The sequence below is a fragment of the Streptomyces sp. NPDC001493 genome, assembly GCF_053597235.1.
This window is the reverse complement of record NZ_JBSFHV010000009.1, coordinates 229,618-283,107: the sequence shown is the minus strand read 5'-3', so window position 1 is coordinate 283,107 and position 53,490 is coordinate 229,618. Positions and strand designations below refer to the sequence as shown.

40 protein-coding genes and 1 pseudogene (1 of these 41 only partly in view) are annotated in these 53,490 nt (G+C 69.7%); 32 read left to right on the top strand and 9 right to left on the bottom strand.

Annotated features, from left to right (window positions below; genetic code table 11):
• The coding region (locus tag ACWCWD_RS16155; protein WP_450773398.1) for a helix-turn-helix domain-containing protein at window positions 1–346 on the bottom strand (346 nt) is incomplete at its 3' end.
• A gap of 88 nt (window positions 347–434) precedes the next feature.
• Window positions 435–1,382, bottom strand: a complete 948-nt coding sequence (locus tag ACWCWD_RS16150; RefSeq protein ID WP_450773396.1) for a helix-turn-helix domain-containing protein — start codon at window positions 1,380–1,382, stop codon at window positions 435–437.
• 775 nt (window positions 1,383–2,157) lie between these two features.
• On the opposite strand from ACWCWD_RS16150, the gene ACWCWD_RS16145 reads away from it, so the two are divergent.
• The 11 genes and pseudogenes from ACWCWD_RS16145 to ACWCWD_RS16095 all read left to right on the top strand — a co-directional run.
• Window positions 2,158–2,907 (top strand): SDR family oxidoreductase, encoded by a 750-nt coding sequence (locus ACWCWD_RS16145; RefSeq protein ID WP_450773395.1) that lies wholly within the window; start codon window positions 2,158–2,160, stop codon window positions 2,905–2,907.
• A gap of 290 nt (window positions 2,908–3,197) precedes the next feature.
• Complete coding sequence (locus ACWCWD_RS16140; RefSeq protein WP_450773393.1) at window positions 3,198–4,058, top strand: NADP-dependent oxidoreductase; 861 nt, start codon at window positions 3,198–3,200, stop codon at window positions 4,056–4,058.
• A 70-nt stretch (window positions 4,059–4,128) separates the two neighbouring features.
• Window positions 4,129–5,457 (top strand): epoxide hydrolase family protein, encoded by a 1,329-nt coding sequence (locus tag ACWCWD_RS16135; RefSeq protein WP_450773391.1) that lies wholly within the window; start codon window positions 4,129–4,131, stop codon window positions 5,455–5,457.
• 82 nt (window positions 5,458–5,539) lie between these two features.
• Window positions 5,540–5,977, top strand: a complete 438-nt coding sequence (locus tag ACWCWD_RS16130; protein WP_450773389.1) for a nuclear transport factor 2 family protein — start codon at window positions 5,540–5,542, stop codon at window positions 5,975–5,977.
• 121 nt (window positions 5,978–6,098) lie between these two features.
• Window positions 6,099–7,070 carry an alpha/beta hydrolase gene (locus ACWCWD_RS16125; protein ID WP_450773388.1) on the top strand — a complete coding sequence of 324 codons (972 nt, stop codon included), beginning with the start codon at window positions 6,099–6,101 and terminating at the stop codon, window positions 7,068–7,070.
• A gap of 142 nt (window positions 7,071–7,212) precedes the next feature.
• The gene (locus tag ACWCWD_RS16120; RefSeq protein WP_450773386.1) at window positions 7,213–8,541 is read left to right on the top strand and encodes an epoxide hydrolase family protein; all 1,329 of its coding nucleotides are present in this window, start codon (window positions 7,213–7,215) and stop codon (window positions 8,539–8,541) included.
• Between the two features lie 238 nt (window positions 8,542–8,779).
• Window positions 8,780–9,910, top strand: coding sequence for an MFS transporter (locus ACWCWD_RS16115; protein WP_450773384.1), 1,131 nt, complete (start codon window positions 8,780–8,782; stop codon window positions 9,908–9,910).
• Window positions 9,911–9,991: 81 nt separating this feature from the next.
• On the top strand, window positions 9,992–10,741 hold the full coding sequence (locus ACWCWD_RS16110; RefSeq protein WP_450773383.1) for an SDR family oxidoreductase: 750 nt from the start codon (window positions 9,992–9,994) through the stop codon (window positions 10,739–10,741).
• An 83-nt stretch (window positions 10,742–10,824) separates the two neighbouring features.
• The gene (locus tag ACWCWD_RS16105) at window positions 10,825–11,685 is read left to right on the top strand and encodes a TIGR03620 family F420-dependent LLM class oxidoreductase (protein ID WP_450773381.1); all 861 of its coding nucleotides are present in this window, start codon (window positions 10,825–10,827) and stop codon (window positions 11,683–11,685) included.
• A 174-nt stretch (window positions 11,686–11,859) separates the two neighbouring features.
• Window positions 11,860–12,261 (top strand): MarR family winged helix-turn-helix transcriptional regulator, encoded by a 402-nt coding sequence (locus ACWCWD_RS16100; RefSeq protein ID WP_450773416.1) that lies wholly within the window; start codon window positions 11,860–11,862, stop codon window positions 12,259–12,261.
• A 149-nt stretch (window positions 12,262–12,410) separates the two neighbouring features.
• Window positions 12,411–12,638, top strand: a pseudogene (locus tag ACWCWD_RS16095) (transposase family protein); the annotation flags it as partial.
• A gap of 160 nt (window positions 12,639–12,798) precedes the next feature.
• Here the strand turns inward: ACWCWD_RS16095 and ACWCWD_RS16090 are convergent.
• Window positions 12,799–14,328 (bottom strand): helix-turn-helix domain-containing protein, encoded by a 1,530-nt coding sequence (locus ACWCWD_RS16090; RefSeq protein ID WP_450773380.1) that lies wholly within the window; start codon window positions 14,326–14,328, stop codon window positions 12,799–12,801.
• 441 nt (window positions 14,329–14,769) lie between these two features.
• On the opposite strand from ACWCWD_RS16090, the gene ACWCWD_RS16085 reads away from it, so the two are divergent.
• The 5 genes from ACWCWD_RS16085 (at window position 14,770) to ACWCWD_RS16065 (ending at window position 21,155) form a co-directional block, all read left to right on the top strand.
• Complete coding sequence (locus tag ACWCWD_RS16085; protein WP_450773379.1) at window positions 14,770–15,138, top strand: nucleotide pyrophosphohydrolase; 369 nt, start codon at window positions 14,770–14,772, stop codon at window positions 15,136–15,138.
• Between the two features lie 68 nt (window positions 15,139–15,206).
• Window positions 15,207–15,737 (top strand): HIT family protein, encoded by a 531-nt coding sequence (locus ACWCWD_RS16080; protein ID WP_450773378.1) that lies wholly within the window; start codon window positions 15,207–15,209, stop codon window positions 15,735–15,737.
• 115 nt (window positions 15,738–15,852) lie between these two features.
• A complete protein-coding gene (locus tag ACWCWD_RS16075) occupies window positions 15,853–16,833 on the top strand; it encodes a threonine/serine dehydratase (RefSeq protein ID WP_450773414.1) in 981 nt (326 codons plus the stop codon).
• A 466-nt stretch (window positions 16,834–17,299) separates the two neighbouring features.
• On the top strand, window positions 17,300–20,014 hold the full coding sequence (acnA, locus tag ACWCWD_RS16070) for an aconitate hydratase AcnA (RefSeq protein ID WP_450773377.1): 2,715 nt from the start codon (window positions 17,300–17,302) through the stop codon (window positions 20,012–20,014).
• Window positions 20,015–20,219: 205 nt separating this feature from the next.
• Entirely contained in the window at window positions 20,220–21,155 is a 936-nt protein-coding gene (locus ACWCWD_RS16065) for a phosphotransferase family protein (RefSeq protein WP_450773412.1), read from the top strand.
• 109 nt (window positions 21,156–21,264) lie between these two features.
• Here the strand turns inward: ACWCWD_RS16065 and ACWCWD_RS16060 are convergent, their stop codons facing one another.
• From ACWCWD_RS16060 to ACWCWD_RS16045, 4 genes are read right to left on the bottom strand one after another with little or no spacing between them, the layout of a single operon-like run.
• Window positions 21,265–22,644, bottom strand: a complete 1,380-nt coding sequence (locus tag ACWCWD_RS16060) for a GH1 family beta-glucosidase (protein WP_450773376.1) — start codon at window positions 22,642–22,644, stop codon at window positions 21,265–21,267.
• 9 nt (window positions 22,645–22,653) lie between these two features.
• Window positions 22,654–23,517 carry a carbohydrate ABC transporter permease gene (locus ACWCWD_RS16055; RefSeq protein WP_450773374.1) on the bottom strand — a complete coding sequence of 288 codons (864 nt, stop codon included), beginning with the start codon at window positions 23,515–23,517 and terminating at the stop codon, window positions 22,654–22,656.
• Between the two features lie 5 nt (window positions 23,518–23,522).
• The gene (locus ACWCWD_RS16050; protein WP_450773372.1) at window positions 23,523–24,494 is read right to left on the bottom strand and encodes a carbohydrate ABC transporter permease; all 972 of its coding nucleotides are present in this window, start codon (window positions 24,492–24,494) and stop codon (window positions 23,523–23,525) included.
• 11 nt (window positions 24,495–24,505) lie between these two features.
• On the bottom strand, window positions 24,506–25,768 hold the full coding sequence (locus ACWCWD_RS16045) for an ABC transporter substrate-binding protein (RefSeq protein ID WP_450773370.1): 1,263 nt from the start codon (window positions 25,766–25,768) through the stop codon (window positions 24,506–24,508).
• 783 nt (window positions 25,769–26,551) lie between these two features.
• Here ACWCWD_RS16045 and yicI point away from each other — a divergent pair.
• From yicI to ACWCWD_RS15990, 11 genes are all read left to right on the top strand, one after another.
• Entirely contained in the window at window positions 26,552–28,807 is a 2,256-nt protein-coding gene (yicI, locus tag ACWCWD_RS16040) for an alpha-xylosidase (protein WP_450773368.1), read from the top strand.
• A gap of 233 nt (window positions 28,808–29,040) precedes the next feature.
• Window positions 29,041–29,676 carry a histidine phosphatase family protein gene (locus ACWCWD_RS16035; protein ID WP_450773367.1) on the top strand — a complete coding sequence of 212 codons (636 nt, stop codon included), beginning with the start codon at window positions 29,041–29,043 and terminating at the stop codon, window positions 29,674–29,676.
• Window positions 29,677–30,495: 819 nt separating this feature from the next.
• The gene (gene ngcE / locus ACWCWD_RS16030; RefSeq protein WP_450773366.1) at window positions 30,496–31,941 is read left to right on the top strand and encodes an N-acetylglucosamine/diacetylchitobiose ABC transporter substrate-binding protein; all 1,446 of its coding nucleotides are present in this window, start codon (window positions 30,496–30,498) and stop codon (window positions 31,939–31,941) included.
• A 49-nt stretch (window positions 31,942–31,990) separates the two neighbouring features.
• Entirely contained in the window at window positions 31,991–32,911 is a 921-nt protein-coding gene (locus tag ACWCWD_RS16025; RefSeq protein ID WP_450773364.1) for a carbohydrate ABC transporter permease, read from the top strand.
• Window positions 32,911–33,840 (top strand): carbohydrate ABC transporter permease, encoded by a 930-nt coding sequence (locus ACWCWD_RS16020; protein ID WP_450773363.1) that lies wholly within the window; start codon window positions 32,911–32,913, stop codon window positions 33,838–33,840. Before ACWCWD_RS16025 ends, ACWCWD_RS16020 begins: the two co-directional genes overlap by 1 nt.
• A 214-nt stretch (window positions 33,841–34,054) precedes the next feature.
• Window positions 34,055–35,254: an ROK family transcriptional regulator gene (locus tag ACWCWD_RS16015; RefSeq protein ID WP_450773362.1), complete on the top strand. Its 1,200-nt coding sequence runs from the start codon at window positions 34,055–34,057 to the stop codon at window positions 35,252–35,254.
• A 121-nt stretch (window positions 35,255–35,375) separates the two neighbouring features.
• Window positions 35,376–36,500, top strand: a complete 1,125-nt coding sequence (locus tag ACWCWD_RS16010) for a sugar ABC transporter substrate-binding protein (RefSeq protein ID WP_450773361.1) — start codon at window positions 35,376–35,378, stop codon at window positions 36,498–36,500.
• Window positions 36,501–36,760: 260 nt separating this feature from the next.
• Window positions 36,761–37,549 carry an ATP-binding cassette domain-containing protein gene (locus tag ACWCWD_RS16005; RefSeq protein ID WP_266710173.1) on the top strand — a complete coding sequence of 263 codons (789 nt, stop codon included), beginning with the start codon at window positions 36,761–36,763 and terminating at the stop codon, window positions 37,547–37,549.
• Entirely contained in the window at window positions 37,546–38,838 is a 1,293-nt protein-coding gene (locus ACWCWD_RS16000) for a sugar ABC transporter permease (protein ID WP_450773360.1), read from the top strand. Before ACWCWD_RS16005 ends, ACWCWD_RS16000 begins: the two co-directional genes overlap by 4 nt.
• A gap of 290 nt (window positions 38,839–39,128) precedes the next feature.
• Window positions 39,129–41,042: a 1-deoxy-D-xylulose-5-phosphate synthase gene (gene dxs, locus ACWCWD_RS15995; RefSeq protein ID WP_450773359.1), complete on the top strand. Its 1,914-nt coding sequence runs from the start codon at window positions 39,129–39,131 to the stop codon at window positions 41,040–41,042.
• Window positions 41,043–41,279: 237 nt separating this feature from the next.
• On the top strand, window positions 41,280–42,785 hold the full coding sequence (locus ACWCWD_RS15990; protein ID WP_450773358.1) for an amino acid permease: 1,506 nt from the start codon (window positions 41,280–41,282) through the stop codon (window positions 42,783–42,785).
• A gap of 77 nt (window positions 42,786–42,862) precedes the next feature.
• Here ACWCWD_RS15990 and ACWCWD_RS15985 read toward each other — a convergent pair whose 3' ends face one another.
• On the bottom strand, window positions 42,863–43,960 hold the full coding sequence (locus ACWCWD_RS15985) for an LCP family protein (RefSeq protein ID WP_450773357.1): 1,098 nt from the start codon (window positions 43,958–43,960) through the stop codon (window positions 42,863–42,865).
• 339 nt (window positions 43,961–44,299) lie between these two features.
• Between ACWCWD_RS15985 and ACWCWD_RS15980 the strand changes: the two genes are divergently transcribed.
• The 5 genes from ACWCWD_RS15980 (at window position 44,300) to ACWCWD_RS15960 (ending at window position 53,320) form a co-directional block, all read left to right on the top strand.
• The gene (locus ACWCWD_RS15980; RefSeq protein WP_450773356.1) at window positions 44,300–45,406 is read left to right on the top strand and encodes a hypothetical protein; all 1,107 of its coding nucleotides are present in this window, start codon (window positions 44,300–44,302) and stop codon (window positions 45,404–45,406) included.
• A gap of 376 nt (window positions 45,407–45,782) precedes the next feature.
• Entirely contained in the window at window positions 45,783–47,465 is a 1,683-nt protein-coding gene (locus tag ACWCWD_RS15975; RefSeq protein WP_450773354.1) for a stealth family protein, read from the top strand.
• A complete protein-coding gene (locus ACWCWD_RS15970) occupies window positions 47,465–48,406 on the top strand; it encodes a hypothetical protein (protein ID WP_450773353.1) in 942 nt (313 codons plus the stop codon). The genes ACWCWD_RS15975 and ACWCWD_RS15970 overlap by 1 nt, the downstream gene beginning before the upstream one ends.
• Before the next feature lie 7 nt (window positions 48,407–48,413).
• Window positions 48,414–51,317, top strand: coding sequence for a stealth conserved region 3 domain-containing protein (locus tag ACWCWD_RS15965; RefSeq protein ID WP_450773351.1), 2,904 nt, complete (start codon window positions 48,414–48,416; stop codon window positions 51,315–51,317).
• A gap of 32 nt (window positions 51,318–51,349) precedes the next feature.
• Window positions 51,350–53,320, top strand: a complete 1,971-nt coding sequence (locus ACWCWD_RS15960; protein WP_450773350.1) for a PIG-L family deacetylase — start codon at window positions 51,350–51,352, stop codon at window positions 53,318–53,320.
• Window positions 53,321–53,358: 38 nt separating this feature from the next.
• Here the strand turns inward: ACWCWD_RS15960 and ACWCWD_RS15955 are convergent, their stop codons facing one another.
• A protein-coding gene (locus ACWCWD_RS15955; RefSeq protein WP_450773348.1) for an endonuclease/exonuclease/phosphatase family protein crosses the window boundary here: on the bottom strand, window positions 53,359–53,490 show its end. It continues 816 nt past the right edge of the window; 132 of the gene's 948 nt are visible here — the last part of the coding sequence; the start codon falls outside the window, past its right edge; the stop codon is at window positions 53,359–53,361.

Sequence of the window (53,490 nt, the reverse complement as noted above, 5' to 3'; positions counted from 1 at the left end):
GGACCGGGATCAACGTGCCATCCACGATCCAGAGCCGTTCCACGGCGTCGGCCGGGCGGGTCGCGGGCTCGATGGCCAGGAGCGGCCTCAATCTCTGGATGACCCGGCACACGGTGGCCGGGGAGCAGCCGAACAGCGGCGCGAGCTGCCGCATCGTGAGGTTCGTCCGGTAGTAGACGGCCACCATCAGCACCCGGTCCGCCAGCGGCAGACACCACGGTCGGCCCCCGCCAGGCCCGTTCCCGCCCCGCTCACGCACCACCTTCAGCAGCCGCTCGAACTGCCGCATCCGCAGCCCGGTGAACGTTTCAACCCACAACGCCTCAGCCCGCAACACCCCACCCATACAGGAGAAATACCCGCAGCGCAGGCTTCTGCAACACGCTTTAAGCGGCCGCAGTCGCCCGGCTTGCCGTACCGAGGGGGAGGGGTTGTCATGACTGGCCTGCCACGGAGGACGTCTCAGCATTGCCGTCTGCCGACAGTGCAGGATCGGCGTTCTGGTGCTGCCACTGGCGGGGGCTCATGCCGAATGCCTCGCGGAACACGCGGCTGAAATGGGTCGCACTGGCGAAGCCCCAGCGCTGGGCGACGGAGGCGACGGTCACCCGTCCCCTCGCGCGGAGGAGTTCGGCCCGGCACACCTCCAGACGCCGTCGACGGATCAGCCGTGCCACCGACAGTTCCTCGGCCTCGAACAGGCGGTGCAGGTGGCGAGGGGACATCCCGAGGGCGTGGGCGACCGAGCGTGCGCACAGACCCGGGTCGGGCAGCCGCTCCTCGATGTGGGCGCGTACCCGCGCCACCTGTCCCCTCCGCAGGTCGTACTCCCGTTCTCGGTGGCCGGCCTGTTCGTCGATCAGCGAAGAGAGCATGTCGCCCGCGATCCGGCCGAGACGGCCTCCGCCGAGAACCGAGTGCCGCTCCGCCGCCGGTAGGTCGCCGGAGTCCGACGCGAGCAGCAGGCTGCCGGTGAGGCGGCCCAGGTAACTGCGCTCCACGTCGACGACGATGGTCGACCCGCGGGTGAGTTCGGACACCGAAGCGCCGAGCCAGAAGGCCGGGAAGCGGAACCACGAGATCGGCAGACGATCCCAATGGGGTGGATCAGCCGGGCCGGGGGCGGCGGTGACGAGAAGGTCACCGCGGTGCAGGGTGTGCTGGACCCCGCGGTGCGGAACCTTCACGGGGCCGCTTCGGGCGATCAGGACGTGGGCGGCGCCGGCGGGCCGGGCACCGGGGGGTGCCGGAACGATGTCCACCGGGCCCCTGGCCGTGGCGACCGGCGGGAGGGCGGGGGCGAGAAGCAGGAGTGGTGTGGTCACTTCGACCTCGATGGTCCGTGGATGGGCGCAGGCCGTCGACCGCAGCGGTGCGGTCACCGGCTAGGTCGTGTGTCGAAAGTGGCGCCGTCCGCCCGGAGGGCGGGCGGGACTTCCGACACACGGCCTAAAGCGTGTTGCGAAAGTCCCGCCTGTCCGGCGACGCCCGGCACGCACGCTCGCCGCGTTGTCGGGTTCACCCCGATACATCCAGTATCGGGGTGCCCCTCCGCCTTGCGATCGCACGCACCGGACGCCGCCGGACCCGCCCTCCGGGCGGACGGCGCTACTTTCGCAACGCGCTTTAGTGCTCTGGTAGGCACGAGCCAACCGCCCGGCGAAAGCGGATCCCAGGAGCATCCGCAGGCAGAAAACGTGTGGTGCGGATGCTCCCGTTTGCCGGTCCGAGGAGGGCGACCACCCGTGGCGGTCGAGTCCCCCGGTTCGCACCGGGGCGTTCAGGACCGCTGATCCGCGAGGGCCTCCGCCCCGCAGCGTGCGGCGCGGGGGAGATGGGACGACAGCTGCCGGCCGAGTCATCGGTCCCGGAATATATGTGACGCGTCATCGATTTGTAAGGGTGAGAACGCAAGAGAGGCCCGGGTGGACGGAGGCTCGGGCATGGGTGGAACACCAGGAGGGGGATCGCCATGACGCGCTTTAGCTGGTCACTTGAGCAGTTGGTCCGCCTTCGGGTACCTGCGGAGCCTCGGGTCGACCGAGGGATTTCGAGGGTCGCTGACGAGCGAGTGTCATCACCGAAGGTGTGACACATCAACTATTTTTTACCACTGCGGCCTCTAGGGCCGCCGTATGGGGAAGCGAGAAACCAGCCATGGGACAGTTCGACGCCAAGACCGTTGTCATCACCGGTGGCACTGCGGGCATCGGCCTCGCGGCCGCGCGCAAGTTCGCCGAGGAGGGCGCGCGCGTGTACATCACCGGCCGCCGTAAGGAGGTTCTGGACGAGGTCGTCGCCCTGGTCGGCGGCGACCTGAAGGGGATCCAGGCGGACAGCTCCGACCTGGCCGACCTCGACCGCCTGTATGCGGCTGTCGCCGCGGACGGCCGTCGGATCGACGTGCTGTTCGCCAACGCGGGCGGGGGCGAGTTCGCTCCCCTCGACCAGGTCACCGAGGAGCACTTCGACACCATTTTCGGCTCCAACGTCCGGGGCGTCCTCTTCACCGTGCAGAAGGCGCTCCCGCTGCTCAACGACGGGGCGTCGGTCATCCTCACCGGCTCCGTCGCCGGCTCCCAGGGCAGTGAGGCGTTCGGCGTCTACGGCGCCTCCAAAGCCGCTGTCCGCTCGTTCGCCCGCACCTGGGCCAACGAGTTGAAGGGCCGCGGTATCCGTGTCAACGCCGTGGCGCCGGGACCGATCGAGACGCCCGGCCTGAACGGACTCGCCGCCGACGAGGCCGGGGCCGCCGCGATGCGGGAGTACCTGGCGGGCACCGTCCCGCTCGGGCGCATGGGCACCGCAGACGAGGTCGCGTCCGTGGTCGCCTTCCTCGCCTCGCCGGCGGCGAGCTTCGTCACCGGAACCGAGCTGTTCGTCGACGGCGGCGCCATCCAGGTGTGACCGACGACGTGGCGCTGCCGTCCGCTTCCGGCCCGGACACGGGCCGGAAGCGGACGGCCCGCGCGACTCCGTGGCGCGAACGGTCCGGCTCCCTGGCACGAACGGAGCATTCGGGACCGGGCGCCCCTGCCACAGTCGTCCTGCGCTGCTCCGGGGCGGTTTCGCGGATCCCCCGTCATCGGCCTGGTGGCTGTCGAATCCGCTTGTACGTAGTCGACCGAGTACCGAAACAAAGAAAGGCGGGCGTGATGCCTGAGGCCGTCGTGATGACCGGATACGGTCGGCCAGAAGTGTTGCAGTGGGCATCGGTGGCGATGCCGGAACCCGGCGAGGGCCAGATCCGGATCCGGGTCAAGGCCGCGGGGGTCAGCCCCACCGATCTCGCGATCCGCTCCGGGCAGCTCCGCTTCCCGCTGGGGGAGCCGGCCGTCCTCGGTTACGAGGTCGCCGGGATCGTCGATGCACTCGGTCCCGGCGTGACGGGTACCGCCGTCGGCGACGAGGTGGCGGCCATGCTGATGGATCGCGGGGGCTACGCCGAGTACGCCGTGGCTTCGTCGTGGGCGCGCAAGGCCCCCTCGGTGTCGTGGACGGACGCCGCCGCGATTCCCGGATCGGTGGAGGCGGCAGCCGGCGTTCTGCGCCAACTCGGCGTGTCACGCGGGGAGACGCTGCTGGTCATCGGCGGCGGCGGTTCCGTCGGAGTCATCGCCACGCAACTGGCGGTGGCCCAGGGCGTCGACGTCGTCAGCGCCGTGGGGCAGCGCGACGACGCGTTCGCCGCGGAACTCGGAGCGCGTCCGGTGCGGTACGGGGCCGGCCTCGTGAACGCCGTACGCGCACTGGGCCCGGTGGACACCGTCTTCGACGCCGCCGGTACCGGAGTGCTGGCCGACGCCGTCGCCCTGGCCGGTGGACCGGAGCGGGTCATCACCCTTTCGGACCATGACGCCGCCGGCTTCGGCGTCAGGCTGTCCGTCCCCACCCCCGACCGCGCGCCCGACGCGGTCGCCGACGGACTGAACCTCTTCGCCGCGGGGCGGCTGCGGCTGAAGGAGCGCCACCCGATGCCCATGCGGGAGGCGGCCGCGGCCCATCGGCTGCTGGAAAACCACGAGGTGCGAGGCCGCGTGGTCCTCACGCTGGACTGAGCGGGACGTGGAGCACCTCACAACAGCGCGTCGTCCCCACCGCTTTGCCCTCCCTACCCCTGGACGGAACATGTTCGGCTCTGACACTCGTACCGCCGCCGCCCCGATCGCGGCACCCGCGGGCGGAAGCACCCGCCGCCGCTTCCTGCGCTCCACCGCGATCGCCGGGGCGGTCACGGCCGTGCCGGCCGGTCTGCTCGCCTCCGGCACCACTACCCAGGCCGCCACGGTGGCGGGGGTTCCCCTGCCTGCCGTCGGCCAGGAGCTCACTCGTCTGAAGCTCCGCGTCCCGCGAAGCGCGCTCGATGATCTGCGCCGGCGGCTGGCCTCCGTACGCCTGCCGGAACGCGAGACCGTCGACGACGCCTCTCAGGGCGTGCCCCTCAGCCGCCTGCAAAGCCTCCTCGACCACTGGCGTACCGATTACGACTGGCGCTCCCTGGAGAACCGCCTGAACAAGCTCGGGCAGTACCGTACGCAGATCGACGGGCTGGGCATCCACTTCCTGCACGTCCCGTCCAGGCATCCGAACGCGCTGCCGTTGATCCTGAACCACGGCTGGCCGGGGTCCTTCGTCGAGTTCCTCGACACCATCGGGCCGCTCACCGAACCGACCCGATACGGCGGCCGCGCCGAGGACGCGTTCCACGTCGTCATCCCCTCCATGCCCGGATTCGGATGGTCGGACCGGCCCGTGGAGTCGGGATGGGATCCGGCCCGCATCGCCTCCGCCTGGATCGAACTCATGCGACGTCTCGGCTACCGCCGCTACATCGCGCAGGGAGGCGACTGGGGCGGCGCGGTCACCACGCAGATGGCGAAGCAGCGGCCGGCAGGACTCATCGGCGTCCACCTGAACCTCCCGGAGTTCATGCTGACCAACACACCCCTCGGGGACAGCACCCCGGAGGAGCAGGCCGCGGTCAGTCAGCAACATATCTACGCCGAACGGTATTCGGGCTACTTCTACGAGCAGGCTCAGCGCCCGCAGACCATCGGCTACGCCCTCACCGACTCGCCCACCGCGCAGGCCGCATGGATCTACGAGAAGTTCATCGACTGGACGGACAGCGGACTGCACCCGGAGCGGGTACTCGGGCGCGACCGCATGCTCGACGACATCAGCCTCTACTGGTTCTCGGCCACCGGGGCGTCGTCGGCGAGGCTCTACTGGGAGTTCTCCCGGGACAGCCACGAACTGACCACTCTCGACCTGCCGGTCGGCGTCAGCGTCTTCCCGGGCGAACTGGTGCGCACACCGAAGGCGTGGGCCGAGAAGGTTTACGAGAACCTCGTCTACTTCAACGACGACATCGCTGCCGGCGGTCACTTCGCCGCCTTCGAGCAGCCGGGGCTTTTCGCACAGGAGTTGAGGTCGTTCGCCCGCCTCGTCAGGTGAACCGACCCACCACAAGAGCGACGCCCGCCGTAGCGGAACGGCCACGGCCGGTGCGCGCGCACAGCAAAAGGAGCAAGGTCTCATGTCGGACAACGAGAAGTTCATCAGGGCCGCCTACCAGGTGGCGGAGATCCAGGACATTCCCGGATGGGTCGCCTGCTTCACCGAAGACGGCACGTTCACCGACCAGTCGGTCGGCGTCACCTACCGCGGACAGGATGTCGCGCAGCCCGTCCAGAACTATGCCGAGGCATTCCCGGACATGCACCGGGAGCTCTACGACGTCTACGTCCAGGGCGACGTCGTCGTCGTGGAACTGTCCCTCAACGGGACGCACAACGGCCCTCTGCACACGCCGTTCGGTGTGATCGCGCCCACCGGCAAGGCCATCAAGGTGCCTTGCTGCGACGTGTTCCGGGTCCGCGACGGCAAGATCGCGTCGTTCGACTGCTACCCCTCCGGCACGGTCCTGTTCGGGCAACTGGGCGTCCTGGGTGCCTTGCAGGCCGCCGCCCGGTAGCGCGGCCCACGCATCCGACCCGCTTCGTGGGCCTCCTGCCCCGATCGGAGCGCGTTTCGCCGAACCCGGCGCGACAGGCCCACGGCCGTCCATCCCCATGCACGACAGAAGGAGTATCGCCATGTCCGGAAACCCCCGGCACATCGCTCTCGAACCGGCCGCCCAGGCGTTCGTGGACGCCACTTCCCAGCCCCCGTTCCTCTACCAGCTTCCGCCGGAGGAAGGCCGCAAGGCGGTCGACCAGGTCCAGGACGCGGAGATCTTCAAGCCGGAGATCGACGAGGAGTGGGTGGAGGTACCGGCCGGGCCCACCGGCACCGTCCGGGTCCGCATCGTCCGTCCGGCGGGATCGGCCGGCACGCAACTGCCGGTCGTCCTCTACGTGCACGGTGCCGGTTGGGTCTTCGGCAACGCGCACACCCACGACCGGCTGGTGCGCGACCTGGTCGTCGGCGTGAACGCCGCCGTGGTCTTCCCCGAGTACGACCACTCGCCGGAGGCCGGCTACCCGGTGGCCCTGGAGCAGAGCTACGCGGTGGCCCGATGGGTGACGACCGACGGCTCCGCCCGGAACCTGGACGCCCGGCGGCTCGCGGTGGCCGGCGACTCCGTCGGCGGCAACATGGCCATCGCTCTTACGCTGCTGGCCAAGGAGCGCGGCGACGTCCGGTTCGTCAAACAGGTCGAGTTCTACCCGGTCACCGACGCGTCCTTCGACACCGCCTCCTACGAGGAGTTCGCCGAGGGCTACTTCCTGGCGCGGGACGGGATGAAGTGGTTCTGGGACCAGTACACCACCAGCGAGGAGGAGCGCGGCCGGATCACCGTCTCGCCGCTGCGCGCCGGCTTGGAGGACCTGAAGGGCCTGCCGCCCGCGCTGATCATCACCGCCGAGGCAGACGTGCTGCGCGATGAGGGCGAGGCGTTCGCGGCCAGGCTGCGGCAGGCGGGCGTGCCGGCCACGAACGCCCGGTTCGGCGGCATCGTCCACGACTTCGTCATGGTCAACGCGCTCCACGACACCGAGGCGGCCAAGCACGCCGTGCTGCTCGCGGTGGCGAGCCTGAAGCAGGCCCTGCACTCGGCTGCCTGACTGCCCGTAGCCCGTCCGCCGCCGTCCGCCGACCAGGCGGCGGCCGCGGCGGTCGGCCCCGTCGGCGCATGCGTCACGAATCCTCCTGCTCGCGCCGCACCCGTTCAGCCGGGTGCCCACTTCATGGAACTGGAGCGCTCCCATGCGTGCATCACATCGACCCGGCCCGGCCACGGGCGCCGTGCCCTTCCAGCCGTCCCGGCGCACCCTGCTGCGGAACGCCACCGTCGCGGGCCTGGCGACCGTCCCCGCGGTCATGGGCGCCAACCTCGCGTTCGCCGGCACGGACAGCGGTATCGGCGCAGTCGGCCCCCTGCGCCTGCCCGAGGCCACGGAACAGATCACACCCCTGCACGTCAACGTCCCCGAAGCTCTGCTGAGGGACCTGCGCCACCGGCTGGCGAGCGTGCGCCTGCCGGAGCGGGAAACCGTCGGCGATTCCTCCCAGGGTGTCCAACTCGCCAAACAGATAAGCCTGTTGCAGTACTGGCGTACGCAGTACGACTGGCGGCGCTTCGAGCGGAGGATCAACGCCCTGGGGCAGTACCGCACCCGGATCGACGGCCTGGGCATCCACTTCCTCCACGTGCGCTCCCGGCACGCCGACGCCACGCCCCTGATTCTCACCCACGGGTGGCCCGGCTCGTTCGTGGAGTTCCTGAAGGCCATCGGCCCGCTGACCGACCCCACCGCGCACGGCGGCACGGCGCAGGACGCCTTTCACGTCGTCATCCCCTCCCAGCCCGGCTTCGGCTTCTCCGACCGCCCCGGCGCCGCCGGCTGGACCACCGCCCGTACCGCGGCCGCCTGGGCCACTCTGATGGAACGCCTGGGCTACACCCGTTACGTCGCGCAGGGCGGCGACTGGGGCGGCGGTGTCACGACCCAGCTCGGCAAGCTGCGTCCCAGGGGCCTGATCGGCACGCACCTGAACTTCCCGGAGTACGCCTTCAGCCCGCCGGTCACCGGCACGGTCACCGCGGACGAGCAGGCGGCACTGGACCAGATCCAGACCTTCTCCACCCAGTACTCCGGCTACTTCCAGGAGCAGACCACCCGCCCGCAGACCATCGGCTACGCCCTGGCCGACTCGCCCTCGGGACAGGCCTCCTGGATCTACGAGAAGTTCCTCGACTGGACCGACAACACCGGCCGGCCGCAGGGTGTCCTGTCGACGGACGAGATCCTGGACAACATCACGCTGTACTGGCTCACCGACACCGCCGCCTCCTCGGCCCGCATCTACTGGCAGAACTCCGGCGGCGGCGGGCTGACCACGCTCGATCTGCCGGTGGGGCTGAGCGTGTTCCCGCACGAACTGGTGCGCAGCCCCAGGATCTGGGCCCAGCGGGCCTACCGCGACTTGGTCTACTTCAACGACCAGGTTCCGTACGGCGGCCATTTCGCGGCGTTCGAACAGCCGCAGCTCTTCGCCGAGGAAGTCCGGAAGTTCACGCGGCTGGTGAAGTGACGCCTCCCGCCGACGGTTCGGCGGCCCGCGCGGCCGGACGCGTGCCGCCCCCGTCATCAGGCCCACCTGCGCCGCCACCGTCCAGACCAGCACCCCACGGAGATCCATGAACAGCCGGCCCCCGACGCACGGCGCCCTCCCGGCCGGCTCCAGGACCGAAGTCGCGCCCTCGACAGCACGCAAGGAGACCGCCGAGCCGAAGCCTGGAACGAGACGGTCGGGCGGTGGATGGCCGGCCGTGGCGTCCGTGGCCGCGGTGTCGTTCGTGCTGGTGCTCTCGGAGTTCCTGCCCGTCGGCCTGCTGCCCGCCATCAGCCACGGCCTCCACGTGGACACCGGCATCGCAGGTCTCCTGGTGGTCGTCCCCGGAGTGACGGCCGCGGTGGCGGCACCGCTGATCACCGTCACCTCCGGCAGGCTGGACCGCAGGCACGTCCTGATCGCCCTCGCCGCCCTGATCACCTTGTCCGACGTGCTGGCCGCCCTCGCGCCCACCATGGGGGTCATGGTGGCCGCACGCCTGCTGCTGGGGCTGAGCGTCGGCGGGTTCTGGGCCATGGGGGCGGGCATCGGCAGCCGCCTCGTGGCACCCGCCGACGCCGACCGGGCGGCCTCGCTGATCACGGCCGGTATCTCCGCCGGCACCGTCATCAGCCTGCCTCTCGGTGCACTGATCGGCCGTCTCGCAGGCTGGCGCGTCGCCTTCGTCGTCGCGGCCGCCGCCGGAGCACTGGCCATGGCGCTGCTGAGCACCGCGCTGCCCGCCCTCAGACCCACCGAGGCGGTACGGGCTGCCACGCTCACGAGCGCGCTGCGCCGGCCCCCCGTCGCACTCGCGCTGCTCGCCACCGCGGCCGTGTTCTTCGGCCACTTCGCCGCCTACACCTACATCACCCCCTACCTTCAGCAGCACGCCCAACTCGGCCCTCGCACCGTCACCGCGGTGCTCCTCGGCTACGGGCTGGCAGGCCTGGCGGGCAATCTGCTCATCGGCTTCGCCTCGTTCCGCTCGCCGCGAGTGATGGCGGGCTGCGCAGCAGTCGTCCTCGCCGGCGCCGTACTGGCGCTCACTCTCACCACCCCGACACCCGTCACCGTGGGCCTCGTCCTCCTGTGGGGTGCGGCCTTCGGGACGGTTCCGCTGATCGGGCAGGTGCGGGTCACGCGTGCGCTGCCGCAAGCCCCGGATGCCGCCCTCGCCCTGCTGGTCAGCGCCTCGCAGACGTTCCTCGCGCTCGGCTCACTGGCGGGCGGGGCGCTGACCGACCACCGCGGCACCACAACCGCGTTCGCGGTAGGCGCCGTCGCGGTGCTGCTCGGCTCGCTGGTGCCCGTCGGCAGGGCGCACAGAAGGGAGAGAAGTAGTTGACACGTCATCTATGCAAGATCTAAGTTAGTTGAAGATTGAACGGAAGGGCGGTCGCGGGCCGCTCGGAGACAGGAGCACACCATGGGACAGCTGGACGGCAAGACGGTCGTGATCACCGGTGGCACCAGCGGCATCGGACTGGCCACGGCACAGCGCTTCGGCCAGGAGGGCGCCCACGTCTACATCACCGGGCGCCGCAAGGACGCCCTCGACCAGGCGATCGCACGGATCAGCGGAAACGTGACGGCCGTCCAGGCCGACAGCAGCGACCTCGCGGACCTCGACCGCCTCTACGGCACCATCGCCGACGCCGGACACCGCATCGACGTCCTGTTCGCCAACGCCGGCGGCGGCGCGTTCGCCCGGCTGGAGGAGGTCACCGAGGAGCACTTCGAGGCCACCTTCGGCACCAACGTCAAGGGGACGCTCTTCACCGTGCAGAAGGCCCTCCCGCTGCTGGTCGACGGCGCGTCGGTGATCCTCACCGGCTCCACCGCCGCCTCGGTCGGCAACGAGGCGTTCGGCGTTTACGGGGCCTCCAAGGCGGCGGTCCGCTCCTTCGCCCGGACCTGGGCGAACGAGCTGCGCGGGCGCGGCATCCGCGTCAACACGATCGTGCCCGGACCGATCACGACCCCCGGCCTCAACGGGCTCGCCCCCGGCGAGGAGCAGGCAGGCCAGCTCAGGGAGGCGCTCGCCGCGGGCGTGCCGCTCGGTCGCATGGGGCAGCCCGAGGAGGTCGCGAGCCTCGCGCTCTTCCTCGCCACCGGCGAGTCGAGCTTCATCACCGGCACCGAGATGTACGTCGACGGCGGCGCGAACCAGATCTGACGTCGTCACCGATGTCGATCCACCCGTGGGGCCGACCGGCCCCGCGGGTGGATTCCCCCGGACCACTACTGAGGAAGACGATCATGGACATCGGGACCCTGGGCATCTGGAGCCCGGAACTTCGCCTGCACCCCGACCCCGTGGAGATCCACGAGGCCGCGGCCGAGCTGGGCCGGCACGGCTGGGGAGCCCTGTGGATCCCCGGCCTCGGTGGCGGCGACATCCTGGGGGACGCGGAACGCCTGCTGCGGGCCACCGACGAGACCGTGGTGGCCACCGGCGTCCTCAGCATCTGGCGCCACAGCGCGGCCGACATGGCGGCCGGACACGCCCGGCTGAGCCAGGAGTACGGCCACCGGCTCCTGCTCGGCCTCGGGGTGAGCGACGCCGCGGCCGCGCAGGAGGCCGGGGGGACGTACCGTCCGCTGGCCGCGCTCAACGCCTACCTCGACCAGCTCGACCAGGCACCCGCCGCCGTCCCCGCCGACGAGCGCCTCGTCGCCGCCATGGGACCCAAGCTCACCGAACTCGCCGGTCGGCGCAGCGCCGGCACCCACCCCTTCCTCGTCACGCCGGAGTTCACCGCCGGCGCGCGCGAGTTGCTCGGCCCCGCCCCGCTGCTCGCCCCGTACCAGGCCGTCGTCGTGGACGACGACCCGGACCGGGCGCGTGCCACGGCCCGCGGGTTCCTGGCGCCGTTCATCGGCATGGGCCACTACGCCGGCAGCCTGCAGCGGCAGGGCTTCACCGCGGACGACCTCGCCCACGGAGGGAGCGACCGGCTGATCGACGCCGTCGTCGCATGGGGCGACCTCGACGCCATCCACGCGCGCATCCGCGCCCACCTCGATGCCGGTGCCAACCACATCGCGATCCACGCCGTCGGCGACGGCCGGGGACTCCCGCTCGCCCAATGGCGAGCACTGGCTCCGCTGGTCCGCTGACCACGCGTGTCCTTCGGGTGGACCAGCGGGGACGGCGGGAGGAGCCGCGGGGACGGCGGGAGGAGCGCGGTGAGGGCGGTGGAGACATCAACCTTCTCGTACCATGCACGCATGGACATAGAGCCCCGCTGGCTCACCCCCGTGGAGGAACGGGCGTGGCGCGGCATGCTGCGGATGCACGACCTGGTGGTGAGCGAGGCCGGCCGGGTCATGCAGAGCGAGTTCGGGCTGTCCGGGGCCGAATACCCGGTGCTGGCGGAGCTGAGCCGCGTCCCCGGCGCCCGGTTGCGCATCCTCGAACTCACCAAGGTGCTCGGGTGGGAGAAGAGCAGGGTGTCCCACCAGCTCAAACGCATGGTCCAGCGCGGCCTCCTCGCACGCGACGAGTGCGCCGAAGACGGGCGCGGAGCGTACGTGATGATCACCCCTGCCGGCCGTGCGGCGATCGACGCCGCCGCACCCAGGCATGTCGAGGACGTCCGGCGCCTGCTGCTCGACCACCTCACCCCCGGTCAGATCGCCCTGCTGGCCGAGATCTCCGAGACGATCATCGGGAAGATCGGCAAGGACCGTTGACGCCGGTGCCTCACGCCCCCCCGAACCGAAGAGTTCGCTCACGCCTGCGGTGACGGCCATCTCTGCTGGTCCTCACGCCATCCCGATATGGGTGATGTATCAACTATAGCTGTGGTGTCGGTCGCCGAGGCATGTGAAGCCGTGATGTATTGCGCGAGACAGATCCCGAGTTCGTCCCGCTCGACGGCACCCTCGCCGAAGGCGACCGGGTCGGCGGCGGACGGGCCGATTACTCGGCCAAGTACCGCCGACACGGCGTGAACGCCCAAGTCGTCGCCGACCCGGAAGGCCGGCTGCTCTGGCTCTCACCCGCACTGCCGGGCCGATCCCGCAACCTGACCGCCGCCCGCACCCACCGCATCATCCGCATCCGTGAACTCCCCGAAGCACAAGCGGCACCCTGAAGTCTTGGCAGATCTTCCGCAGATCCCGCGTCAGCCTTGATCGGCGAAGGGTCGTGAAGGCAGGTAACCGCGGGTCAGCCGGCACGTTGAGGTGTTGTGCCCCTTGCCTCCAAGGGGCACAACACCCCACCCGTCAGATGTCCCGGAAGATCTCGATCTGCGCCCCCACCGAGTTGAGCCGCTCCGCCAGGTCCTCGTAACCGCGGTTGATCACATAGACGTTGCGGAGTACGGAGGTCCCCTCGGCCGCCATCATCGCGAGCAGCACGACAACGGCCGGACGGAGTGCCGGCGGGCACATCATCTCGGCGGCGCGCCAGCGGGTCGGGCCCTCGACGAGGACGCGGTGCGGGTCGAGGAGCTGGAGGCGGCCGCCGAGGCGGTTGAGGTCGGTCAGGTAGATGGCGCGGTTGTCGTAGACCCAGTCGTGGATCAGCGTCTGGCCGTGCGCGGAGGCGGCGATGGCCGCGAAGAACGGCACGTTGTCGATGTTCAGGCCGGGGAACGGCATCGGGTGGATCTTGTCGATGGGCGCCTCCAGCTTGGAGGGCCGCACGGTGAGGTCCACCAGCCGGGTACGGCCGTTGTCCGCCGCGTACTCGGCGGTGCGGGCGCAGTCCACGCCCATCTCCTCCAGTACGGCGAGCTCGATCTCCAGGAACTCGATCGGCACCCGGCGGATCGTCAGCTCCGACTCCGTCACGACGGCCGCGGCCAGCAGGCTCATCGCCTCGACCGGGTCCTCGGAGGGGGAGTAGTCGACGTCCACGTCGATCTGCGGCACACCGTGGACGGTCAGCGTCGTCGTGCCGACCCCGTCCACCCGTACGCCCAGGGCCTCCAGGAAGAAGCAGAGGTCCTGGACCATGTAGTTGGAGGACGCGTTGCGGATGACGGTGGTGCCGTCGTGCCGGGCGGCGGCGAGCAGCGCGTTCTCGGTCACCGTGTCGCCGCGCTCGGTCAGCACGATGGGGCGGCCGGGGGTGACCGTGTGGTCGATCTGCGCGTGGTAGAGGCCGTCCGTCGCGGCGATCTCCAGGCCGAAGCGGCGCAGCGCGATCATGTGCGGCTCGATCGTGCGGGTCCCGAGGTCGCAGCCGCCGGCGTACGGCAGCTTGAACTGGTCCATGCGGTGCAGCAGCGGACCCAGGAACATGATGATCGAGCGGGTGCGGCGCGCGGCGTCGGCGTCGATCGCCTCCATGTCCAGCTGCGCGGGCGGCACGATCTCCAGGTCCACGCCGTCGTTGATCCAGCGGGTGCGGACACCGATGGAGTTGAGGACCTCCAGGAGGCGGAAGACCTCTTCGATGCGGGCGACGCGGCGCAGTACCGTACGGCCCTTGTTGAGGAGGGAGCCGCAGAGCAGGGCGACGCAGGCGTTCTTGCTCGTCTTGACGTCGATGGCGCCCGAGAGCCGTCGGCCGCCGACGACCCGCAGGTGCATGGGGCCGGCGTAACCGAGCGACACGATCTCGCTGTCGAGGGCCTCACCGATGCGGGCGATCATCTCAAGGCTGATGTTCTGGTTGCCGCGCTCGATGCGGTTGACGGCGCTCTGGCTGGTGGCGAGAGCCTCGGCCAACTGGGTCTGTGTCCAGCCCCGGTGCTGACGGGCGTCACGGATGAGCTTGCCGATGCGTACGAGGTAGTCGTCTGACATATCGGCAGGCTATCTCACATATGAGATGTGCGTGCGTTCGGGCGGGGCGTTCGAGTGAAATGGTGACGAGGGTGTCGCACGGCCGTCCGTGGCACCGGGGCGGGCCCGCCCGGGATTCCGGGTCCCCGCCGCAGGGTCACCGCCACCCAGGGGTGAACGTGACCCGGCGTCAGGGTTGCACGATCGCTCCATGAACGCATGGCCACCCGCCCGGCGCGGGGACGCCGAAGGATTCGCGTCGCCCGTGTCCCTGCTCGCCCGGCCCCGGAGCGGCCCGCCGAGTCGCGACAGCGCCCCGGCCGTGCTCGACGCGGATGGAGCCCGTGCGTGGGGACCGGGCCCGTACGCACGAGTGGAGCCCGTACGCACGAGTGGAGCCCGTACGCACGGACAGGGTCCGTCCGTGCGGATAGAGCCGGTACGCACGGGTAGAGCCCGTACGTGGACCAGGAACCTGACGGGCTCAAGGCCCTCACCGAGCGCGCGATGCGGATCCACGCGCTGTACGACGAGCTCAATCTCGCGGCCCGCGGCCGCACCTGGAACCGGGAGGAGTTCATGCTCGGTTTCGTCGGGGACGTGGGGGACCTCGCCAAGCTCGTGATGGCGGAGGAGGGCGCCCGGCCGCACCCCGCCACCGCGCCCGGCGGCCTCGCCCACGAACTCGCGGACTGCCTCTGGTCCGTGCTGGTGCTGGCCCGCCTGTACGACATCGACCTCGGGCACGCGTTCGCCCGGACGATGTCCGAGCTGGAGGCCGCCGTCGGAGCCGACCTGGAACGGGCCACGCGTCCCGGGGTGCGCGAATGACGGCGGAGGGGCCGGGGGAGCCGGAGAGGCCGGACGAATCGGGGGAGCCGGGGGGAGCGAGGGGCTCCGTGGAACCCTTCGATCTGGCGGCGTACGAGGCCCGCGCCAGGAGCGGACCGTGCTTCGTGTGCGCGGCCGTCGCCCGGAGCCCGGGGTACCTGCACGAGGTGGTGTACGAGGACGCGCTCCACATCGCGTTCCTGGACCGCTGGCCGACCCTCCCGGCGAAGGTGCTCGTGGCGCCCAAGGCGCACGTGGAGCACGTGGTCGCCGACCTCGACCGCGACGGGTTCCACCGGCTGCTGGAGGTCGTCCGGCTGGTGGCGCGGGCCGTGGAGGCCGTCACCACGCCCGAGCGGACGTACCTGTACTCGCTCGGGAGCCAGGAGGGCAATGCCCACGTCCACTGGCACGTCGCGGGGCTGCCGCCCGGCGTGCCGTACGCCGGGCAGCAGTTCCACGCCCTGATGGCCGAGAACGGCGTGCTCAGCCCCTCACCGGCCGACGAGCGGCGGCTCGGGCGGGGGATCAGGGAGGCGATCGGAGAGGCGATCGGGGAGGCGGTCGCCGAGGCGGTCCGGGACCGTACGCCGGGCTGAGCCATCAGGGTGAAGCCGGGGGCTGGCGCCGGGCCGTGTGCGGGACAGGCCGACACCGGGTCGGCCGGGGTACCGGCGGCGTAGGATGCGGAACCCGGTCACCCCGGCCCGGACCATGCGACGGAGGGCGAACGTGCTGATCACTGTCTCGGACGTGGAAGCCGCGGCCGAACGGATCGCCGGGCATGTCGTACGGACCCCGACGGTGCCGAGCCCCGGGCTGTCCGCACTCCTGGGCGTGCAGGTCACCGCGAAACTGGAACTCCTGCAGCGCACCGGTTCCTTCAAGGCGCGCGGCGCGACGGCGAAGCTGCTCACGCTCGGTGAGGCGCAACGGACCGCCGGGGTCGTGGCGGTGAGCGGCGGCAATCACGGCATCGCGGTCGCGGTCATGGCCGGCGCACTGGACATCGGGGCGACCGTGGTCATGCCGCGGTCCGCCCCCGGCCGCGCCGTGGACATCGCCGAGTCCTCCGGGGCGAGCGTCGTCCTCGCCGACACCATGCACGACGCGTTCGCCCTCATGGACGAGTTCCGGAACAAGGGACTCACCCTGGTCCACCCCTTCGACGACCCCGTCGTCATCGCGGCGCAGGGCACGGTCGGTCTGGAGCTCGCGGAGGACGCCGGGGAGCTCACCGACGTACTCGTCAGCATCGGCGGCGGAGGGCTCATCTCCGGAGTCGCCGCCGCGCTGCACGCCCGCCGTCCCGGCGTACGGATCTGGGGCGTGGAGACCGAAGGCGCGCGAGCCATGTCGGCTGCCCTCGCCTCCGGCGGGCCGGTGCCGGTCGAGCTGTCTTCGATCGTCTCGACCTTGAGCGCCCCCAGCGCCTCGCAGCTCACCTACGAGCACGTCTCGGCCCTGGTCACCGAGGTCCTCACGGTGACCGACGCCGAGGCCGTGCGGGGCGCCCTCGACCTGGCCGAGCACGCCAAGGCATGGGCCGAGCCCGCCGCCGGATGCCTGCTGCCCGCGGCGCGCCAGGTGCTGGAGCGCGTCGGCGGGGACGCCAGGATCGGCCTGGTGGTCTGCGGAGGGAACGCGACGGCCGCCGACATGAACGCCTGGGCCGAGAGCTTCGGCCTGCGCTGACCGTTCGGGCCCCGCGTACCGCCCGCCCCGCGGTCTCGGTGCGTGCCGCTCCGGTACGGGAGCGGGCGCCGGGTCCGGATGCCGGCCGCCGGTCCTGGGCGGGACGCCGGATCGTGGCCGCGAAGAAGACCGGAGCTCGTGGCCGCCGAGCAGACCGGAGCGACCGGGTCCGTCGTCGGGACCCCGACCGGCGGGTGCCGGTTTCCGGGCCGAACGAGAGGGGACGCCGAGATCGGGCGCCCCGGTGAACACGGGCGCCCGGGCATGACCGTTCGACGGCGATGTACTAGAGTTATCTCGACATCGAGATATCTGCCGAGGCGCACCGCAGCCGCCGTTCGGTAAGGGTTACCTAACTAAGCCTTACCTTAGCGGATCGGCGAGAGGTCGTAGGCGGCACCACACGGCGCCCGCCGTGAGTGAGGCGCGGCGCGGTAGTACGCGCACATTGATGAAGGAGACTGTCGTGTCGGCGAACAGCTTCGACGCCCGCAGCACGCTGCGCGTGGGCGACGAGTCGTACGAGATCTTCCGGCTGGACAAGGTGGAGGGCTCCGCTCGCCTCCCGTACAGCCTGAAGGTGCTGCTGGAGAACCTCCTCCGCACCGAGGACGGCGCGAACATCACCGCCGACCACATCCGGGCGCTGGGCGGCTGGGACTCCCAGGCCCAGCCGAGCCAGGAGATCCAGTTCACGCCGGCCCGCGTGATCATGCAGGACTTCACCGGCGTTCCCTGCGTCGTCGACCTCGCCACCATGCGTGAGGCCGTGAAGGAGCTCGGCGGCGACCCGGCGAAGATCAACCCGCTGGCCCCGGCCGAGCTGGTCATCGACCACTCCGTCATCGCCGACAAGTTCGGCACCAACGACGCGTTCTCCCAGAACGTCGAGCTGGAGTACGGCCGCAACAAGGAGCGCTACCAGTTCCTGCGCTGGGGCCAGACCGCCTTCGACGAGTTCAAGGTCGTCCCCCCGGGCACCGGCATCGTGCACCAGGTCAACATCGAGCACCTGGCCCGTACGGTCATGGTCCGCGGCGGCCAGGCGTACCCCGACACCCTCGTCGGCACCGACTCGCACACCACGATGGTCAACGGCCTCGGCGTGCTGGGCTGGGGCGTCGGCGGCATCGAGGCCGAGGCCGCGATGCTCGGCCAGCCGGTCTCCATGCTCATCCCGCGCGTCGTCGGCTTCAAGCTGACCGGCGAGCTGCCGGCCGGCACCACCGCCACCGACCTCGTGCTCACGATCACCGAGATGCTGCGCAAGCACGGCGTCGTCGGCAAGTTCGTCGAGTTCTACGGTGAGGGCGTCGCCGCCACCTCGCTGGCCAACCGCGCCACCATCGGCAACATGTCGCCGGAGTTCGGTTCCACCGCCGCGATCTTCCCGATCGACGACGAGACCCTGAACTACCTGCGTCTGACCGGCCGTGACGCCCAGCAGGTCGCCCTCGTCGAGGCGTACGCCAAGGAGCAGGGCCTCTGGCTGGACCCGGCCGCCGAGCCGGACTTCTCCGAGAAGCTGGAGCTCGACCTCTCCACGGTCGTCCCCTCCATCGCCGGCCCGAAGCGCCCGCAGGACCGCATCATCCTCGCCGACGCCAAGGCGCAGTTCGCCCAGGACGTGCGCAACTACGTCTCGGACGACGAGGAGTCGGGCAAGGAGTCCTTCCCGGCCTCCGACGCCCCGGCCGCCTCCAACGGCGTCCCGTCGAACCCGACCACGGTCACGGCCCCCGACGGCACCACGTACGAGATCGACCACGGCGCCGTCACCGTCGCCGCGATCACCTCCTGCACCAACACCTCGAACCCCTACGTCATGGTCGCCGCGGCGCTCGTGGCGAAGAAGGCGGTCGAGAAGGGCCTGACCCGCAAGCCGTGGGTCAAGACCACCCTCGCCCCGGGCTCGAAGGTCGTCACCGACTACTTCGACAAGGCGGGCCTGACCCCGTACCTCGACAAGGTCGGCTTCAACCTCGTCGGCTACGGCTGCACCACCTGCATCGGCAACTCCGGCCCGCTGCCGGAAGAGGTCTCCAAGGCGGTCAACGAGCACGACCTGGCCGTGACCTCGGTGCTCTCCGGCAACCGCAACTTCGAGGGCCGGATCAACCCCGACGTCAAGATGAACTACCTGGCGTCCCCGCCGCTGGTCGTCGCGTACGCCATCGCCGGTTCGATGAAGGTCGACATCACCAAGGACGCCCTCGGCGTCGACCAGGAAGGCAAGCCCGTCTTCCTGGCCGACATCTGGCCGTCCGAGGCCGAGGTGAACGACGTCGTCGCCAACTCCATCGGCGAGGACATGTTCAACAAGTCCTACCAGGACGTCTTCGCGGGCGACGCCCAGTGGCAGGCGCTGCCGATCCCGACCGGCAACACCTTCGAGTGGGACTCCGAGTCCACCTACGTCCGGAAGCCCCCGTACTTCGAGGGCATGACGATGGAGACGACCCCGGTCGTCGACATCACCGGCGCCCGGGTGCTCGCCAAGCTCGGCGACTCGGTCACCACCGACCACATCTCCCCGGCCGGTGCGATCAAGGCCGACACCCCGGCCGGCAAGTACCTCACGGAGCACGGCATCGAGCGTCGTGACTTCAACTCCTACGGCTCGCGCCGTGGCAACCACGAGGTCATGATCCGCGGCACGTTCGCCAACATCCGCCTGCGCAACCAGATCGCGCCGGGCACCGAGGGCGGCTTCACCCGCGACTTCACGCAGGCCGATGCCCCCGTGTCGTTCATCTACGACGCCTCCCAGAACTACCAGGCCGCCGGCACCCCGCTGGTCATCCTGGCGGGCAAGGAGTACGGCTCCGGCTCCTCCCGCGACTGGGCCGCCAAGGGCACCGCACTGCTGGGCGTCAAGGCCGTCATCGCCGAGTCGTACGAGCGCATCCACCGCTCGAACCTCATCGGCATGGGCGTCCTGCCGCTGCAGTTCCCGGAGGGCCAGACCGCCGAGTCCCTCGGCCTCACCGGCGAGGAGACCTTCTCCTTCACCGGCGTGACCGTGCTGAACGACGGCACCACCCCGCGCACGGTCAAGGTCACCACCGACACCGGTGTGGAGTTCGACGGCGTCGTCCGCATCGACACCCCCGGCGAGGCGGACTACTACCGCAACGGCGGCATCCTGCAGTACGTGCTCCGCAGCCTGATCCGCAAGTAGGCCCGAGCGGCGCGCACCCCGCGCCGTGAAGAGCCGACGAAGGGGCCGCACCACCCCGGACGAGAGTCCGGCGGGGGTGCGGCCCCTTCCGCGTACCCGTACAGTGCCCGGGTCGCCGCGGCCGTCGCGGCGGGGAGAGGCGGTCGAGAACGTGGCACCCGGGGCGGGGACGAGGGAGCGGCTGGCGGACGCGGCGCGGGCCGCGATGGGCGGCGGGCGACGGCTGGCGGCGGTCGAACGGGTCACGGGCGGCAGCAAGAAGGGCGTCTACCGCCTCGTGATGGACGACGCGACGACGGCGATCGCCTACCTGTGGGACGAGGACGAGAACTACTGGCCCGTCGCCGAGGGCGACGACGACCTCACCGACCCGTTCTCACCCGGCCTCGGAATCGATCTGTTCCACGCCGCCCACGCGCGTCTCGACGCCCTCGGCGTCCGCGTCCCGGCGCTCCGCCTCCTCGACCGTGACGGCGCCCACGGCGAGGGCGGCCTCGCGATCGTCGAGGACCTCCGGGGGGAGAGCCTGGAAGAGCTGCTGGCGCGCGAGCGGCACGCGGCCGGTCCGGTCATGGACCGGCTCGCGGAGTCGCTGACGGCGATGCGGGGCCACCGGGCACCGGCGTACGGCAAGGTGGCCGTGGTCGACGGCGGCGGAACCTCGCGCGGTTCCTCGTGCGAGGAGGTCGTCCTCGCACGTGCGCTGCGCGACCTCGGCGAGGCCGCCTCGCGCGACCCCCGGATCGCCGACGCCCGCGACCGGCTGGAGGAACGGCTGCTAGGCCTGGCGGCGGCGGTGCGGCCGCGCGCGGAGTACGCGGTCGTCCACGGCGAACTGGGCCCCGACCACGTGCGGGTGGACACCGACGGCAACCCCGTGGTGATCGACATCGAGGGGGTGATGTACTTCGACGTCGAGTGGGAGCACGTCTTCCTGCGCATCCGCCTGCACGACGCCTACCGGCCGCTGGAGGCGGCCGGCCTGGACGAGGACCGGCTCGCGCTGTACATGCTCGCCCAGCGGCTCTCGCTGACGGCGGGCCCGCTGCGCCTGCTCGACGGGGACTTCCCCGACCGGGCCTTCATGGCGGGCATCGCCGAGTACAACCTGAAGCAGGCGCTGGAACTGGTCCGGTCCTGAAACTCCCTCCGCCGTAGGCACGGGGCGTACGGGAACGGGGCCGTCCCGCATGCTCGGCACATGCGGGACGGCCCCGTTCACCGTTCCGGCCCGGCCGGAACGTAAGACCCTACTTCCGGTGGGCCTTGATCAGCTCCTGGTACCAGCGGTAGCTGTCCTTCGGGGTGCGCTCCTGGGTGTCGTAGTCGACCCGGATGATCCCGAACCGCTTCGCGTACCCGAGGGCCCACTCGAAGTTGTCCAGCAGCGACCAGACGTAGTAGCCCTGGACCTCCACCCCGGCGTCCATGGCGGCCTTGAGTGCCGTCAGGTGGTCGCGCAGGTACTCGACGCGGTCCGTGTCGTGTACGGCGCCGTCCGCGTCGACGGTGTCGTACTCGGCCGAGCCGTTCTCCGTGATGTGGATGGGCGGCAGGGCCTCGCCGTAGGTCTTCTTCAGATCCGTCAGCAGATCGGTGAAGGTCTCCGGCACGACCGGCCAGCCCATCGCGGTGCGGCGGACGTCCGGGTACTCCGTCTCGCGGAGCCGGTTGTCGGTCGCCACCCGCAGCGCCGGGTCGGCCTCGCGGTACGGGGCGTCGGCGACGACGATCGGCCGGTAGTAGTTGATGCCCAGGAAGTCGAGCGGCTGGGAGATCAGCTCCAGGTCGCCGTCGAGGCGGAAGTCCTGGTTGGTGATGAGCTCGCCCCAGGTCTCCTCGTCACTGGCCGGGTAGCGGCCCGCGAGGATCGGCTCGGTCCACACCAGGTTGTGCTGGGTGTCCGCGCGGAGCACCGCGCCGCGGTCGGCGTCGGTGTCGGCCGCCGGGAGGTTGCGGTCCAGGTTGAGGGTGATGCCCGCGTCGCGGACGCCCGCGGCGCGCAGCGCCTTCATGGCCAGGCCGTGGCCGACCAGCAGGTGGTGCGCGGCGGCCAGCGCGCCGGTTCCCTCCTTGGCGCCCGGGGCGTGCCGGCCGACGGAGTAGCCGAGGAAGGCGCTGCACCAGGGCTCGTTGAGGGTGATCCACCGCGGCACCCGGTCCGCCAGGTGCTCGGCCACGATCGAGGTGAACTCGCCGAAGCGCTCGGCGGTCTCACGGACCCGCCAGCCGCCCTTGTCCTCCAGGGCCTGCGGAAGGTCCCAGTGGTAGAGGGTGGCGGCCGGCTCGATGCCCGCTTCGAGCAGGTTGTCGACCAGACGCGAATAGAAGTCCAGGCCCTTGGCGTTGGCCGGGCCGCTGCCGGTCGGCTGGATGCGGGGCCAGGCTATGGAGAAACGGTACGAGTCCACGCCCAGGTCGCGCAGGAGCGCCACGTCCTCGGGGTAGCGGTGGTAGTGGTCACAGGCCACGTCACCCGTGTCGCCGCCGTCCGTACGTCCCGGTGTGTGGCTGTAGGTGTCCCAGATCGAGGGGCCGCGGCCGTCCTCGGCCACCGCGCCTTCGATCTGGTACGACGCGGTGGCCGCACCGAACACGAAACCCGGAGGGAAGACAGGGAACTCACTCATGAAAAGCCCTTACTTGACCGAGCCGCCGGTGATCCCGGCGGCGATGTACTTCTGGGACAGGACGAGCAGGACGGCCGCCGGGATCGCCGACAGTACCGCCGCGGACATGACCGAGCCCCAGTCTCCGACGTGCGCACCGATGTACTGGTAGATGCCGAGGGTGATCGGCTTCACGTCGTCCGTGGTGTTCAGTGTGAGGGCAAACATGAAATCGCTCCAGGCGTACAGGAACGAGAACAGCCCTGCTGTGATCAGGGAGTTGCGGCTCATCGGCAGAACAACCTGGACAAAGGTGCGGAACTTGCCCGCGCCGTCGACCTCGGCCGCCTCGATGACCTCGCGCGGGATCGCCACCATGAACGAGCGCATCAGCACGATCGCGAACGGGATGCCCAGCGAGGCGTCCGCCAGCATCAGACCGGCGTACGAGTTGACCAGCCCCAGGTCCACGTAGGCGCTGTACAGGGCGTTGGCGATGACGATGCCGGGGACCATCTGCGTGATCAGGGTGCCGAACACGACGGTCTTCGTACCGCGCAGCTTGAACTGGGCGAGCCCGTAGGCGGCCGGCGCGGAGAACGCGAGGCAGATGACGACGGCGCCGAGCGCGACGCCCAGCGAGGTCAGCAGGTGCCCGCCCTGCTCCTTGAACGCGGAGCTGAAGCCCGAGAAGTCCAGGCTGTGCGGGACGGGAGAGACCTCCAGCAGGCCCGACTCCGGCTGGAGAGCCGTGTTGACCATCCAGTAGAGCGGGAAGAGCATCACGCAGAGGATGACGATCCCGATGACCGTCGCGCCCCAGCGGCGCTTCGGCCGGTTCTCGGCCGGGCTGCCCGGAGTGCGGGCCGAAACGGCGGGAGTGGTGGTCGCCATGCCGTTCACTTCCCCTCGTTGCGGTTGGCCCGCAGGTAGAACACCGCGAAGACCGCGGAGATCAGGATCAGGATGTTGCCGACCACCGCGCCCGCGCCGAAGTCCAGCTGGGCGAAGGAGTTCTGGTACGTCAGGGTGCCCAGGGTCTGGGTGGAGTCGGCGGGGCCGCCGTCGGTCAGGGCGAGGACCAGGTCCAGGATCTTGACGGTCGACATGAACCCCAGCACCAGCACCACGGTGATGACCGGCTTCAGCAGCGGCAGGGTGATCGAGCGGAACTGGCGCCAGGCGGAGGCGCCGTCGAGCGAGGCCGCCTCGTACATCTCCTTCGGGACCTCCTGGAGGCCGCCGTACAGGATCACCATGTTGAACGGGATGCCGATCCAGATGTTCACCATGATGACGGAGATCAGCGCCATGCCGGTGCTGCTCAGCCAGGGGGTGTCACCGGCGCCGAACAGGCCGAGGAAGGAGTTGAGCACGCCGGTGTCCTGGTCGAGGATGCGGCGCCAGACGACACCGGACACGACCATCGGGACCAGCCAGGGCAGCAGGATCAGCGACCGCAGTATCCCGTTGAGCGGGAAGCGGCGGTTGAAGAACACCGCGAGGGCGAGGCCGATGCAGAACTGCCCGATCAGCGAGCCGATCGTGAAGAGGATGGTCTGCCACAGGGCCTTGCCGAAGAGGTCGTCCTGGAAGACGTTCTTCCAGTTGTCGAACCCGTTGAAGGGGGCCTTGCCGGTGAAGAAGGTGGACGGCGTGTAGTGCTGGAAGCTCATCACGACGTTGCGGACGAGCGGGTAGCCGAAGAACAGCAGCATGAAGAGGACGGCGGGGGCGATGAACCCCCACTGGGCCAGTGTGCGGCGGCGCTTGAGGGAGCCCGGCTTCGGGGTCTTCGCCGCGGTGGCCGCCCCGGGGGCGGATGCCGCGGGCGCGGCGGAAGCAGGTGCGGAAGCAGCGGTGGACGACATGTTCGGATACCTCAGTTCCCGCTCGCGACACGCTGCTGGGCGTGCTGGAGGGCCGACTCACTGGACTGGCCGGTGAGGGCCGACTGGAAGGCGCTCTGCAGGGCCAGCGACACGGAGGTCCAGCCGGAGCCGAGCTGCGCGGTGCGCGAGCGGGCGGTGGCCACCTGGTCGGCGAGCGAGCTGAGCGACGGCACCTTCTCGCGCCAGACGGCGGCGGCCTTCTCGTTGGCCGGGATCATCCAGCTGTTCAGCGCGTAGGTGACTTCCTCCTGCTCGCTGGTCATGCAGTTGACGATCTTCGCGGAGGTCTTCTCCCGCGCGGTGTCCCCGACGTCCGGGATGGTCAGCATCCCGCCGCCCAGCGGACCCACCGAGTCGTCGCCGGCCTTCGGCACGGGGATCTGCGCGATGCCCCAGTGCAGGTTCTTCTTCGTGTTGAGCGTCTCGACCTGCCACGGGCCGTTGATCATCATGGCCGCGTTGCCCGCCATGAACTGGTCGTTGACGTCGGCCTGGGTCCAGTTGACGGTGGACTTGGAGAGCGAGCCGTCCTTGATCAGGGACTTCCAGTAGTCCAGAGCCTGGACCACCTGAGGCGAGTCGAGGTCGGTCTCGTCGCCGCCGTTGGACCACATGAACGGCGTGAACTGGTAGACCCCGTCCTCCGCGCCGCCCGCGCTGAGCGCGATCCCGTAGCTCCCCTTCTCGGTGAGCTGCTTCGCGGTGGCCTGCATCTCGGCCCAGGTGGTGGGCACCGGCAGACCGGCCTTGTCGAGGATGTCCTTGTTGTAGAAGAGCGCGAGGGTGTTCACCGTGCGCGCCGCCCCGTAGTACGTGCCCTTGTACGAGCCGTAGTCGAGGATGCCCTGGGGGATGTCCGCGGTGGAGACGCCCAGCTTCTTCAGGTCCAGCAGCCCGCCGGTCTCGGCGAACGTCGGCATCTCGGAGCCGTCGAACTGGATGATGTCCGGCAGTGACTTCGAGGAGGCCATCCGCAGCGACTTCGTCATGACCTGCGCGGCCGGTACGGACTGCTGCTCGATGGTGACGCCCAGCTGCTTGCTGCAGCGCTTCAGGGTCGCGGCGTCCCAGCCGTGGTACGAGTCGTCCGTCGATGAGTTCAGGACGGTGAACACGCTCGCGTCCCGCTGCTGCCCGCAGCCGGAGAGAGCGACGGTGCCGACGAGCGCGGAGACAACGGTGAGCGGGACGAGGACCCGCCGGTCGAGACGGCGGCGCCGTGGGCGCGATCCGTTCGTTATGTGTGCTGTCACGAGGGTGCCCTTGCGTGGGGAGTGGGCCGGGCTCCGGGAGACAGCGGTGTCTCCGGGAGGGGGGTGTGCTCCGGGTAGGGGTCCGGCTGGTTCCGTACCCGGCGGAGGGCGAGCCGCGCGGACGTGCGCGGGGTCACCCAGGCCGATGGGTCAGCGGAAGCGGTCCGCGGAAGCGGAACCGGAAGCGGGAGTGCGGTGGTCCGACATGTCTGCCTCGTGGTCGACGGACCGGACGGCTCCTCGGCTGCCCGGCCGATTTGTTCAGTGCAAGTACTAATACTCCTCAAGTCGATGTCGCACCAGACCGCTTCTGTGACACAACGGTCACTCCAGGGCAACTTCACCGTCGCATGCCGGTCCACATCGTCCCGAGTACCGATATTCACGGCCGATCCACAGCAATCGCGGCGTATTTGTTTTGTGTACGATCAAATGAGACTCCCAGGAACGAGGTGCGCCATGCCGTCCGGAGGGATACGGGAAGTGGCAGGCCGACGGCCGTGCGCGGCCGGCTGCGGGGGGCGCCGTGCGCGCGGCGCCCGGAAGGCCGGGGCCGTGCGCCGGTTCCGCGGCCGTGCGGTGAGTGTCCCCGCGTCCCCGTGCCCCCGGAAGGCGACCCCCGGACCGGCTCCGCGGACCGGACCCCGGGCCGAACGCCCGGACCGGACCCCCGGGTCACCGAGCCTCCTGGTTGCCGAGCCTCCGCGTTCCCGAGCCTCCGCGTTCCCGTACCCCGCGGACTCCCGATCCTCCGAACCACTGCAGAACGGCTAAGGACCCCCCATGAAGTTCACCGACGGCTTCTGGCAGATGCGGGACGGTGTGGTCGCCTCGTACGCCACCGAACTCCGCGATCTGCGCCTGGACACCGACCGGCTCACCGCCTACGCCGCGGTCAAGCGCGTCGAGCGGCGCGGCGACACGCTCAACGCCCCGCTCATCACGGTCGAGGCGTACTCGCCCGCCGAGGGCGTCATCGGCGTGCGGGTCACCCACCTCGCCGGAAAGCGCAACCCCGGCCCGGAGTTCGGTCTGCCGGGCGCCACCGGGGAGGCGACCGCCACCACCCGCCGGGAGAACGGCGCCGCCGAGCTCACCAGCGGCCCGCTCACCCTGCGGCTCTCCGAATCGGGCGCCTTCGGCCTGGACTTCCTCGACGGCGAAGGCCGCCCGCTGACCGCCGCAGGGCGCAAGGGCACCGCCTTCGCCACCGTGCCGGACGGCGGCCACCACATGGCCGTACAACTCGCCCTCGGCGTCGGCGAGACCATCCACGGGCTCGGCGAGCGCTTCACGCCGTACGTGAAGAACGGCCAGGTCGTCGACATCTGGCAGGCGGACGGCGGCACCAGCAGCGAACAGGCGTACAAGAACATCCCGTTCTACCTCTCCTCGCGCGGCTACGGCGTCTTCGTCAACCACCCCGGCAAGGTCTCCTTCGAGGTCGGCTCCGAAGCGGTGGGGCAGGTGCAGTTCAGCGTCGAGGACCAGACGCTGGAGTACTTCGTCATCGCCGGTCCGACACCCAAGGACGTCCTCGCCCGCTACACCGCCCTCACCGGCCGCCCCGCGCTTCCCCCGGCCTGGTCCTTCGGCCTCTGGCTGACGACCTCGTTCACCACCTCGTACGACGAGAAGACCGTGACCTCGTTCGTCGAGGGCATGGCGGACCGGGGCATCCCGCTCTCCGTCTTCCACTTCGACTGCTTCTGGATGCGCGAGTACCAGTGGTCGGACTTCGAATGGGACCCGGAGGTGTTCCCCGACCCGGTGGGCATGCTCGCCCGCCTCAAGGCGCGGGGCCTGCGGATCTGCCTCTGGATCAACCCGTACATCGCGCAGAAGAGCGCCCTGTACGCGGAAGGGGCCGAGAAGGGCTACTTCGTCCGCACCGCCGACGGCGACGTCTGGCAGTGGGACAAGTGGCAGGCCGGCATGGCGCTGGTCGACTTCACCAACCCCGAGGCGACCGCCTGGTTCCAGAGCAAGCTCAGGGTCCTGCTCGACCAGGGTGTCGACGGGTTCAAGACGGACTTCGGCGAGCGCATCCCCACGGACGTCGTCTGGCACGACGGCTCCGACCCCGAGCGGATGCACAACTACTACACGCACCTCTACAACAAGGCCGTCTTCGAGCTCCTGGAGAAGGAGCGCGGCCAGGGCGAGGCGGTGCTCTTCGCCCGTTCGGCGACCGCCGGCGGCCAGCAGTTCCCCGTCCACTGGGGCGGCGACTGCTGGTCCTCCTTCGGCGCGATGGCCGAGTCGCTGCGCGGCGGGCTCTCGCTGAGCCTGTCCGGCTTCGGCTTCTGGAGCCACGACATCGGCGGCTTCGAGGGCACCCCCGACCCGGCCGTCTTCAAGCGCTGGCTCGCCTTCGGCCTCCTCTCCTCGCACAGCCGGCTGCACGGCTCCTCGTCCTACCGCGTGCCGTGGGAGTTCGGCGACGAGGCGGTGGACGTGGCCCGGCAGTTCACCGAGCTCAAGCACCGGCTGATGCCGTACCTGTACGGAGCCGCCGTGGAGGCCCACCGCACCGGCGTCCCGGTGATGCGCCCGATGCTGCTGGAGTTCCCGGACGACCCGGCGACCCGCACGGTGGACCGGCAGTACCTGCTCGGCGGGGACGTCCTCGTGGCCCCGGTCTTCACCGAGGACGGGCAGGTCGAGTACTACGTCCCCGAGGGCACCTGGACCCACCTGCTCTCCGGCGAGACGGTCACCGGACCGGCCTGGCGCCGGGAGACCCACGGCTTCGACAGCCTCCCGCTGCTGGTCAGGCCCGGCGCCGTCCTGCCGCTCGGCGCGGACGTCTCGCGCCCGGACGGCGACTGGCTCGACGGACTCGAACTGCGCGTGTACGCCCCCGCCGGTACCGGTGACTTCACCCGCACGGTCACCGTTCCCGACCTCACCGGCGCCCCCGCGGCGACCTTCCGGGTGGTCCGCGAGGGCGACACGGTCCGTGTGACCTCGGACACGGCCCGCCCGTACACCGTCGAGCTCGTGGGCGAGGACTCCCTGCGGGTGGTCCGCGGCTGATTCGTATACGACCGGGGCGCGACCGTCGCCCCGGTACGGACCGCCGCCCCCGGTGACGCGCCCTTCCCGCCCGCGCGTCACCGAGGGCGGTGTGCGCTCGGCGGGTGCGCCGCGGGCCGCCGCAGGCCGCCTCGTGGGCGGGCGCGTCGCGGGGGCGGCGGTCCGTACGGAATGCGATCGTGGTCCGGCGGGTTTGCATGATCGCAGCGACACGCACGAAGAACGGACGCACCATGGGCGAGTTGATCCTGATCCGGCACGGCGAGACCGAATGGTCCCGGAACGGCCGGCACACCAGCTACACCGATCTGCCGCTCACCGAGTTCGGCGAGACCCAGGCCCGCGCACTCGTCCCGCTGCTCGCGGACCGGCAGATCGGGCTCAGCCTCGTCAGCCCCTCGGTCCGTGCCCGCCGCACCGCCGAACTGGCCGGACTCACCTCGCCCCGCATCATCCCGGAGCTGCGCGAATGGGACTACGGCGGCTACGAGGGCATCACCACCGTCGACATCCACCGCACCCGCCCCCTCTGGAACCTCTGGACCGACGGGGTCGAGGCCGGTCCCACCGCGCACCCGGGCGAGAGCCCGGCCGAGATCGGCGAGCGGGCCGACAAGGTGCTCGCCGGGGTACGCGCGACGGCCGAGGGCCTCGCGAGCGACGAGGACATCGTGCTCGTCGCCCACTCCCACTTCCTGCGCGTGCTCACCGCCCGCTACCTGGACCTGCCCCCGGCCGGCGGCAACCTCTTCCAGCTGGCCACCGGGGCGATCTCCCGGCTGGGCACCGAGCACGGGCAGCCCGTGATCACCGCCTGGAACCTGGCCCTGCCCGAGAGCCTCGTCCGGGAGGTACGCCGGGACCGCTGAGTCCGCCGCGCGCCGCGGCCGCCGTGTGGCGGCGGGCGGTCGCGCACACGGCACCCCGGGCAACACCTGACACGTACGGCCGGCACCGGAGGGACACGGTGCCGGCCGTTCCGCTTTCCGCCGGGCCGTTCCGCGCCCGCCCGCACGGGCCTGTCGCCTTCGTTTCCTGCACGTTCGGGAATTGAACACAGCCGCACCGATGATGCGGGTGTACGACATGAACTCGACCGATTCGCCCGGATCGAATTCCTGGCGCTCCGGGCGGATATCACGGGTGTTTCCCGTCCGGACCGGTGTTTGACGCCATTTGTTGTGACCCGGGCGACGGGTGGATTTCGCCGGAAACGGGCACTCCGGGCGCCCCGGGCGGACCCGTGCGACGGCCGGGTGGTCCCGTGTTTCCTGGTGGTTACGGGAGAGGTGCCGGGCGAATCGTCGAAATACCGGAAATGCTGCCGTCGGGCCCGGGGCGCACGGTGCCGACGTATCCGCGAGGTCTCAACTCGGGAAAGACTCCCGGGCAAACCTGCATTCGATCTTGCTCCGTCGCCCGCAAGTGGACTATACCTGTCGGCGTCTGCACAGCCGTTTCACACGGTCGTGCACTCGGAGGGGTGCGGGGGAGCGGTACGAGGCACGTCATGAGCTGCTTCGCTGTACGTTCTTCCGGCACGCCGGGCCGAGTCAGGCAATCCGGTACGTCTCTTTGCACGACCCAAGCGCAACCGACCGCGCGGTGGCGGGGCCCTTCGCCTGAGGCGAGATCTCGACGGGTGACCGGTACACCGCCTGAGTCCTGATGAAGGTGAGGACTTGAGCATGGGATCGACCTCCGCCCACAACAATGAGGGTCTCGGCCGTCGCGATCTGATCAAGCGGTCCGCCGCTCTCGGCGTGATCACCGTTCCCACGATGAGCTTCCTGGCGTCCTGCGCCAGCGGCGACAGCGGCTCCGACGAGAAGGTCGAGAAGGGCACCAAGTCGGCGGAGAACCCGCTGGCCGTCAACGAGAGCGCACCGCTCGAACTGGTCATCTTCGACGGCGGGTTCGGCACCAAGTACGCCGAGGACGCCAAGGCCGTCTACGCGAAGACGTACCCCAAGGCCAAGGTCACGTTCTCCAAGACGCAGAAGATCCAGTCGGTCCTCCAGCCGCGCTTCAACGGCGGCACCCCGCCGGACCTGATCGACAACTCCGGTGCCCAGCAGATGGACATGGGCGTCCTGGTCGGCAAGAAGCAGCTCGCGGACCTGACCCCGCTGCTCGACGCCGCGTCCATCGACGACCCGAACAAGACGGTGCGCGACACCCTGCGCCCGGGAATCGTCGAGATGGGCCAGTTCGACGGCGACCCGGTCTGGATCATGTACTACGCCTACACCGTGTACGGCGTCTGGTACTCGCAGACCGCCCTCGACAAGCTCGACGCGACGTACCCGGAGAACTGGGACGACATGCTCGCGCTCTGTGCGAAGGCGAAGAAGAAGGGCATCGCGGGCTGGACCTACGCCGGCAAGTACCCCTACTACCTGCCGTTCTCGCTCTACCCCTTCATCGCCAAGATCGGCGGCGTCGAGGTGCTCGACGCCATCGACAACCTGGAGCCGAAGGCGTGGGAACACCCCGCCGTCAAGGCCGCGTTCGAGGCGTACTACGAGCTCTTCAAGAAGGGCTACATCCTCGAGGGCACCCCGGGTCTCGACCACCGCGGTTCGCAGGGCGCGTGGGCCAACGGCAAGGCGCTCTTCATCCCCAACGGTTCCTGGGTGGAGAACGAGGAAGCGGCCATCATCCCCAAGGACTTCAAGCTGTCCGTGGGCGCGCCCTCCAGCCTCGACGCCTCCGACAAGATGCCCTTCGGCACCATCTGGGCGTCCGGCGGTGAGCCCTTCATCGTCCCGGCCAACGCGAAGAACGCCGAAGGCGGCATGGAGCAGCTGCGCATCATGCTCAGCGAGGCCTCCTCGAAGTCCTTCACCACCAGCACCAAGTCCCTGTCCGCCTACAACGGCGGCACCGACGGCATCGAGCTGTCGGACGGCCTCAAGTCCGGTGTCGCCGCGCTGGATAAGGCCGGGACCAACGTCGTCAACCCGCGCCTGCAGGACTGGTACGTGAAGCTCCAGAAGGAGCAGATCGGCGTCTCCGGTCTCGGCGAGATGATGGCCGGCCGCGCGACCCCCGCCGAGGCGATCAAGAAGATCCAGGGCTACGCGGACGCGGCGGCCAAGGACCAGTCCATCAAGCACTTCAAGCACCAGTGATCCACGCGTCACCAGCGGCGGCACGGCAGGAAGGTCGGAGTCGGTAACGATGCAGCACGGTAAATACCGGTTCATAGTCGGGTTCTTGATCGCCCCGATGGCGTTGTACGTCATCTTCGTCGTCTGGCCCTTCATCCAGTCCATCTACTACTCGTTCACGGACTGGACGGGGCTGAGCCCCGACTTCGAGATGGTCGGCTTCGACAACTACACCAAGATGTTCAAGGACGACGTCTTCTGGAAATCGCTGGAGCACAGTGTGCTGCTGGCGATCCTGCTGCCGCTGGTGACGCTGGGGCTCGCCCTCTTCTTCGCCTTCATGCTCAATGTGGGCGGCCGGCGCCGAAAGGGCGCGGTCATCTCGGGCGTGCGCGGATCGGGTTTTTACAAGATCGCCTACTTCTTCCCGCAGGTTCTCTCCATCGCGATCGTGGCGATCCTCTTCCAGTTCGCCTTCGACCCCGCCCAGGGCATGATCAACGGCTCGCTGAAGGCGTTCGGAGTCGAGCACCCGCCGAACTGGCTCGGCGATCCGAAGCTCGCGCTCTGGTGCATCATGGCGGTCCTCGTCTGGTGCACGACCGGCTTCTTCGTGGTGCTCTTCTCGGCGGGCATGGCGTCCATCCCGAAGGACTTCTACGAGGCGGCGCTGCTGGACGGGGCGAGCAGGTTCACCACGTTCTTCCGGATCACGCTCCCGCTGCTCTGGGACACCGTGCAGTCCGGCTGGGTCTACATGGGCATCCTCGCGCTGGGCGCCGAGGGCTTCGCCGTGGTGAACATCATGAGCGTCGGGCCCGGCGGACCGGACTACTCGACCACCGTCCTGCCGCTGTACGTCTACCAGGCGGCGTTCCGCGACGGACAGGCCGGATACGCGACCACGATCGGCGTCGCCCTGCTCCTCGTGACCCTGGCGTTCGCCGCCGTCGTCATGAAGCTGGGCCGGCGCGAGCGGCTGGAGTACTGATGAAGACCACTGACACCCCGCCCGCCCTCCGCGAGGAGGCCGGAGTCCCCGGACAGCGGAGCGCCGAGGCAGGCACCGCGGGCACGGCCCGGGCGAAGCGCGGTGAGGGACACGTCCTCAACGTGTTCTCGCACGGTGTGCTCGTGATCTGGGCGATCCTGGTGATCCTGCCGCTGTTCTGGGCCGTGATGTCCGCCTTCAAGTCGGACAAGGCCATCTTCAACTCCCCGTGGGCGCTTCCCGACTCCCTGAGCTTCGACGCCTGGGGACGGGCCTGGAACCAGGCGCACATGAGCGAGTACTTCCTCAACACCGTCCTGGTGGTCGGGGGATCGCTCATCGGCACGCTGGTACTGGGTTCGATGGCCGCGTACGTACTGGCCCGGTTCGAGTTCCCCGGCAACCGGTTCATTTACTTCTTGTTCGTCGGCGGCATGAGCTTCCCGGTCATGCTGGCCCTGGTCCCGCTGTTCTACGTCATGGACAACATGGGGCTGCTGAACACGATCCACGGCCTGATCCTCGTGTACATCGCGTACTCGCTGCCGTTCACCGTGTTCTTCCTGACCTCGTTCTTCCGCACCCTGCCGACCTCGGTCGCGGAGGCGGCGCTGATCGACGGCGCCTCGCACACCCGGACCTTCTTCCAGGTGATGCTGCCGATGGCGAGGCCGGGGCTGATCAGCGTCGGGATCTTCAACTTCCTCGGCCAGTGGAACCAGTACATGCTGCCCACGGTGCTGAACACCGACCCGAACAAGCGGGTGCTCGCGCAGGGCCTGGTGGAGCTCTCCACCAGCCAGGGGTACAAGGGCGACTACTCCGGGCTCTTCGCCGGACTCGTCATCGCCATGCTCCCCGTCCTCGCCGCGTACATCGTCTTCCAGCGCCAGGTGGTGGCCGGACTGACCGCCGGAGCACTCAAGTAGCACCTCCGCTTCATCCCCGCTTCACCACGGAACCGCCCAACCGCCTCCGGCCGTTGGGCGGTTTCGTCCGTGTTCCCCCGAATTCGGCCGGCCTCATGTGGGGAGGTGCCGCGCTCATACGGGCTCCGCACGCTCAAGGTCTTGACGGGGCACACCCTGGAACGGTCAGCTATTGGTTCACATGTTAGAGAAAACGGCAGGAGTGAGTGAGTCGATGGAGACTCCGGGGTCGCAGACATCTCTGCATCGGGCCAATCTCGAGCGGGTCGTACGTGCCGTGCGCATGGCGGGGTCACTCACCCAGGCGGAAATCGCCAGGAGTACCGGCCTCTCCGCGGCCACCGTCTCCAACATCGTGCGCGAGCTGAAGGACGGCGGCACCGTCGAGGTGACCCCCACCTCGGCGGGCGGCCGCAGGGCCAGGAGCGTCTCGCTCAGCGGCGACGCGGGCGTCGTGATCGGGGTGGACTTCGGCCATACGCACCTCCGGGTGGCGATCGGCAACCTCGCCCACCAGGTCCTCGCCGAGGAGTCCGAACCGATGGACGTGGACGCCTCCTCCGCGGAGGGGTTCGGGCGGGCGGAAGCGCTGGTCAACCGGCTGATCCGGACCACCGGGATCGGGCAGGACAAGATCATCGGGGTGGGGCTCGGAGTGCCCGGCCCGATCGACGTGGAGTCGGGCACCCTCGGCTCCACGTCGATCCTGCCGGGATGGACGGGCATCAATCCCAGCGCGGAGCTCGCCACCCGCCTCGGCGTGCCCGTCTACGTCGACAACGACGCCAATCTCGGGGCCCTGGGGGAGCTGGTCTGGGGGAGCGGGCGGGGCGTCCGGGACCTCGCGTACATCAAGGTCGCCAGCGGGGTGGGCGCCGGTCTGGTGATCAACGGGGCGATCTACCGGGGCCCCGGGGGGACCGCCGGGGAGATCGGCCACATCACCCTCGACGAGGCCGGCCCGGTCTGCCGCTGCGGCAACCGCGGGTGCCTGGAGACCTTCACCGCCGCCCGGTACGTCCTGCCGCTCCTACGGCCCAGCCATGGGCCGGACTTGACGATGGACCGGGTCGTCCAGCTGGCCCGCGAGGGCGACCCGGGGTGCCGCCGGGTGATCGCCGACGTCGGCCGGCACATCGGCAGCGGCGTGGCGAACCTGTGCAACCTCCTCAACCCCAGCCGGGTCGTTCTCGGCGGATCGCTCGCGGAGGCAGGGGAGTTGGTCCTCGGGCCCATCCGCGACTCCGTCGCGCGCTACTCCATCCCGAGCGCCGCGCGACAGCTCTCGGTGCTCCCCGGGGCGCTCGGCGGCCGGGCCGAGGTGCTCGGCGCGCTGGCCCTCGTGCTGAGCGAGATGGGCGATTCGACCCTGTTGGAGACCACTCTCTCGCCGGGCACTCCTGCCTTCACTTAGATAACGAATGGCACCGTTGTCATCTCGTTAAGTATTTACTCCTTGACGCCGCCCTTGCGGCCGAGTTGACTTCCGTCCACCTCGGCCGCAACGTCGCGGCCTCGTCAGGGAGGTTCGAGTTATGAACACGCGTATGCGTCGTGCCGCTGTCGCCGTTGCCGCCACCGCCATGGCGGTCTCGCTTGCCGCTTGTGGGAGCGCCAAGGAGTCCGGCGACAAGGCGGACGACTCTTCGTCGTCGTCCGCCAAGAAGGGCGACGACCTCAAGATCGGCCTGCTCCTTCCGGAGAACGCCACCGCCCGTTACGAGCAGTTCGACAAGCCGATCATCGAGAAGAAGATCAGCGAGCTCACCGGCGGCAAGGCGAAGGTCGTCTACAGCAACGCCAAGCAGGACGCCACGCTGCAGGCGCAGCAGGTCGAGACCATGATCACCAACAAGGTCGACGCCCTCATCATCGACGCGGTGGACTCCAAGTCGATCGCCAACAGCGTGCAGAAGGCCAAGGACGCGGGCATCCCCGTCGTCGCCTTCGACCGCCTCGCCGAGGGCCCCATCGACGCCTACACCTCCTTCGACAACGAAGAGGTCGGCCGGGTCCAGGGCAAGGCTCTCCTGGAGGCGCTGGGCGACAACGCCTCCAAGGGTCAGATCGTGATGATGAACGGCGCCATCACCGACCCGAACGCCGCACTCTTCAAGAAGGGCGCCAAGTCCGTCCTGGACGGCAAGGTGACCGTCGGCAAGGAGTACGACACCAAGGAGTGGAAGCCGGAGAACGCCAACGCCAACATGGAGGCGGCGATCACGGCTCTCGGCAAGGACAAGATCGTCGGCGTCTACTCCGCCAACGACGGCATGGCCGGCGGTATCATCACCGCCCTCAAGGCCTCCGGCCTGAAGACCCTCCCGCCGGTCACCGGTCAGGACGCCGAGCTCGCGGGTGTCCAGCGCATCGTCGCCGGTGAGCAGTTCATGAGCGTCTACAAGCCGTACGCCCCCGAGGGTGAGGCCGCCGCCACCATGGCCGTCTCGCTGGCCAAGGGCGAGAAGATCGCCGCGTCGGTCGCCACCTCGACCGTGGACAGCCCCACCACCAAGGGCGTCCCGACCTACCTCGTCCCGGTCGTCTCGCTGACCAAGGACAACATCAAGGACACGGTCATCGAGGACGGCGTCTACACCGTCGCCCAGATCTGCACCGGCCAGTACAAGGCCGCCTGCGACACGCTCGGCCTGAAGTAGTCCCACCCGCCGGACCCCGCCACCGCCTCCGCGCGGCCGGCGGGGTCCCGGCAGGGACCGGCCCCGCACCGGCGGAGCAGCCGGCCCCGGGCCCGCCGCGCAGCGGCCCGCCCGCCCGAAGCCTGTCCGGTGCCCCGCCCCTTCACCAGCCCCGCTAACGGGGCGGGGCGCCGGACGGAAACGCTTCTCGCTTTCTCTTCTGCTCAACCACCGCGCCTCCCCCCAGGCGCGGCATCCCCGCCGGTCAGGCGGCGAAGGAGATGGTTCACGTGTCCGCTACGCCCGTGTTGGCGTTGCGAGGAGTCTCGAAGCGATTCGGTGCCGTACAGGTACTCACCGAAGTCGACCTCGAGGTTCACGCCGGAGAGGTTGTCGCCCTGGTCGGCGACAACGGTGCCGGTAAATCAACGCTGGTCAAGACCATTGCCGGTGTCCACCCCATCGATGACGGCGTCATCGAGTGGGAGGGCAAGCCGGTCCACATCAACCGCCCCCAGGACTCGCAGGGTCTGGGCATCGCGACGGTCTACCAGGACCTCGCCCTGTGCGACAACCTCGATGTCGTGGGCAACCTCTACCTCGGCCGGGAGCTGCGCCGCTTCGGCATCCTCGACGAGGTGGAGATGGAGCGCCGCTCCCGCGAGCTGCTCTCCACGCTCTCCATCCGCATCCCCAGCGTCCGCATCCCGATCGCCTCGCTCTCCGGCGGTCAGCGCCAGACGGTGGCCATCGCGCGTTCGATGCTCGGTGAGCCGAAGCTGGTCATCCTCGACGAGCCGACGGCCGCCCTCGGTGTCGAGCAGACCGCCCAGGTCCTCGACCTGGTCGAGCGACTGCGCGAGCGCGGTCTCGCGGTCATCCTCATCAGCCACAACATGGCCGACGTCAAGGCGGTGGCCGACAAGGTCGCCGTGCTGCGTCTCGGCCACAACAACGGCGTCTTCGACGTGAAGACCACCTCGCACGAAGAGATCATCTCTGCCATCACGGGTGCCACGGACAACGCCGTGACCCGTCGTGCGGCGCGCACCGCGGAGGTTTCGAAGTGACCACGGACAAGACCTCCACCGCCACGGCGGACTCGCCGGTCGTCAACCAGGAGGCCGCCGACGGCGCCGCCACCGCGATCGACCCCCGGCTGCTCGTCCGCGAGCAGGGCCTGAGCGGCTACTTCAGCGAGTTCAAGCGCAAGATCGGCGCCGGTGACCTGGGTTCGCTCCCGGTGATCCTCGGCCTGGTCATCATCTGCGTCGTCTTCCAGAGCATGAACTCCGAGTTCCTCTCCGCGAAGAACATCACCGACATCTCCGTCACGATGGTCGCCACCGGCATGATGGCGGTCGGCATCATCTTCGTGCTGCTGCTCGGTGAGATCGACCTCTCGGTCGGCTCCGTCAGCGGTGTCTCGGGCGCCCTCGTCGCGGTGCTCACCATCACGCACGGCATGAACGAATGGCTCGCCATTCTCATAGCCATCATCAGCGGTGCGGTGATCGGCGCGATCCACGGCTTCTTCTTCGCCAAGATCGGCGCCCCGGCCTTCGCCGTCACCCTGGCCGGCCTGCTGTTCTGGCTCGGCTTCATGCTCAACCTGCTCGGCGACACGGGCACCATCAACCTGGACAGCAAGGGCGTCGTCGGCCAGATGACGACCTACTACTTCACGGACGTCGCCGCGGCCTACGGCCTCGCCACCGTCGGTGTGGTGGCCTTCTTCCTGTCGGCCTTCTTCGACAGCCGCCGCCGTGAGAAGGCCGGGGTCCCGTCCCGCCCGCTCGCCGACATCATCCTGCGCACGGTCGTCCTGGCGGTCTTCGCCTTCGCCGCCGCGTTCATGTTCAACCAGGACCGCGGTCTGCCCCTGGCGTTCGTCCTCTTCATCGTCGCCCTGGTCCTCACGGACTTCGTCCTGCGCCGTACGGCCTACGGCCGGAAGATCTTCGCCCTCGGCGGCAGCGTCGAGGCGTCCCGCCGTGCCGGTATCAACGTCACCGCGATCCGCGTCTCGGTGTTCGCCATCGCCGGTACGTTCGGCGCCATCGGCGGCCTGTTCTGGGCCTCGAAGATCGCCTCCGCCAACCAGAGCGCCGGCACCGGCGACCTGCTGATGAACGTCATCGCGGCGGCCGTCATCGGCGGCACCAGCCTCTTCGGTGGCCGGGGCCGCACCTGGAACGCCCTCCTCGGCGTGATGGTGATCGTCTCCATCCAGTACGGTCTCAACCTCGAAGGCATCGCCACCCCGGTCCAGTACATGATCACGGGTGCCGTCCTCCTGGCGACGGTCTGCATCGACTCCGTCACCCGGAAGACCCAGAAGACGGCGGGCCGCGCCTGAACCACGGCTCCGCGCGGGTGCCCGGCGTCCCTCAGGGGGTGCCGGGCACCCGCGCGTCCGTGTGCGGCGCGTGTTCCCGCCGTGTTCGAGGCCGTCCCGGGGGACGACCGGCGCTCCCGGGGTAGAAGCATCCAGCGCGGGGTCGCGGCGGGTGCGCGCCCCGGGCGCTCACGACCGGTGGTACTCCGGGCGTGAGAAGGAACGCACCGCCCGATGCCGCGGCACCGGGCCGGAACATTAGACTCGTCGGAATCGACACGCTCGACCAGCTCACACGCAAGGAGGCACGGGTGGACCTGCTGACCCGCATCGAGGGACCGCGCGACCTGGACCGGCTCAGCCTCGACCAGCTGGAACAGCTCGCCGGGGAGATCCGTACGTTCCTGGTCGACGCCGTGTCCAAGACCGGTGGGCACCTGGGCCCCAACCTGGGCGTGGTCGAGCTGACCATCGCCCTCCACCGGGTCTTCGAGTCGCCCCGCGACAAGGTCCTCTTCGACACCGGCCACCAGAGCTACGTGCACAAGCTGCTCACGGGCCGGCAGGACTTCTCCCGGCTCAAGAGCAAGGGCGGCCTGTCGGGGTACCCGTCGCGCGCCGAGTCCGCGCACGACGTCATCGAGAACTCGCACGCCTCCACCGTCCTCGGCTGGGCCGACGGCCTCGCCAAGGCCAACGAGGTGCTGCGCAAGGACGACCACGTCGTCGCCGTCATCGGTGACGGAGCCCTCACCGGCGGCATGGCCTGGGAGGCGCTCAACAACATCGCCGCCGCCAAGGACCGCCCGCTCGTCATCGTCGTCAACGACAACGAGCGCTCCTACGCGCCCACCATCGGCGGCCTCGCCAACCACCTCGCCACCCTGCGCACCACGGACGGCTACGAGCGCTTCCTCGCCCGCGGCAAGGACCTCCTGGAGCGCACCCCCGTCGTCGGCCGGCCGCTCTACGAGACGCTGCACGGCGCGAAGAAGGGCCTCAAGGACTTCATCGCCCCCCAGGGCATGTTCGAGGACCTCGGCCTGAAGTACGTCGGCCCCATCGACGGCCACGACATCGAGGCCCTGGAGTCCGCCCTGCTGCGCGCCAAGCGCTTCGGCGGACCGGTCATCGTCCACTGCATCACCGAGAAGGGCCGCGGCTACACCCCCGCCCTCCAGGACGAGGCCGACCGCTTCCACGCCGTCGGCAAGATCCACCCCGACACCGGGCTGCCGATCTCCACCTCCGGCCTCGACTGGACCTCCGTCTTCGGCGAGGAGATGGTCAAGCTCGGCCGGGAGCGCGAGGACATCGTCGCGATCACCGCCGCGATGCTCCAGCCGGTCGGCCTCGGCAAGTTCGAGGAAGCCTTCCCCGACCGCATCTACGACGTCGGCATCGCCGAGCAGCACGGCGCGGTCTCCGCCGCCGGCCTCGCCACCGGCGGACTGCACCCCGTCTTCGCGGTGTACGCCACCTTCCTCAACCGCGCCTTCGACCAGGTCCTGATGGACGTCGCCCTGCACAAGTGCGGCGTCACCTTCGTCCTGGACCGGGCCGGCATCACCGGCACCGACGGCGCCTCGCACAACGGCATGTGGGACATGTCGATCCTGCAGTGCGTGCCGGGGCTGCGGATCGCCGCCCCGCGCGACGCCGACCAGGTCCGTGCCCAGCTGCGCGAGGCCGTCGACGTCGACGACGCGCCCACCGTGGTCCGCTTCTCCAAGGGCGCGGTCGGCCCGGCCGTCAAGGCGGTCGGCACCGTCGGCGGCATGGACCTGCTGCGTGTCCCCGACACCGACCGGCCCGACGTGCTGCTGGTCTCCGTCGGCGCGCTCGCCCCCATGTGCCTGGAGATCGCCGACCTGCTCGACGCCCAGGGCATCTCCACCACCGTGGTCGACCCCCGCTGGGTCAAGCCGGTCGACGAGGCCATGGCCCCGCTCGCCGACCGCCACCGGGTCGTCGTCACCGTCGAGGACAACAGCCGCGTCGGAGGTGTCGGCTCCGCCGTCGCCCAGGCGCTCCGCGACGCCGGCGTCGACCTGCCGCTGCGCGACTTCGGCATCCCGCCGGTCTTCCTCGACCACGCTTCGCGCAACGAGGTCATGGCCGAGATCGGCCTCACCGCCCCGGACATCGCCCGCCAGGTCACCGGGCTCGTCGCCAAGCTCGACGGCCGCTACGAGACCCGCGACGCGGAGCCCGCCCGCGACTGACCCGCCGCCCGCGACCGGCCGCCGCGTCCGGCCGGCCCCCGCGACCGGCCCCGACGCCGGGCGCGACCCGCGCCGGACGCCGCCCGGCGCACCCCCGCGTACCGCCGAATGGGCCGGTGCCGCCTCCCTGTACGGGTGGTGGCACCGGCCCGTTCGCGCGACATGCCCCGCAAGGCGCCCCGAGTCCGGGGGACCTCCCCATGATGGCGCCCACGACGAGTGCGCGGAGGTACGCAGGTGAGCGTGGAGCAGGGGACGCCCCCCGGCCGGGACGGGCTGTTCCGGACCAAGACGATCGAGCAGTCCCTGCGGGACACCGAGGAGCCCGAGCACGCGCTCAAGAAGTCGCTCTCCGCTCTCGACCTCACGGTCTTCGGCGTCGGAGTCGTCATCGGCACCGGCATCTTCGTCCTCACCGGCAAGGTCGCCAAGGAGACCGCGGGCCCCGCGACCGCCATCGCCTTCGCGGTCGCGGGCGTGGTCTGCGCGCTGGCCGCCCTCTGCTACGCCGAGTTCGCCTCCACGGTCCCCGTCGCCGGCTCCGCGTACACCTTCGCCTACGCCTCGCTCGGCGAGCTGGTCGCCTGGATCATCGGCTGGGACCTGGTGCTGGAATTCGCGCTGGGCACGGCGGTGGTGGCCGTCGGCTGGTCCGGGTACGTACGCTCACTCATGGACAACGCGGGCTGGTCGCTGCCCGACGCGCTCTCCGGGACCGACGTGGCGTCCGGCTTCGGCTTCGACCTCCTGGCGTTCCTCCTCGTGCTGGTCCTCACCGCCGTCCTGGTGCTCGGCATGAAGCTCTCGGCGCGGGTCACCACCGTCGTCGTCGCCATCAAGGTGGCCGTCGTCCTCATCGTGATCGTCGCCGGACTCTTCTTCATCGACTCCGGCAACTACTCGCCCTTCATCCCGGAGGCCGAGCCGCAGCCGTCCGGCACCGGGCTCGACTCCCCGCTGATCCAGGCGGTGTTCGGCTACGAGCCCACCAACTTCGGCGTGATGGGCATCTTCACCGCCGCCTCCATCGTCTTCTTCGCGTTCATCGGCTTCGACGTGGTCGCCACCGCCGCCGAGGAGACCCGGCACCCCCAGCGGGACATGCCCCGCGGCATCCTCGGGTCGCTCCTCATCTGCACGGTGCTCTACGTAGCCGTCTCCATCGTGGTCACCGGCATGCAGCACTACACCGAACTCTCCGTGAGCGCCCCGCTGGCGGACGCCTTCAAGGCGGTCGGCCACCCCTTCTACGCAGGCGTCATCAGCTTCGGCGCCGCCGTCGGGCTCACCGTCGTCTGCATGATCCTGCTGCTGGGACAGTCCCGCGTCTTCTTCGCGATGAGCCGCGACGGGCTGCTGCCCCGGTTCTTCTCCGTGACCCACCCGAAGTACGGCACCCCGTACCGTCCGACGATCCTGCTCGGCGTCATCATCGCGATCGTCGCCGGATTCACCAGCATCGACGAACTGGCGACCCTGGTGAACATCGGGACGCTCTTCGCGTTCGTGGTGGTCGCCCTCGGCGTGATCGTGCTGCGCCGCACCCGCCCCGACCTGCCCCGGGCCTTCCGTACCCCCTGGGTGCCGGTGCTCCCGATCCTGTCGGTGGCCGCCTCGGTCTGGCTGATGCTCAACCTGCCGGTGGAGACCTGGCTCCGGTTCGCGCTCTGGATGGCGCTGGGCGTGGTCATCTACTTCGTGTACGGGCGCAAGCACAGCCGGCTGGTCACCGGCCGCAAGTGAAACACCCCGCACGGAGGAGGGGCGTACGGGGCCCGACCCGTACGCCCCTCCTTCACGTCCAGCGATCTTCCGGCCCGTCAGCCGCCGGTCGCCGGCGACTTCTTGGCCGACTCCGGGATGGTGGCATCCGTGCGGATCGCCTTCCACAGGTCGTCCGACTGCGGGTGCGCGGCCACCACCCGGTTCGGGTCCGCCTTGTCGTACTCGACCGGCAGCATGATCGTCTCCATGTTCGCCGGGTCGACACCATTCATCGAACGGGCGAACTCCGCCAGCGAGGTCAGCGAGGCGAGGCTGGAGTCGGTGGTCAGCGACTCGGTGGCGGCACTGGCGATCTTGTACGACTTGGTGGGGCTGCCCAGCAGGTCCTGCTTCTTGACCTCCTTCAGCAGCGCGAACATGAACTGCTGCTGGAGGCCGATCCGGCCGAGGTCGCTGCCGTCCCCGATGCCGTGGCGGGTCCGGACGAAGGCGAGCGACTGGGTGCCGTCGAGCTTGTGCGTACCGGCGGTGAGGTTCAGTCCGGACGAACTGTCCTTGATGGGCTCGTCGACCTCGACGGTGACGCCGCCTATGGCGTCGACGAGACCCTTGAAGCCGGCGAAGTTGATCTCCAGGTAGTGGTCGATCCGCACGCCGGACATCTTCTCGACGGTCTTGACGACGCAGGCCGGACCCACCTGCGAGTAGACCGAGTTGAACATGACGCGATCGGCGGAGGCCATCGTGGAGCCGTCGCTCTTGAGGCACTCGGGCCGGGTCACCAGGGTGTCGCGGGGTATGGAGACCGCGACGGCCTGCGTGCGGCCCTCGGGTATGTGCACCACCATCGCCGTGTCCGACCGCGCGCCGCTCACACTGCCGCCGCCGCCGAGCTCCTTGTTCTCCGCCCCGGCCCGCGAGTCCGAGCCGAGGACGAGGATGTTCTGCCCGGACGTCGGCAGCTTCTCCGGCCGCTCCTTCTCGTCCAGCTTGGAGTCGATGTCGACGGCCTTGATGTTGTTGTCGAGGTCGCGGTACATCCAGTAGACGGTGCCGCCCGCCGCGATCAGCAGGACGAACAGGACACCGACCGTGATCTTCAGGCCCCGACGCTTGCGGGGCTTGGGCGCGCGGCGCGACCGGGTGGCCTCGGGGTCGGTGCTCGGATTCGGTGTCTCGGCGTCGTGGCTCATCCTGCTTGAGTCCTCAAATCTCATGGCCCGGCGCGGGCGGCGGAGTGCGTGGGACCCGGGTGGGGGGTGTGACCGGTCCGTGAATGCATGACTGACCGAGCACTATAGAACAGGTGAGCGGGCAATGGTCTTGAGTGACCTTTTCGCCCGAAATGACTCCTCCCCGGAGGGTTTTGTCCGAGGGTGGCGGCGCACCCCGGCCGACGTCAGGGGGCGCTCCGGTGGATGCCGTGTTCAGGGCACGTGAACCCCGTGTGAAGCATGTGACAAAATTACGGCTGAAGGTCTGCTGGATCATGGCCTTCGCGGTGTGCGGATTACGACGTGAGGGGCAAGGGCATGCGGGGCAAGCCCGGGCGCACGACGAAGGCGGATCGTGCGGAGGGCGCGGTGCTCTCGCGGGAGGCGGAGCCGCTTGCCGCGCTGGTGGACGGTCCTTGGCTCGTCATGGGCAAGGACCAGAGGCTCAGTTTGTTCACCCGGAGCGAGGGCCGGCTGTCGCGCTGGACGCAGACGCGTCCCGCCGCTGCGGAATGGTCGGGGCCGGAGCACTTTCCCACTCCGCGGCTCTCCCATCTGTCTTTGGTTCAGGGGGCTGACGGATTCGTGCGTTTCGTGGGCCGCCGGATCTCGGCGGACGGCGCGAGTGCCGACGTGGTCCAGGCGATCCAGTACCAGACCGGCCGTCCTCTCGCGGAGTGGAAGACGGTGGGCAACCCGCACCGGGACCCCGGCAGTGCCCGTCGTGCCGGCGCGCCCGTCGCGGCTGTGAGTGATTCCGGCCGCGTCCGTGTCTTCCTCTCGAACGCCGGGGGCGGGGTCTCGATGCGCGCCGAGGGAGCCAAGGGGGCGTGGGGACCCTGGGACGACCTCAAGGGGAGTGACGCGACCAACGGCATGGTGGTGGTGGGCATGGCTTCGGGGCGGGCCGAACTCCTCGTCCCCGGAGTGGGGTCGGCCATGCGGTGGCAGCAGAGCGGTCCCGACGGCGACATGGTCCGGGGTCTCGACCTGCAGATCTCGGTGGCTCCCGGCAGCGCATGCGGCTTGGAGACCGCTCCCGACCGCATCACCTACTACTGGGCGGACGCGGACACGGGCACGCTCTTCGCCCACCGACCGGGGAGCTGGGTCGTTCCTCTGGGGGGAGTGCGGGCGGTGGGGCGCGTCGCGGCGCTGAGGACCTGGCTGGACGGTTACGACTGCACGGTGCTGGCGCACGGGACGCCGGACGGCCACATCATGCTGGCCGCCTGTGGGACGGAGAACGAGGGCGGAGGTCTCTGGTGGTCTCCCACCGGAGACAAGGCCACCGGGTCTCCGGCGCTGGCGTGCGACGCGGCCGGGCGGGTCGTGCTGGTGACCGCCGGGGAGGACGGGGTGCTGCGCGTGGCGCGGCAGTCCGATGAGCCGGGTCTGGCGATGGGCCCCTCGGTCCGTATCTGACGCCTTCCGGCAGGCCCGGGGTGTTCCTGTGTTGCACAGGTCTGCCGGCCGCGGTCTTTACGTGGGGCATATGTCGGAGTCATAACAAAGTCACAGGAAGATTGTTTAGTCATGGACAAAAGTTATCCATGGTGTGAAGATTTCAAGGCGGTTCGTGTGCTTCCTGTGGCAGGTCCCGCGTGATGGACCTTTCCGGTGGGACGGAAGGGCGAGGAGGAGGCCGATAAGGCCCCTGTGTACGGGTGGGGCGAGAAAATCTGTGGGCGTCAGCAATCCTGAGACCAGCGCGCTTGTATCGACTTATCGGTCTTTGGTTCCGGTTCGGGCGCGCCGCCGTCTCGTCCGACGGGCTCCCGCCCCGCTCCGCAATGTGGTCATGCGTACGCTCGCGGGCGTCGACTCCGCGCGATCGGCCATGGTCGTCAGGGCGTTGGGTGGTCGCCGGAATCCGGCCAGACACAGTCCCGAGGCATCCCTGCGGGTGGTCCGCATCCGGGGAAAGCACGTTCGTGCCGCAGTGGTGCGCGGGGCCACCGAATGGGCCGCCCGGGCCAGGAACTTCCACATGCTGGTCGACGTCCTGGAGGAATCGGGGATCGAGTACTTCGCCGTCCGGGGGACGGCGAAGGGCGTCCCGTGCGTCGCGGTCTCCGCCCGGCTGCGCGACGACGTCGAGGAAGTCCTGCAACTCGCCTTCGGCCGGAACCCCGGCTACGTGGGGGAGGAGTCCAGCCGCTCCATGAGGGCCGGTTCCACCGCGCAGGCATGGCGACGGCTCCGTTCCAGCGCCGTGCTCCGGCTCTCATGGAATGTCTGTGATCCGACCGGGCACCTGGTCTTCGGCCCCGAATCCGGCTGCGACCTGGAGTTCTGGTCCGAGAGCGAGGGTGTGCTGCTGGCGCCCCGGCCCAACTCCGTGCTGGCGCGGGTCTCCGTCGCCGCGGAGGGCCGGACCGTGGAGCAGAAGCTCTTCAGTCCGGTCCCGGCCCAGTACCACACGGGGTACGCCCGTACGTTCCCCGAGTTCACGGCCCGGCTGCCGGAGGACCACGCGTACCCGATCGACGTGGTGTACACCTGGGTCGACGCCGACGATCCCGTCTGGCGCGCCGGGAAGGAAGCGGTCCGGCACGGTCTGACGCCGGACATCGCGGGAGCGATGCACGAGCAGGCGGACAACGCTGCCCGCTTCACGAGCCGGGACGAGCTCAGGTACTCCCTCCGGTCGATCCACCAGTACGCGCCCTGGGTCCGCAACATCTTCCTCGTCACCGCGGGGCAGACGCCGGGCTGGCTCAACACCGAGCATCCGGGGATCAGGGTGGTGGACCACGCGGAGATATTTTCCGATCCGGCGGCCCTGCCGACGTACAACTCGCACGCCATCGAGAGCCAGCTCCACCACATTCCAGACCTTTCCGAGCACTTCCTCTACCTCAACGACGACGTGTTCTTCGGCCGGCCCGTGCGCCCGGATCTCTTCTTCCATCCGAATGGCCTGACCAAATTCTTCATGTCGAAGGCGCTCATTCCGTCGGGCGTCATCTCGGCGGACGATCTGCCGGTCGACGCCGCGGGCAAGAACAGCCGTGGCCTGATCGCGCAGCAGTTCGGCACGGTCATCTCCCAGAAGATGAAACACACGCCGCACGCCCTGCGTCGTACAGTTCTCGACGAGATCGAGCAGACGTACGCGCGCGCCCATTGGGTGACGCAGCATTCGACGTTCCGTTCCCCGCACGACATCCCGATCGCGTCGTCGCTCCACCACTACTTCGCCTACCACGTGGCACGTGCCACCCTCGGCAACCTGCGGTACGTCTACATCGACATCGGTGACGCACTGGCGCAGCGCCGGCTCGACCGGCTCGTCGCGAAGCGGGATTTCGACACTTTCTGCATCAATGACACCGTGGTTCCCGCGGATCCCGACGCGCAGGAGCGCATGGTGAAACGTTTCCTCGACACTTATTTCCCGGTCCCCAGTCCGTACGAACTCACCGGCGCCATAGGGCTTCCGACCAGGCGTACCGCCGAGCTGCGGGGAGCGGAGCGTTGATGCCGGGACGTACCCGGATGCGGGCGGTGCGCGACCGGCTGAAGGCGCGCGCGGCCGTCCTGCGCTCCTGGCTCATCCTGCGCGTGTTCCTGCCCCGGCGCTCGAAGCGTGCGGCGCGGCTGAAGTACGCCGCAGTGCTGGACGGCCAGACGGTCAACCTGCACGCCGAGTTGCCGCGGTCCGTCCGCTCGCCGGACTCGGCGGAGCTCGTCCTCAAGCGGGGGCGGCGGCAGTATGCGAGCCCCGCCCGCGTCTACGCGGGCGACGGCGGCGCACTCCTCATGGACGCCGCGGTCCTGCTCGGCGCCGAGATGGGCGGAGCCCCGGTCACCGTCGGCCGCTGGCAGGTTGCTCTCCGGTTGCGCACGGGGCGCCGGACCCGGCGCGTGCCGCTGCTCCTGGTGGACCTCCCCACCCCCTACGAGGGGCCGACGAAGCCGATGGCGGCGTCCGGCGTGACGGGACAACGCCACCGGCTCGGCCGGTCCGTCACCGGAAACCTGCGTGTGGTCACCGCCGAAGCCAAGCCTGGCGCCGAGGTGGTCAAGGTGCACATCACCCACGCGGGGATCTCCGTCGATTTCCGGGTGCTCGGCGTGCGGATCGACGAGCTGCGGGGGGAGTTCCTCGCCTCGGGCCGCAGGCTCCGGCAGACCGTCACCGTGCTGCCGGACGGGATCACCCGGGTCGAGGTCCCACTGGCGGACATGACCCCGCTCCGTAGCCGGCCCGAGCACTGGGACGTGGTGGTCTGCGGGGCCTCCGGTCGCAGACTCCGGCTGGGGAGGCGTCTGCATGACGTTCGCAACCCCCTTCGCGTCTTCGCCATGCGCGCGACCGCGATTGCCCCCCGCGGCCGGCGGCCCATGCTCGTCCAGCCCCGCTACACGGCGGCGGGGAATCTTCGCATCACCTGCACACAGATGCCCGAAATCAACTGAAGACCATATGAAGATCACTTTCTTGCTGACCACGGCCGACGCCGTGGGAGGAACCGAACGCGCCGTCTTCAACCAGGCGTCGGAGCTCGCGGCCCGCCACGACGTACGAGTTCTGAGCGTCTTCAAGTCGAAGGCCACTCAGTTCTTCTCGCCCGACGAACGGGTGCGTGTCGACTACCTCGTCGACCTCACCGGCCCCGTCCAGCGGCCCCTGCGCGACTCCACCGTCGACGACGGTGTCTGGGCCGCCCTCGCCGCGCAGCCGAGCCGCATCGTCGACAGGGCCTGGGAGGCCGCCTTCAACCGGGTCTCGGACCTGGAGCTCGGGCTCGCCCTGCAGGACACCGACACCGATGTGCTGATCACCACAACACCGGCCCTGATGGCGCTCGCCGTCAGGCTGGCCCCGTCGCGGGTGATCACGGTGCACCAGGAGCACCGGGTGTCGGAACTGAGGGGGACCAGCGGGGATCCGCTCCTGCGCTATTCCGCCATGCTCGACGCCCTGGGCGTACTGAGCGAACGGACGCGGGAATGGTTCGCGGAGACTCTCGGGGACGCCGCTCCGCAGCTGGTGGTCGTCCCGAACGCGCTTCCCGGCGGATTCCGTCCGCGATCGACCCTGGAGACCCGGACGGTCGTCATCGCCGGGCGGCTGGTGGGCGAGAAGCAGATCGACCACGCCATCACGGCCTGGGCGACGGTAGCCCAGCGACACCCCTCCTGGACGCTGCGGATATTCGGCGACGGACCGCTCAGCGGCGCGCTCCGCCGTCAGATCGACGCCCTCGGCCTGCACGACTCCGTCCAGCTCAACGGCAACTCGCCGCATCTGGCGGAGGAATGGGCCAAGGCCAGCATCGCCCTGCTGACCTCGCGCAACGAAGCCTTCGGCCTCGTCCTCGCCGAGGCGCAGGCAGCCGGTGTACCGGTCGTCTCCTACGACTCGCCCAACGGCCCTCGCGAGGTGATCATCGACGGCCGCTCCGGCATGCTGGTGCCCACCGGCGACATCGACGCGCTCACCACGTGTCTGCTGAGGCTCATCGAGGACGCGCCGCTGCGTCACAGCATGGGCGAGGCCGCCCTGGAGGCCGTCGGACGGTTCGCCCCGGCGGTGGTGACCAGCCAGTGGGAACGCATCTTCTCCGACCTTCTCGCCGAGCGGGACTCCGGCCGACGGGACAGGGCAAAGACGGAGCGGCAGGCCCTCCACGACCTGGTCAGCGGTGGTGACGGCGGCGTTCCGGCGGCGTCCCCCGCCCCGGCCAGCACGGTGCGGTCCGGCAATCAGCGAGCGCTGGAGGAGCGCCTGCTCAAGCAGGGCCGCGGACTGGTCCGCGACGGCGGGCAACTGTGCCGGGCGCTCACCTGGGAGTCGCCCTGGGACATCGTTCAGGCCAACCTCGCGCTCGCCGCCAACGTGCTGGAGGCGGCGGACATCCCGTACTTCGTCGTGCGCGACTCCCTCGTCAGGCACACCGTGGCCGTGCACGCCTCGTACCGCCAGACGGTACTCAAGGCGCTCGCCGGCACCTACCGGGACCAAGCGGTGTACGCGGCGGTGCTCAACGAGAACCAGAACGCGATCGCCACGGTCCTCGCCGGCCTGCTGGAGAACTACCTGGAGACCCCCGGCTCCGGAGTGCGCGTCTACCAGAGCGCCGTGTCCACGTCGCGCACCCTCCGGTTGGGGGCCGTCTACGGCTGCACCATCTCCTTCTGGGACGAGGCGCCGGTGGACGAGACCCTGGTGGGAGAGGGTCCGGCACAGGAGCCGTACCTCACCTCGCCCACCCGTACCCTCATCGGCGACCGGGTGCCCCAGGAGGCGATGATCCGCAGCCCCCTCTCTCTGGGAGGCCGCGTCTACCCGTCGATCAGCCCCTTCACACGGCCGCTGCACGGTGACGTGTCGTTCCCCGTCGACGCGGTCTACACCTGGGTCGACGGCGCCGACCTCGGCTGGCTGGAGCGCAAGAACGCCACTCTCGACGGCATGGGTATGGAGACCGAGGACGCGGCCACGAGCGCGGCCAGGTTCCGGGACCGCGACGAACTGCGGTACTCGTTGCGGTCGATCGACATGTACGCGCCGTGGATCCGGAACATCTACCTCGTCACCGATCAGCAGGTGCCGAGCTGGCTGGACACCGCACATCCGCGGGTCCGGGTCGTGGACCACCGGGAGATCTTCGGACAGCGAGGCAAGCTGCCGACGTACAACTCCCACGCCATCGAGAGCCAGTTGCATCACATCGAAGGGCTGGCGGAGCACTTCCTCTACTTCAACGACGACGTCTTCGTGGGCCGGACGATCCAGCCGAGCATGTTCTTCCACAGCAACGGCCAGGCCAAGCACTTCATGTCGCCCACGGCCGTGCCCATGGCGGCGCCGAGCCACAGGGACGAGTTCAACATCAGCGCGGCCAAGAACAACCGCGCGCTCGTCGAGGCCACCTTCGGCCAGGTGCTCGTGCACTCGTTCCTCCACGCGCCGCACCCCCTGCGCCGCAGCGTGCTGGAGGAGATCGAGGGTTACTACCAGGAAGCGGTGGCCACGACGGCCGCCAACCGGTTGCGCAGCCACAGCGATGTCTCCGTCGCTTCCTCGCTGCACCACTACTTCGGCTACCACACGCTGCGCAGTGTGCCGGGAAACATCTCCTGCGGTTTCGTCAACGTCGGACTGAGCGACCACAAGCCGCGCCTGAACCGCATCCTGACGGCCCGCCCGCACGACGTCTTCTGCCTCAACGACTTCCACGACGGTGATGTCCCGGAGGACGAGCAGGACGCCATCCTGACCGCCTTCCTGCCGAGTTACTTCCCCGTCGCGAGCCAATTCGAAGCTGGTTCGGAGCGAAACCTCAGATGTCACGCCGGCTATCTCCCCGGGTGGCCCCTGTGACCGACCAAGCCGACCCGCGAGGGAGCCACATCGTGGACAGCACCACGTCCGTCCTCCAGATCGTCGCTCATCCCGACGACGACCTGTACTTCATGAACCCCACCACGTTCCAGGCGATCAAAGCCGGTGTCCGGACCACCACGGTCTACCTCACCAACGGGGATGCCACCGGGGAGAACCCGCGGCCATGGTCCACCGAGCCCGTGGTGGCGGACCGCGAGTCCTACGGCAAAGCCCGGCAGAACGGTCTGCGGGCGGCGTACGCGGCGATGGTGCTCGGTGACCGCACCGCGGAGTGGACGTCCGCCACGTGGCGGACGGCGGACGGCGGGCTGGCCGAGGTCTACTCGCTGGCGGCCGCGCCATGGGTCTCCCTCCACTTCCTGAACATCCGCCAGCACGGAACCCCGGAGGGTACGCCGCGGAGCCTGCACAAGCTGTGGCGGGGCGAGACGGAGAGGGTGCCGACGCTGGTTCCCCGGGGCTCTCTGGTGACCGAGAGCTACTGGTACACCCGGCCGGGGCTCGTCGCGACCCTGGTGCATCTGCTGGAGTTCGTGAGGCCCACCGTGATCCGGACCATGGACCCCGATCCCGACCGGCTGGTGCACGACGAAAAGTTCCGTCAGCACCACGACTACGGTGATTTCAGCGATCACTGCGACCACACCGCCGCCGCCCTCTTCACCTGGACCGCGCTCTCCCAGTACCGGGGCCCCGCCGAGGACCGCCATTTCGTCGTGGAGCCGTTCCGCGGCTACTACAACGAGCGTTGGCCGCACAACCTCAGCCCGCGGGCGGTCTCGCTGAAGGAGTTCTTCCTCAACATCTACGGGGCGGCCGACGGGTACGACTGCGGCGACCCGGCGGGCAGCGGGGACTACGCGGTGGGGCTCAACTCCCGCGGCCCCGGCTGGGTACAGTCCACGACTCCGCGCTACCCCATGACGGCACGGTGGCTGGCCCCGGACGCGCGGGGCCGGCTCACGGCCTTCGCCGTGATCGACCAGCAGGCGGCCGTGTGGATACAGGCGCACCCCGGGGGAGAGCAGTGGCGCGGCCCGTTCCTGCTGGGTGGTGCGCCACTGGCTCCGGGACTCGCCGTGAGCCTCACGCCGGACGGCCGCTGGCAGATCTTCGCCGAGCGGCTGTCGTACCTGGCCGCCGACGACACCCACGCCCGGGAGATCGTCGCCCTGGAACAGACCACCCAGGACGGCCTGTTCGGCGAGTGGGTCAGCCTCGGGAACCCCTCCGAGACCGACCGTCGCAGAAACCGGCACCTGGGAACGCCGGTGGTGACCCGGGACGGTACGGGCCACCTGCACCTCTTCGTCCGCAACGCGGGGCAGGGCGTGCACACCCGGGTCCAGGCGGTAGACGGCTCCTGGAGCGAGTGGGAGGACCTGCGCGGACACGACCTCCAGGAGGGGCTTTCCGCCCTCACCGCTGCCAGCGGACTCGTCGAGCTCTTCGGTTCCAGCCGGGAGGGTGTCTTCCACTGGAGCCAGAGCACCATCGACGCCTCTCCTTCGCGGGCGCCCCGGTTCCGGCTGAGTGTGCCCTCCAGCCCGCCGACCGCCCTGGTACAGCCCAACGGGCGCGTGATGGTCGTCTTCCGCGAGCCCGACGAGGGCCGGATGATGCTGGCCGAGGAGGAGACACCCGGCGGTCGCTGGAACAAGCCCGCCGCTCCGATCGGCGGCAGGGGCGGGTTCGGGCCCATCGCGAGCGCCGCGGGTCCGACGCCGGACATCGGCACGATCATGGTGACCCGCAGCGACTTCGGGGGCCTGGCCTTCCGCTTCCATCCCGACGACGCGCCGTGGGAGGAACTGTCCACGGCGTCGCTCGGCGGCACGGTGGTGGGTGCACCCTCCGTCTGCTTCGACCCGGCCGGGCGCGCGGTGGTGGCGGCCCTCGGCAACGACGGACGACTCCACGTGACGACCCAGCAGGAGCCCGGCCGGGGCGGTTTCGGTCCCTGGACGACGGTCGGCTGACCGGCCGGGTCCGCTCGAACGTCCGCCCCGCGTCCGGCTCACGGGCCGGGGCGGACCTCGGCGTACACGGGAGCGTGGTCCGAGTAGCCGTTGGGCGCGGGGCTGTCCGGCTCGTTGGGCGTGGTGTCCATCCTGCTCCGGTCGACGTCGCAGGCCGTGATCCGATCGGC

What these genes read in the sequence shown, in the direction of transcription:
- ACWCWD_RS16145 (WP_450773395.1), top strand. Translation starts at nt 2,158, where the DNA reads ATGGGACAGTTCGACGCCAAGACCGTTGTCATCACCGGTGGCACTGCG.
- ACWCWD_RS16135 (WP_450773391.1), top strand. Translation starts at nt 4,129, where the DNA reads ATGTTCGGCTCTGACACTCGTACCGCCGCCGCCCCGATCGCGGCACCC.
- ACWCWD_RS16130 (WP_450773389.1), top strand. Translation starts at nt 5,540, where the DNA reads ATGTCGGACAACGAGAAGTTCATCAGGGCCGCCTACCAGGTGGCGGAG.
- ACWCWD_RS16125 (WP_450773388.1), top strand. Translation starts at nt 6,099, where the DNA reads ATGTCCGGAAACCCCCGGCACATCGCTCTCGAACCGGCCGCCCAGGCG.
- ACWCWD_RS16120 (WP_450773386.1), top strand. Translation starts at nt 7,213, where the DNA reads ATGCGTGCATCACATCGACCCGGCCCGGCCACGGGCGCCGTGCCCTTC.
- ACWCWD_RS16110 (WP_450773383.1), top strand. Translation starts at nt 9,992, where the DNA reads ATGGGACAGCTGGACGGCAAGACGGTCGTGATCACCGGTGGCACCAGC.
- ACWCWD_RS16105 (WP_450773381.1), top strand. Translation starts at nt 10,825, where the DNA reads ATGGACATCGGGACCCTGGGCATCTGGAGCCCGGAACTTCGCCTGCAC.
- ACWCWD_RS16100 (WP_450773416.1), top strand. Translation starts at nt 11,860, where the DNA reads ATGCACGACCTGGTGGTGAGCGAGGCCGGCCGGGTCATGCAGAGCGAG.
- ACWCWD_RS16090 (WP_450773380.1), bottom strand. Translation starts at nt 14,328, where the DNA reads ATGTCAGACGACTACCTCGTACGCATCGGCAAGCTCATCCGTGACGCC.
- ACWCWD_RS16075 (WP_450773414.1), top strand. Translation starts at nt 15,853, where the DNA reads ATGCGACGGAGGGCGAACGTGCTGATCACTGTCTCGGACGTGGAAGCC.
- ACWCWD_RS16065 (WP_450773412.1), top strand. Translation starts at nt 20,220, where the DNA reads ATGGGCGGCGGGCGACGGCTGGCGGCGGTCGAACGGGTCACGGGCGGC.
- ACWCWD_RS16060 (WP_450773376.1), bottom strand. Translation starts at nt 22,644, where the DNA reads ATGAGTGAGTTCCCTGTCTTCCCTCCGGGTTTCGTGTTCGGTGCGGCC.
- ACWCWD_RS16055 (WP_450773374.1), bottom strand. Translation starts at nt 23,517, where the DNA reads ATGGCGACCACCACTCCCGCCGTTTCGGCCCGCACTCCGGGCAGCCCG.
- ACWCWD_RS16050 (WP_450773372.1), bottom strand. Translation starts at nt 24,494, where the DNA reads ATGTCGTCCACCGCTGCTTCCGCACCTGCTTCCGCCGCGCCCGCGGCA.
- yicI (WP_450773368.1), top strand. Translation starts at nt 26,552, where the DNA reads ATGAAGTTCACCGACGGCTTCTGGCAGATGCGGGACGGTGTGGTCGCC.
- ACWCWD_RS16035 (WP_450773367.1), top strand. Translation starts at nt 29,041, where the DNA reads ATGGGCGAGTTGATCCTGATCCGGCACGGCGAGACCGAATGGTCCCGG.
- ngcE (WP_450773366.1), top strand. Translation starts at nt 30,496, where the DNA reads ATGGGATCGACCTCCGCCCACAACAATGAGGGTCTCGGCCGTCGCGAT.
- ACWCWD_RS16025 (WP_450773364.1), top strand. Translation starts at nt 31,991, where the DNA reads ATGCAGCACGGTAAATACCGGTTCATAGTCGGGTTCTTGATCGCCCCG.
- ACWCWD_RS16020 (WP_450773363.1), top strand. Translation starts at nt 32,911, where the DNA reads ATGAAGACCACTGACACCCCGCCCGCCCTCCGCGAGGAGGCCGGAGTC.
- ACWCWD_RS16015 (WP_450773362.1), top strand. Translation starts at nt 34,055, where the DNA reads ATGGAGACTCCGGGGTCGCAGACATCTCTGCATCGGGCCAATCTCGAG.
- ACWCWD_RS16010 (WP_450773361.1), top strand. Translation starts at nt 35,376, where the DNA reads ATGAACACGCGTATGCGTCGTGCCGCTGTCGCCGTTGCCGCCACCGCC.
- ACWCWD_RS16005 (WP_266710173.1), top strand. Translation starts at nt 36,761, where the DNA reads ATGGTTCACGTGTCCGCTACGCCCGTGTTGGCGTTGCGAGGAGTCTCG.
- ACWCWD_RS15985 (WP_450773357.1), bottom strand. Translation starts at nt 43,960, where the DNA reads ATGAGCCACGACGCCGAGACACCGAATCCGAGCACCGACCCCGAGGCC.
- ACWCWD_RS15980 (WP_450773356.1), top strand. Translation starts at nt 44,300, where the DNA reads ATGCGGGGCAAGCCCGGGCGCACGACGAAGGCGGATCGTGCGGAGGGC.
- ACWCWD_RS15975 (WP_450773354.1), top strand. Translation starts at nt 45,783, where the DNA reads ATGCGTACGCTCGCGGGCGTCGACTCCGCGCGATCGGCCATGGTCGTC.
- ACWCWD_RS15970 (WP_450773353.1), top strand. Translation starts at nt 47,465, where the DNA reads ATGCCGGGACGTACCCGGATGCGGGCGGTGCGCGACCGGCTGAAGGCG.
- ACWCWD_RS15965 (WP_450773351.1), top strand. Translation starts at nt 48,414, where the DNA reads ATGAAGATCACTTTCTTGCTGACCACGGCCGACGCCGTGGGAGGAACC.